Annotated in this window: 50 protein-coding genes and 1 pseudogene; 14 read left to right on the top strand and 37 right to left on the bottom strand. The window is 71.7% G+C overall.

Going from position 1 to position 54755, the window contains the following annotated elements:
- Positions 1-49: 49 nt before the first annotated feature.
- From ACFV6E_RS36335 to ACFV6E_RS36320, 4 genes are read right to left on the bottom strand one after another with little or no spacing between them, the layout of a single operon-like run.
- Complete coding sequence (locus tag ACFV6E_RS36335) at positions 50-565, bottom strand: DUF3618 domain-containing protein (protein ID WP_385177519.1); 516 nt, start codon at positions 563-565, stop codon at positions 50-52.
- Positions 562-987 carry a phage holin family protein gene (locus tag ACFV6E_RS36330; RefSeq protein WP_385177517.1) on the bottom strand — a complete coding sequence of 142 codons (426 nt, stop codon included), beginning with the start codon at positions 985-987 and terminating at the stop codon, positions 562-564. Before ACFV6E_RS36330 ends, ACFV6E_RS36335 begins: the two co-directional genes overlap by 4 nt.
- A 54-nt stretch (positions 988-1041) precedes the next feature.
- Entirely contained in the window at positions 1042-1704 is a 663-nt protein-coding gene (locus tag ACFV6E_RS36325; protein WP_385467513.1) for a hypothetical protein, read from the bottom strand.
- Positions 1701-1862 (bottom strand): hypothetical protein, encoded by a 162-nt coding sequence (locus tag ACFV6E_RS36320; protein ID WP_385177514.1) that lies wholly within the window; start codon positions 1860-1862, stop codon positions 1701-1703. Before ACFV6E_RS36320 ends, ACFV6E_RS36325 begins: the two co-directional genes overlap by 4 nt.
- A 187-nt stretch (positions 1863-2049) precedes the next feature.
- Between ACFV6E_RS36320 and dapA the strand changes: the two genes are divergently transcribed.
- Positions 2050-2982: a 4-hydroxy-tetrahydrodipicolinate synthase gene (gene dapA, locus ACFV6E_RS36315; RefSeq protein WP_385467510.1), complete on the top strand. Its 933-nt coding sequence runs from the start codon at positions 2050-2052 to the stop codon at positions 2980-2982.
- A 90-nt stretch (positions 2983-3072) separates the two neighbouring features.
- Here the strand turns inward: dapA and ACFV6E_RS36310 are convergent, their stop codons facing one another.
- The 14 genes and pseudogenes from ACFV6E_RS36310 to ACFV6E_RS36245 form a co-directional block, all read right to left on the bottom strand.
- Positions 3073-4293 carry a WD40 repeat domain-containing protein gene (locus ACFV6E_RS36310; protein WP_385467507.1) on the bottom strand — a complete coding sequence of 407 codons (1221 nt, stop codon included), beginning with the start codon at positions 4291-4293 and terminating at the stop codon, positions 3073-3075.
- Positions 4290-4847, bottom strand: coding sequence for a SigE family RNA polymerase sigma factor (locus tag ACFV6E_RS36305; protein WP_385177509.1), 558 nt, complete (start codon positions 4845-4847; stop codon positions 4290-4292). The genes ACFV6E_RS36310 and ACFV6E_RS36305 overlap by 4 nt, the downstream gene beginning before the upstream one ends.
- 191 nt (positions 4848-5038) lie before the next feature.
- Complete coding sequence (gene dapD / locus ACFV6E_RS36300; protein WP_385177507.1) at positions 5039-6028, bottom strand: 2,3,4,5-tetrahydropyridine-2,6-dicarboxylate N-succinyltransferase; 990 nt, start codon at positions 6026-6028, stop codon at positions 5039-5041.
- Between the two features lie 872 nt (positions 6029-6900).
- A pseudogene (locus tag ACFV6E_RS36295) lies at positions 6901-7431 on the bottom strand (TetR/AcrR family transcriptional regulator); the annotation flags it as partial.
- Positions 7431-7751, bottom strand: a complete 321-nt coding sequence (locus tag ACFV6E_RS36290) for a DMT family transporter (protein ID WP_385172516.1) — start codon at positions 7749-7751, stop codon at positions 7431-7433. The pseudogene ACFV6E_RS36295 and the gene ACFV6E_RS36290, both read right to left, overlap by 1 nt.
- Positions 7752-7807: 56 nt before the next feature.
- Positions 7808-8821, bottom strand: coding sequence for a sulfotransferase family protein (locus ACFV6E_RS36285; protein WP_385172513.1), 1014 nt, complete (start codon positions 8819-8821; stop codon positions 7808-7810).
- 144 nt (positions 8822-8965) lie between these two features.
- The gene (locus tag ACFV6E_RS36280) at positions 8966-9304 is read right to left on the bottom strand and encodes a metal-sulfur cluster assembly factor (RefSeq protein ID WP_355790821.1); all 339 of its coding nucleotides are present in this window, start codon (positions 9302-9304) and stop codon (positions 8966-8968) included.
- Positions 9301-9774, bottom strand: coding sequence for a Fe-S cluster assembly sulfur transfer protein SufU (gene sufU / locus ACFV6E_RS36275; RefSeq protein ID WP_385172510.1), 474 nt, complete (start codon positions 9772-9774; stop codon positions 9301-9303). The genes ACFV6E_RS36280 and sufU overlap by 4 nt, the downstream gene beginning before the upstream one ends.
- A gap of 10 nt (positions 9775-9784) precedes the next feature.
- The gene (locus tag ACFV6E_RS36270) at positions 9785-11041 is read right to left on the bottom strand and encodes a cysteine desulfurase (protein ID WP_385172507.1); all 1257 of its coding nucleotides are present in this window, start codon (positions 11039-11041) and stop codon (positions 9785-9787) included.
- On the bottom strand, positions 11038-11802 hold the full coding sequence (sufC, locus tag ACFV6E_RS36265; RefSeq protein WP_385467504.1) for a Fe-S cluster assembly ATPase SufC: 765 nt from the start codon (positions 11800-11802) through the stop codon (positions 11038-11040). Before sufC ends, ACFV6E_RS36270 begins: the two co-directional genes overlap by 4 nt.
- A 7-nt stretch (positions 11803-11809) precedes the next feature.
- Entirely contained in the window at positions 11810-12139 is a 330-nt protein-coding gene (locus ACFV6E_RS36260; RefSeq protein ID WP_385172501.1) for a bifunctional 3-phenylpropionate/cinnamic acid dioxygenase ferredoxin subunit, read from the bottom strand.
- Positions 12139-13320: a Fe-S cluster assembly protein SufD gene (sufD, locus tag ACFV6E_RS36255; protein WP_385172498.1), complete on the bottom strand. Its 1182-nt coding sequence runs from the start codon at positions 13318-13320 to the stop codon at positions 12139-12141. Before sufD ends, ACFV6E_RS36260 begins: the two co-directional genes overlap by 1 nt.
- 91 nt (positions 13321-13411) lie before the next feature.
- The gene (gene sufB, locus ACFV6E_RS36250) at positions 13412-14833 is read right to left on the bottom strand and encodes a Fe-S cluster assembly protein SufB (protein WP_030933396.1); all 1422 of its coding nucleotides are present in this window, start codon (positions 14831-14833) and stop codon (positions 13412-13414) included.
- Complete coding sequence (locus ACFV6E_RS36245) at positions 14830-15588, bottom strand: helix-turn-helix transcriptional regulator (protein ID WP_385172495.1); 759 nt, start codon at positions 15586-15588, stop codon at positions 14830-14832. The genes sufB and ACFV6E_RS36245 overlap by 4 nt, the downstream gene beginning before the upstream one ends.
- Positions 15589-15757: 169 nt before the next feature.
- On the opposite strand from ACFV6E_RS36245, the gene ACFV6E_RS36240 reads away from it, so the two are divergent.
- The 4 genes from ACFV6E_RS36240 (at position 15758) to ACFV6E_RS36225 (ending at position 19458) form a co-directional block, all read left to right on the top strand.
- Positions 15758-16618, top strand: coding sequence for an aminoglycoside N(3)-acetyltransferase (locus tag ACFV6E_RS36240; RefSeq protein WP_385467515.1), 861 nt, complete (start codon positions 15758-15760; stop codon positions 16616-16618).
- Between the two features lie 11 nt (positions 16619-16629).
- Entirely contained in the window at positions 16630-17553 is a 924-nt protein-coding gene (locus ACFV6E_RS36235; protein WP_385172492.1) for an ABC transporter ATP-binding protein, read from the top strand.
- On the top strand, positions 17550-18329 hold the full coding sequence (locus tag ACFV6E_RS36230) for an ABC transporter permease (RefSeq protein ID WP_385467501.1): 780 nt from the start codon (positions 17550-17552) through the stop codon (positions 18327-18329). The genes ACFV6E_RS36235 and ACFV6E_RS36230 overlap by 4 nt, the downstream gene beginning before the upstream one ends.
- A 112-nt stretch (positions 18330-18441) precedes the next feature.
- Complete coding sequence (locus ACFV6E_RS36225) at positions 18442-19458, top strand: heme A synthase (RefSeq protein WP_385172486.1); 1017 nt, start codon at positions 18442-18444, stop codon at positions 19456-19458.
- Positions 19459-19487: 29 nt separating this feature from the next.
- Here ACFV6E_RS36225 and ACFV6E_RS36220 read toward each other — a convergent pair whose 3' ends face one another.
- The 3 genes from ACFV6E_RS36220 to ACFV6E_RS36210 form a co-directional block, all read right to left on the bottom strand.
- On the bottom strand, positions 19488-20594 hold the full coding sequence (locus ACFV6E_RS36220; RefSeq protein WP_385467499.1) for an amidohydrolase family protein: 1107 nt from the start codon (positions 20592-20594) through the stop codon (positions 19488-19490).
- Positions 20595-20900: 306 nt separating this feature from the next.
- Positions 20901-21260 (bottom strand): hypothetical protein, encoded by a 360-nt coding sequence (locus ACFV6E_RS36215; protein WP_385172480.1) that lies wholly within the window; start codon positions 21258-21260, stop codon positions 20901-20903.
- A gap of 103 nt (positions 21261-21363) precedes the next feature.
- A complete protein-coding gene (locus ACFV6E_RS36210; protein WP_385467496.1) occupies positions 21364-22356 on the bottom strand; it encodes a heme o synthase in 993 nt (330 codons plus the stop codon).
- Between the two features lie 346 nt (positions 22357-22702).
- On the opposite strand from ACFV6E_RS36210, the gene tkt reads away from it, so the two are divergent.
- From tkt to pgl, 5 genes are read left to right on the top strand one after another with little or no spacing between them, the layout of a single operon-like run.
- Positions 22703-24790, top strand: coding sequence for a transketolase (gene tkt / locus ACFV6E_RS36205; RefSeq protein WP_385172478.1), 2088 nt, complete (start codon positions 22703-22705; stop codon positions 24788-24790).
- A gap of 34 nt (positions 24791-24824) precedes the next feature.
- Positions 24825-25943: a transaldolase gene (gene tal, locus ACFV6E_RS36200; RefSeq protein WP_385172475.1), complete on the top strand. Its 1119-nt coding sequence runs from the start codon at positions 24825-24827 to the stop codon at positions 25941-25943.
- A gap of 1 nt (position 25944) precedes the next feature.
- On the top strand, positions 25945-27471 hold the full coding sequence (gene zwf / locus ACFV6E_RS36195) for a glucose-6-phosphate dehydrogenase (RefSeq protein ID WP_385172519.1): 1527 nt from the start codon (positions 25945-25947) through the stop codon (positions 27469-27471).
- Positions 27468-28517, top strand: coding sequence for a glucose-6-phosphate dehydrogenase assembly protein OpcA (gene opcA, locus ACFV6E_RS36190; protein WP_385172473.1), 1050 nt, complete (start codon positions 27468-27470; stop codon positions 28515-28517). Before zwf ends, opcA begins: the two co-directional genes overlap by 4 nt.
- Positions 28514-29293 (top strand): 6-phosphogluconolactonase, encoded by a 780-nt coding sequence (gene pgl / locus ACFV6E_RS36185; RefSeq protein WP_385172470.1) that lies wholly within the window; start codon positions 28514-28516, stop codon positions 29291-29293. Before opcA ends, pgl begins: the two co-directional genes overlap by 4 nt.
- A 95-nt stretch (positions 29294-29388) precedes the next feature.
- On the opposite strand, the gene ACFV6E_RS36180 is transcribed toward pgl, so the two are convergent.
- The 15 genes from ACFV6E_RS36180 to ACFV6E_RS36110 all read right to left on the bottom strand — a co-directional run bounded on the left by ACFV6E_RS36180 (position 29389) and on the right by ACFV6E_RS36110 (position 50005).
- Entirely contained in the window at positions 29389-30252 is an 864-nt protein-coding gene (locus tag ACFV6E_RS36180; RefSeq protein ID WP_385177945.1) for a hypothetical protein, read from the bottom strand.
- 101 nt (positions 30253-30353) lie between these two features.
- Positions 30354-32006, bottom strand: coding sequence for a glucose-6-phosphate isomerase (gene pgi / locus ACFV6E_RS36175; RefSeq protein WP_385467493.1), 1653 nt, complete (start codon positions 32004-32006; stop codon positions 30354-30356).
- Between the two features lie 72 nt (positions 32007-32078).
- Positions 32079-33350, bottom strand: a complete 1272-nt coding sequence (locus ACFV6E_RS36170; protein WP_385467490.1) for an MFS transporter — start codon at positions 33348-33350, stop codon at positions 32079-32081.
- 166 nt (positions 33351-33516) lie between these two features.
- Positions 33517-33852, bottom strand: coding sequence for an RNA polymerase-binding protein RbpA (locus ACFV6E_RS36165; protein WP_360744526.1), 336 nt, complete (start codon positions 33850-33852; stop codon positions 33517-33519).
- A 232-nt stretch (positions 33853-34084) separates the two neighbouring features.
- Entirely contained in the window at positions 34085-34321 is a 237-nt protein-coding gene (secG, locus tag ACFV6E_RS36160) for a preprotein translocase subunit SecG (protein WP_385177720.1), read from the bottom strand.
- A gap of 143 nt (positions 34322-34464) precedes the next feature.
- Complete coding sequence (gene tpiA / locus ACFV6E_RS36155) at positions 34465-35241, bottom strand: triose-phosphate isomerase (RefSeq protein ID WP_385177722.1); 777 nt, start codon at positions 35239-35241, stop codon at positions 34465-34467.
- 5 nt (positions 35242-35246) lie between these two features.
- The gene (locus tag ACFV6E_RS36150) at positions 35247-36458 is read right to left on the bottom strand and encodes a phosphoglycerate kinase (protein WP_385467487.1); all 1212 of its coding nucleotides are present in this window, start codon (positions 36456-36458) and stop codon (positions 35247-35249) included.
- 127 nt (positions 36459-36585) lie between these two features.
- Positions 36586-37596, bottom strand: coding sequence for a type I glyceraldehyde-3-phosphate dehydrogenase (gene gap, locus ACFV6E_RS36145; protein ID WP_385171599.1), 1011 nt, complete (start codon positions 37594-37596; stop codon positions 36586-36588).
- Positions 37597-37824: 228 nt separating this feature from the next.
- The gene (locus ACFV6E_RS36140) at positions 37825-40776 is read right to left on the bottom strand and encodes a M14 family zinc carboxypeptidase (RefSeq protein WP_385171596.1); all 2952 of its coding nucleotides are present in this window, start codon (positions 40774-40776) and stop codon (positions 37825-37827) included.
- 203 nt (positions 40777-40979) lie between these two features.
- A complete protein-coding gene (whiA, locus tag ACFV6E_RS36135) occupies positions 40980-41969 on the bottom strand; it encodes a DNA-binding protein WhiA (protein WP_345655399.1) in 990 nt (329 codons plus the stop codon).
- The gene (gene yvcK / locus ACFV6E_RS36130) at positions 41960-43003 is read right to left on the bottom strand and encodes a uridine diphosphate-N-acetylglucosamine-binding protein YvcK (protein WP_385171592.1); all 1044 of its coding nucleotides are present in this window, start codon (positions 43001-43003) and stop codon (positions 41960-41962) included. The genes whiA and yvcK overlap by 10 nt, the downstream gene beginning before the upstream one ends.
- Positions 43000-44076: an RNase adapter RapZ gene (gene rapZ / locus ACFV6E_RS36125; protein WP_385171589.1), complete on the bottom strand. Its 1077-nt coding sequence runs from the start codon at positions 44074-44076 to the stop codon at positions 43000-43002. The genes yvcK and rapZ overlap by 4 nt, the downstream gene beginning before the upstream one ends.
- On the bottom strand, positions 44073-46190 hold the full coding sequence (gene uvrC / locus ACFV6E_RS36120) for an excinuclease ABC subunit UvrC (RefSeq protein WP_385467484.1): 2118 nt from the start codon (positions 46188-46190) through the stop codon (positions 44073-44075). The genes rapZ and uvrC overlap by 4 nt, the downstream gene beginning before the upstream one ends.
- A 236-nt stretch (positions 46191-46426) precedes the next feature.
- A complete protein-coding gene (locus ACFV6E_RS36115) occupies positions 46427-47098 on the bottom strand; it encodes a response regulator (RefSeq protein WP_385171583.1) in 672 nt (223 codons plus the stop codon).
- A 546-nt stretch (positions 47099-47644) separates the two neighbouring features.
- On the bottom strand, positions 47645-50005 hold the full coding sequence (locus ACFV6E_RS36110) for a PAS domain S-box protein (protein WP_385467481.1): 2361 nt from the start codon (positions 50003-50005) through the stop codon (positions 47645-47647).
- Between the two features lie 136 nt (positions 50006-50141).
- Here ACFV6E_RS36110 and ACFV6E_RS36105 point away from each other — a divergent pair, with 136 nt between their 5' ends.
- Together ACFV6E_RS36105 and ACFV6E_RS36100 are read left to right on the top strand one after the other, a co-directional pair.
- Complete coding sequence (locus ACFV6E_RS36105) at positions 50142-50510, top strand: response regulator (RefSeq protein WP_385171578.1); 369 nt, start codon at positions 50142-50144, stop codon at positions 50508-50510.
- Positions 50511-50795: 285 nt separating this feature from the next.
- Positions 50796-51833, top strand: coding sequence for a hypothetical protein (locus ACFV6E_RS36100; RefSeq protein WP_385467478.1), 1038 nt, complete (start codon positions 50796-50798; stop codon positions 51831-51833).
- Between the two features lie 42 nt (positions 51834-51875).
- Here ACFV6E_RS36100 and ACFV6E_RS36095 read toward each other — a convergent pair whose 3' ends face one another.
- Positions 51876-52307, bottom strand: a complete 432-nt coding sequence (locus ACFV6E_RS36095; protein ID WP_385171572.1) for a Rieske (2Fe-2S) protein — start codon at positions 52305-52307, stop codon at positions 51876-51878.
- A 283-nt stretch (positions 52308-52590) separates the two neighbouring features.
- On the opposite strand from ACFV6E_RS36095, the gene ACFV6E_RS36090 reads away from it, so the two are divergent.
- Both ACFV6E_RS36090 and ACFV6E_RS36085 read left to right on the top strand, forming a co-directional pair.
- Positions 52591-53655, top strand: coding sequence for a LacI family DNA-binding transcriptional regulator (locus ACFV6E_RS36090; protein ID WP_385171569.1), 1065 nt, complete (start codon positions 52591-52593; stop codon positions 53653-53655).
- A 99-nt stretch (positions 53656-53754) separates the two neighbouring features.
- Entirely contained in the window at positions 53755-54675 is a 921-nt protein-coding gene (locus ACFV6E_RS36085) for a carbohydrate kinase (protein WP_385467475.1), read from the top strand.
- Positions 54676-54755 lie beyond the last annotated feature (80 nt).

Here is a 54755-nt window from a genome sequence, read left to right as displayed (position 1 = left end):
GTTCCCGCGTCACGGTCGCGGCGCCGGCTCCTGTGCCGGCGCGGCCGGTTCAGTGGTGGTTGCGCCGCCGCCGCAGCAGGCCCACCGCGACCACGGCACCCGCCCCGGCGAGCAGCACAGGACCGGGGTGGCGGCGGCCGGCCTGGAGGGCACCGGAGGCGGCGTTCTTCACGGGCCCCGGCGCACCCTGCTCGACCGTGTGCCCGGCGTGCGCCGCCTTGTCCTGGACCGTCTGGCCCGCCTGGGCCGCCTTGCCCTGGACCGTGTGCCCCGCCTGGGCCGCCTTGCCCTGGACGGTCTGCCCGGCGTGCGCGGCCGACGCCTTCATCTGTACGGCCACGGCGCCCGCCTTGTCCTTCAGCTCGGCGGCGCGCGCCTTCGCGCGGGACTTCACATCCACCTTGGCCGCCAACTCCTCGACGGTGTCGCCCAGTTGGCTGCGTGTCTCTTCTATCTGCCGGCGCAGCTCGTCCGGGCCCTTGGCGCCGACGGCCTTCGGCGCGTCCGCCCCCGGCCGGGCACCGGTCGTCCCCGCGGCCTCGGCACCGGTGTTGTCCTTGGTCATCGATGCGCCCTTTCCTTGATCTCGTCGACATCGGCCCTGACACTGCCCAGCGCGGTCTCGGGCGTCGGCGGCGTGGCCTGGCGCAGCTGTGCGCGCCCGGTGACCGCCAGGACGCCCGCGACGGCGAACAGCACTCCGGTGACGATGAGCGCCGCCGCCCACACGGGCAGTACCAGGGAAAGTGCGGCGACGCCCGTACCGGAGAGCGCGATCAGCCCGACGTACCCGACGGCGCCCGCCGCGCCGAGCAGTCCGCCGCCCCGCCCCGCACGCCGCCCCTTCTCGGTCAGCTCCTCCTTGGCGAGGCTCATCTCCTGCCGTACGAGCTGGGAGAGCTGTTCGGTGGCCTGTCCGACGAGCTCACCCACCGACTGCTGCCCGTGCTCCTCACGCACGGGCCTGGGGTTCATGGTCCCGGTCACGGTGTCCCGCCTCCTTACGCTGTGAGGACGTCCGGGTACCCGGACCGGCGCGCACTACCCCTGCGTCCCGCGCTCCTCGAGCCGCGCCAACTGGGTCTGGAACCAGTCGAGACGCGCCTGGAGCAGCGCCGCCTCGGCGACGAGTTCGGCGACGGCCGGTCCGGCCGGGGCGGAGCCGGCCGCCGGGGCGGAGCGGACCCGCAGCCCGTCACCGGCCAGCCGGGCGAACTCGGCGAGCGACAGCGACGTACGGCCGCGTACGCAGCCCGGGCACGCCGCGGCCAGGGCGCGCCAGCCGGGGCGGCCCCAGCCCGCGTCGGCCAGCGCGGCGGCCGCCGTGCCGCACGGGCAGGGGCCGATGGTCGCGGTCAGCACCCGCTGGCGGGCGTACCGGAAGCCGCGCTCGAAGCGGATGTAGGTGCCGAGGACCCGGACATCGAGCAGGACCGCCGCCCGGTGCTCGGCGGTGCACAGCAGTCCCTCGGCCTCGGCGCGGTCGTGCACGCAGTGGAAGCCGCAGTCGCAGCGGCGGTGCGGCGCGCGGTGGCGCAGCCCGTAGACGCAGCGCGCCTCGGCCAGCACGCCGTACGGCAGCGAGCCGCCCAGCGATACGCCGGTGAACCCGGCCCGGGTGCCGTCCTGGGACAGCACCGGGTGGGCGATCTTGTATCCGGTCGGCGGCTCCGTCGGGCGTTCCTCGGGGAGCCGGTACCTCATCGGCCGGCCGCAGCCTCTTCCGGGGCCTTTGCCGGGATCTCTTCCGGCGCGGGCGCAGCCAGTTCCCCGACCGCCTCGGCGACCTCGTGACCGGCCTGCTCCTCCGAGGCGCTCACGTCCTCCGCGAATCCGGTGGCGAGTGCTTTGCCCAGCCTCATGGTGCCTCCCGTGGTCCGCCGTCCTGTGGTCCGTCCCCGCCATGGTGACGCACCAAGGGCCGGGTTGGCACCAGGTCCGGTCCGCCGGGTGTTCCCCTGTCCCGTTCCGACTGTGCAGCGCAGCTCCCTCATATCCCGAAGCAGATTTAAGTGGAGCTTCACGACGGGGGAACGTGACACTGACGGCATGACGCTCTCAGACACCGCTCCGGCGGCCGTTCCGGCGCGCGTTCCGGCGCCTTTCGGCCGGGCGCTCTGCGCGATGATCACGCCGTTCACGCAGTCCGGCGCGCTCGATCCCGACGGGGCCGGGCGGCTCGCCGCGCGGCTGGTCGACGAGGGCTGCGACGGCCTGGTCCTCTCCGGCACCACGGGCGAGTCCCCGACGACGACGGACGAGGAGAAGTCCGCGCTGGTCAGGGCGGTCCGCGCGGCGGTCGGCGACCGGGTCCCGGTCGTCGCGGGCGTCGGCACGGCCGACACCCGGCACACCGTGGAACTGGCGCTGGCCGCGGAGAAGGCGGGCGCCGACGGCCTGCTGGTGATCCCGCCGTACTACAGCAGGCCGCCGCAGGACGCGGTCGAGGCGCACTTCCGCGAGATCGCGGACGCCACGGCGCTGCCGCTCATGGTGTACGACATCCCCGGCCGCACCGGCACCCGGGTCGAGCCGGACACCCTGATCCGGCTGGCGGAGCATCCGCGGATCGTGGCGGTCAAGGACTGCGCCTACGATCTCCTCGGTACCCAACGGGTGCTGGCCGAGACGGAGTTGGCGTACTACACCGGCTGCGACGAGTACGTCCTCGCCCTGTACGCGATCGGTGGGACGGGATACGTCAGCACGGTCGCCAACGCGGCACCGCGCCGGTTCCGCGCGATCCTCGACGCGTTCGACGCGGGCGACACGGCCCTGGCGGCGCGCCTCCAGCGGCAGGCCCTGCCGCTGGTGGAGGCGATGATGGCCGCCGGACTGCCCGGCGCGGTCACGGCGAAGGCGCTGCTCGGACGGCTCGGGCTGCCCGCCGGACCGGTCAGGGCGCCGCTGCGGCCCGCCGGCCGGGACGCGGCCGACGGGCTGCTCGCCGCGTACGAGCGGCTGGTGTCCGGACCTCTCTGACCGGCGCCCCGGCGGATGTGGCCCCCGCGGCGGGCCTGCCCCCCGACGGGCCCGACGCGAGGGCGGCTCTGTGGCGGCCGCGGCCCCGGCTCAGCGCTCGGCGAAGACCGGTGTCCAGCGTCCGCCCGCGCCGTCGTTGCCCTTGCGGAAGCCGCTGAGGGGTACGACCTTGTCGCTGCCGATGGTGATGAGCATCAGCCGGTTGTGGAACTCGTTCGTCCCCGGCTCGATGTCCCAGGCGATCAGCCGCTTGTCGTCGACCCAGGCGAGGAGCTGCTGCCCGTGCACCTTGTGCAGCCGCCGGCCGGTGCGCGCGTCGAGGATCTCGGAGGCGGTGGTCTTGTCGGTGCCCGCGAAGTCGCCCGCGACCAGCTTGCCGTCCGGGGACAGTCCCGCCACCACGGACCCCCTCCGGTACATCTCCCCGGCGGGCGGGCCGGCCTTGTTCCCCCGCAGGTCGAAGTACCGGATGCCGGGTTCCGTCGAGAGCCCCGCCCACACCCGGGTGGCGTCGTCGCTGAACTCGAAGTCCTGACGGACGTTCATGTCGTCGGTGACGCCGGAGACCCTGCTCCAGGACGTCTCGCCGGAGTCCACGTCGACGACGTAGAAGCCGGTCCGGCTGGTCTCGCCGTACCGGGGCATCCAGTCGTTGTTCTTGCCGTCGCCGTCGCTGTCGTAGTCCGCCCGGTACAGCAGGTCGGGGTTCTCGTCGTACGTCGTCGCGAGGAGCTTGGAGCCGTCCTCGGAGAACTCGACCGACGCGACGCCGCGGTCGACCGGGATCCACCGCTCGACCTTGCCGGTGTACAGGTCGAGCAGGCCGATCCGCTTGGCGGGGAGGTCGTCCTCCAGGACGGCGGCGGTCCGCATGCCGGGCGCCACGTCGAGGACGGACCACTTGGCGGCCTTCACGTACTTGCCGGTCTCCTGGTCGAGGAGCCAGTAGGTACGCCGGAGGACGCCGCGGTCCTTCGTCTGCTTGTCGGTGCTGTAGGTGAAGTACGCGGCCAGCGCGACGTCTCCGGCCGCGATCAGGTCGCGCGGGGGTGTCTGGTCCGGATGGGCGATGATGTCGCTGCGGTTCATCTCGCTGGCGAGGCGTGTGCCGTCGTCCTTGCCGGAGTCCAGCAGCGGCACCCCGACCGCGACGGCGACCACGGCGGCGGTGGCCGCGGCGACGGCGGCGAACCCACGGGCGCGGCGGCGGCGCCGGCCCGCCAGCACCTGGTCGGCGAAGTCGGGCCCGAGCGGCCGCTGTTCGCCGGCCTGCTCCCGGAGCGACTCGCGCACCAGCTCATCGACGTTCACGAGCGCACCTCCACGGGCGAGAAGTCACGGGACGCCTGCTTCTCGGCGTCGGCCGGGCCGAGCGCGGCCAGTTCGGGGGCGAGGACGCGCAGCCGGGCGAGCGAACGGTGCGTCGTGGACCGGACCGTCCCCACCGAGCAGTTCAGCAGCCGGGCCACGTCGGCCTCGGGCAGGTCCTCGAAGTAGCGCAGCACCAGGACGGTGCGCTGCCGCGCGGTGAGCCGGGCGAGCGCGCCGCGCATCAGCAGGCGCAGTTCGGCGGCGGCCGGGGCGTCGGTGTCCGCCGCCGCCTCCGGGGGTTCGGCGACGCTGAGTTCGCGGCGCGGCCACTTCAGCCGCCAGCGGCTGACCTGCTGCCGGTAGAGGACCTGCCGTACGTACGCCTCGGGCTCGTCGATGCGGTGCCAGCGGCCCGCGGCCTTGATGAGGGCGTTCTGGAGCAGGTCCTCGGCGGCGTGCCGGTCGCCGCCGCTGAGCAGTACGGCCGTCTTCAGCAGCGCCGTCGACCGGTTCGCCACGAATTCCCGGAAACTCTCCTGGCCTGCGGCATCCATCGTCACCTTCTCTTTCCCCGGCGGGCCCTGTGCCCGACCCCTGCGCTTCTTGTGACGCGTGCGCGGACGCACCGCTATGCCTGCGGGCAGGAAGTAATCCGAAAACTTCGATCAAACCTCGAGCGCCCTCCCGCAGGGGGTGCGGAAGGGCGCTCGAGGACGCGCCGGTGTGACCGGTCCGGTCGTCCGTGTCAGTTGTGGCTGTGCAGGATCTCGTTCAGGCCGCCCCAGACCGCGTTGTTGGGGCGGGCCTCGACCGTGCCGGTGACCGAGTTGCGGCGGAAGAGGATGTTGGAGGCGCCGGAGAGCTCGCGGGCCTTGACGACCTGGCCGTCGGGCATCGTGACGCGGGTGCCCGCGGTGACGTACAGACCGGCCTCGACCACGCACTCGTCGCCGAGGGCGATGCCGACGCCCGCCTCGGCGCCGATCAGGCAGCGCTCGCCGATGGAGATGATGACGTTGCCGCCGCCGGAGAGGGTGCCCATGGTGGAGGCGCCGCCGCCGATGTCCGAGCCGTCGCCGATCACGACACCGGCGGAGATGCGGCCCTCGACCATCGAGGTGCCGAGGGTGCCCGCGTTGAAGTTGACGAAGCCCTCGTGCATGACGGTGGTGCCCTCGGCGAGGTGCGCGCCGAGCCGGACCCGGTCGGCGTCGGCGATCCGGACGCCCTTGGGCGCCACGTAGTCCGTCATGCGCGGGAACTTGTCGACGGAGGTCACCTGGAGGTGCAGGCCCTCGGCGCGGGCGTTGAGGCGGACCTTCTCGAGCTCGTCCACGGCGACCGGGCCGAGGGAGGTCCAGGCGACGTTGGCGAGGAAGCCGAACTGGCCCTCCAGGCTCAGGCCGTGCGGCTGCACCAGCCGGTGCGAGAGCAGGTGCAGCCGCAGGTAGACGTCGTGGGCGTCGGTCGGCTTCTCGTCGAGCGAGGCGATGACCGTGCGGACCGCGACGACCTCGACGCCGCGGCGGGTGTCAGGACCGGTCGCCGCGGTCGCGCCACCGCCGAGCAGTTCCGCGGCGCGCTGCGCGCTCAGCCGCTCCGTACCGGCGGGTCCGGGCTCCGCGACCAGTTCGGGCGCGGGGAACCAGGTGTCGAGAACAGTGCCGTCGGCGGCGATCGTGGCGAGCCCGGCGGCCACGGCGCCGGTGGTACGAGGAGCAGTCGTGTCGGTCATGAGGGCAACCTAACCGGCCGGGGGCCGCGGTGGCGAACCGGTGCGCGGGGCATCTCATCGACCGGGCCACCCTACGGCCTACCTGCGGGAAGCGCCGGGGGCGGCGGGGCCGCCGGAGACGGCGGGGGCACCGGACCACCGGGAACGGCGGGGCGCCGGACCGCAGGAGACGGCGGGGGCGCCGGACCGCCGGGAACGGCAGGGACGCCGAGCCGCCGTAGACGGCGGGGCGGCAGGGCTGCCGGGACCACCGGAAGCAGCAGGCGCGCCGGACCGCCGGAGACGGCAGGGTGGCGGGGGGGCGGCAGGACTGCCGAGGCCGCCGGAAGCAGCAGGCGCGCCGGGCCGCCGGAGACGGCAGGGTGGCGGGGGGGGCGGCAGGGCTGCCGGGGTCGCCGGAAGCGATGAGTGCGGCAGGGACGCCGGACCGCCCGAGACGGCAGGGGCGCCGAGCCACCGGAGAAGGCGGGGGCGGCAGGACTGCCGGGACCACCGGAAGCAGCAGGCGCGCCGGACCGCCCGAGACGGCAGGGGCGCCGAGCCACCGGAGACGCTCAGGGTGGCGGGGGCGGCAGGACTGCCGAGGCCACCGGAAGCAGCAGGCGCGCCGGGAGCGACGGACGTGCCGGAGCCGCCCGAAACGGCAGGCCCGCCGGAGTTACCGAGAGCGGCAGGCGCTGCGGGGCCGCCGGAAGGCAGACGCGGCGAAGCTGCCGGAAGCGACAGGCGCCGCGGCGCTATCCGGAAGCGGCGGGTGCCGCGGGCCCGCCGGGCGCGGCAGGTGCCGTGGAACCGCCGGGAGCGGCAGGCCCCGCAGAACCACCCGGTACAACAGGCGACGCGGAACCACCCGGCGCCGTAGGCGTCGCCGTTATCAGGCGTGTGAGCATTTCGCGGGTGTATCGCTCGTCGTACGGCTCCCCCGTCAGCAGGACCTGGAGGCAGATGCCGTCCACCAGGGCGACGAGGGCGCGGGCGGTGGCCGGGTCGGTGCGGTCGGCGAGGCGGTCGGCGAGGCCGTGCACCCACTCGGCGGCGACGGGGCGCAGCACGGGGCGGCGGAGCGCGGCGAGGTAGAGCTCGTACTCCAGCTCCACGCCCGTGCGCTCGCCCGCGAGCCATTCGCCGGTCAGCCCGGCCAGTTCTCCGGCGAGGTCGACCCGGATGTCCTCAAGGGCGCCGCGCGCGGCGACCACCTTGGCGAAGCCCTCGTTCGCCTGCCGCAACGCGGCGACCAGCAGCTCGTCCAGGGTCGCGAAGTGGTACGTGGTGGAGCCGAGCGGCACGTCGGCCTCGGCGGCGACGGAGCGGTGGCTCAGCCCGGCGATGCCCTTGGCGCCGACGACGCGGATCGCCGCGTCGATGATCCGCTGCCGCCGCTCGGGGTCGTGGCGGCGCGGCATCAGTGCGCTCCGCCCAGGTTCAGCACCACGACCCCCGCGATGATCAGCACGATGCCGGCGAACTTGGCGGCGGTCAGCCCCTCGCCCAGGAACAGCATGCCGATGGCCGCGATGACGGCGGTCCCGGCCCCGGCCCAGATCGCGTACGCCGTGCCGACCGCGACCGTCTTGAGGGTCTGGGCCAGCAGCGCGAACGCGACGCCGTAGCCGAGGACGGTGATCAGCGAGGGCCAGAGCCTGCTGAACCCCTCGCTGTACTTCATCGCGGTCGTGCCGGCCACCTCGGCGGCGATGGCCCCGGCGAGCAGGACATATCCCATGCGTACGAGAGTACACATCGGTGCGTACGGTCGTACACAGAACACGTCCGCCGCCTCTAGGCCCGGAACTCCGACGTGGACTGGGGCTGCCAGGCGACGGGGCCGTTCTCCCGTACCCGGGTCAGCCGGTCGAGGACGCGCCGCTTGGCGTGGGCGGCCCGGCGCAGCGCGGCCACGCGGCGGTAGCGCAGCAGCTCGGCGGGGTCGGGCCGGACCGCGCCGGCGAGTGCGTAACCGTAGGAGGTGAGCCGGCGGCCGAGGACGTCGTCGCACAGGGCGATCTGCGCGGGCGTCAGGCGGGTCGCCCAGCTTCCCGCGCGGGAGGCGTCGAGCGCGCCGTGCGTGCGCCAGTGCCAGGTCTTGCGGGCGGGCACGGCCGACGCGGCGACCCGGTGCGGCTCGCTCATCTGAGGGGCGTACTCCTCGCCGAGGAAGCCGCACACGCCGCGCAGCTCCTTCTCGGGGTCCGCGAGCAGGTCCTCGAAGCGCAGCTCGTGCCAGGTGCCGGGGCCGAGCCTGCGGGCGTGGGCGCGGGTGGTGTCGGCGACCTGCGCCCAGGTGGCCACGGCCTCGTGGAAGCCGCGGTGCCACCAGTCCATGCCGAGCAGCGAGGCGACGCAGTCCCGGCCGTCACGGACCAGGTGGATGAACTGCGCGTCGGGAAAGAGCCGCAGCATCTCCCGGACGTGCAGCGCGTAGGCGGGCCGCTTGTCTCCCCAGCGGACCTTGCCGTGCGCCTCGGCGTAAGAGCGCAGCACGGTGCCGAGCGCCGAGCCGAGGGTCGGCGGCCCGTCGGTGATCCGCCGGACCACCTGCCCGGCGTCCACCCCCAGCTCGTGGAACCTGCTCGCCTCCCGGCCGGTGATCCACTCGGCGAGCCCGGCCCGGTTCGCCCGCTCGCGCAGGTCCCCGAAATCCAGCCGCCCCGCGTAGGCGGGCAGCACGAACCGGGTTTCCGGCGGCATCGCGATCCGCGGGTGCGCGTGCAGCATGAGCTGGAGGAGGGTCGTCCCGGAGCGGGGACAGCCGAGCACGAAGACGGGTCGTACGGAGGGAGGCGCGGTGGTCACGCGGCCACGCTGCCGTCGGCCGATGAGTCCGGGCTTGGAGGGGCCTGAGAACGGGATGTGAACCGGCCGGGCGACGCGCGAGGGCCCTCCCGGCAGCGCCGGGAGGGCCCTCGTGGAAGTCGGCGAAAGCGACAGGCCGAACGCTCAGACGTTGAAGCCCAGCGCCCGCAGCTGCTCGCGGCCGTCGTCCGTGATCTTGTCCGGGCCCCACGGCGGCATCCAGACCCAGTTGATGCGCAGCTCGTTGACGATGCCGTCGGTGGCGGACTTCGCCTGGTCCTCGATGACGTCGGTGAGCGGGCAGGCCGCGGACGTCAGCGTCATGTCGATCGTCGCGATGTTCGCGTCGTCGATGTGGATGCCGTAGATCAGCCCGAGGTTGACGACGTCGATACCCAGCTCCGGGTCGACGACGTCGTACAGCGCCTCGCGGACCTCCTCCTCGGAGGCGGGCTTCGTCGTCAGGGTCTCGTTCTCGCTCATGCCGTCTTCCTCGCAGCGTTGTCGGGCTCTTCCCCCAGGGCCTGGGCCGTGGCGTCCTTCCACGCCATCCAGCTCAGCAGGGCGCACTTGACCCGCGCCGGGTACTTGGAGACGCCGGCGAACGCGACCGCGTCCTCCAGCACCTCCTCCATCGCGTCGTCGGGCTCGATGCGGCCCTTGGACTGCATCAGCTCCAGGAAGGTCTCCTGGACCCGCTGCGCCTGCGACAGCTCCTTGCCGACGAGCAGCTCGTTCAGCACGGACGCCGACGCCTGGCTGATCGAGCAGCCCTGCCCCTCGTACGAGATGTCCGCGATCCGGTCGCCGTCGTACTTCACCCGCAGCGTGATCTCGTCACCGCACGTCGGATTGACGTGGTGCACCTCGGCGTCACCGTCCCGCAAGCCCCGCCCGTGCGGGTGCTTGTAGTGGTCCAGGATGACTTCCTGGTACATCGAATCCAGCTTCACGACCAGCCTCTCAGCCGAAGAAGTTCCGTACGTGCTCCAGACCGTCGACCAGTGCGTCGATCTCGGCCGGCGTGGAGTACAGATAGAACGACGCTCGCGTGGTCGCAGGAATTCCGTACCGCAGGCAGACCGGGCGCGCGCAGTGGTGTCCGACCCGGACCGCGATGCCCTGTTCGTCCAGGACCTGGCCCACGTCGTGCGGGTGGATGTCGCCCAGCGTGAACGAGATCGCCGCGCCCCGGTCCTCGGCCGTCGTCGGGCCGATGATCCGCAGGTCGGGGACCTCGGTCAGCCTGCGCACCGCGTACTCGGTGAGCGCGTGCTCATGGGCGAGGATCTTGTCCATGCCGATCGAGTTCAGGTAGTCGATCGCCGCGCCGAGGCCGACGGCGCCCGCGATCGGGGGCGTGCCCGCCTCGAACTTGTGCGGCGCCGGAGCGTACGTCGACGAGTGCATCGACACGGTCTCGATCATCTCGCCGCCGCCCAGGAACGGCGGCAGGTCCTCAAGGAGTTCCTGGCGGCCCCACAGGACGCCGATGCCGGTCGGGCCGCACATCTTGTGGCCGGTGAAGGCCACGAAGTCGGCCTGGAGCGCCTGCACGTCCAGCGGCATGTGCGGCGCGGCCTGGGAGGCGTCGATCAGGACCAGGGCCCCGACCTCCTGGGCGCGGCGCACTATCGCCTCGACCGGGTTGAGGGTGCCGAGGATGTTGGAGACCAGGACGAAGGACACGATCTTCGTCTTCTCGGTGATGACCTCGGTCAGGTTCGACAGGTCCAGGCGCCCGTCGTCGGTGAGGCCGAACCACTTCAGCTTCGCGCCCGTGCGCTGCGACAGCAGCTGCCACGGGACGATGTTGGAGTGGTGCTCCATCTCCGTGATGACGATCTCGGTCTCGTGGTCCACCCGGTAGGGCTCGTCGGCCCAGCCGAGCATGTTGGCCACGAGGTTCAGCGATTCCGAGGCGTTCTTGGTGAAGATCACCTCGTCGCGGCTGGGCGCGTTGATGAACTCCGCGACCTTGTCACGCGCGCCCTCGTACAGCGCCGTGGCCTCCTCGGCGAGGACGTGCACGCCACGGTGGACGTTGGCGTTGTGCTGCTCGTAGTACTCCGCGAGCACGTCGAGCACCTGGCGCGGGGTCTGCGAGGTCGCCGCGTTGTCCAGGTAGACGAGCTTGCGGCCGTCGTGGACCTGGCGGTCCAGGATGGGGAAGTCCTTGCGGATCGCCTCGGTGTCGAGGAGGCCCGGCAGCTGTGTCACTCGGATGCGCCGCCCTTCGTGTAGGCCTCGTAGCCCTCGGCCTCCAGCTTGTCGGCCAGCTCGGGGCCGCCGGACTCGACGATCTTGCCGTTGGCGAAGACGTGGACGTGGTCCGGCTTGATGTAGCGCAGGATGCGCGTGTAGTGGGTGATGAGCAGGGTGCCCGTCTCACCGCTCTCGCGGACCCGGTTCACGCCCTCGGAGACGATGCGCAGGGCGTCGACGTCGAGGCCGGAGTCGGTCTCGTCGAGGATCGCGACCTTCGGCTTCAGCAGCTCGAGCTGAAGGATCTCGTGGCGCTTCTTCTCACCGCCGGAGAAGCCCTCGTTGACGTTGCGCTCGGCGAAGGAGGGGTCCATGTTGAGGCGCTCCATGGCCTCCTTGACCTCCTTGACCCAGGTGCGCAGCTTGGGGGCCTCACCGCGGATGGCGGTGGCGGAGGTGCGCAGGAAGTTGGAGACGGAGACGCCGGGGACCTCGACCGGGTACTGCATGGCGAGGAACAGGCCGGCGCGGGCGCGTTCGTCGACCTCCATCTCCAGGACGTCCTCGCCGTCGAGGGTGACGGTGCCGCCGGTGATGGTGTACTTCGGGTGACCCGCGAGGGAGTAGGCGAGGGTCGACTTGCCGGAGCCGTTCGGGCCCATGATGGCGTGCGTCTCGCCCTGCTTCACGGTGAGGTCGACGCCCTTGAGGATCTCCTTCGTGGCGTTGTCGGCCTCGACGGTGACGTGCAGGTCTCGGATTTCAAGCGTTGCCATGGGTGCCTCAGGACTCCTGGGAGAGGGAGACGAGCACGTCGTCCCCTTCGATCTTTACGGGGTATACGGGGACGGGGCGCGTCGCGGGAAGGCCGGACGGCTTGCCGGTACGGAGGTCGAAGGCGGAGCCGTGCAGCCAGCACTCGATCTGGCAGTCCTCCACCTCGCCCTCGGAGAGCGAGACGTTCGCGTGCGAGCAGATGTCGTTGATCGCGAACACCTCGCCCTCGGTCTTCACGACCGCGACCGGCGTGCCGTCGAGCTCCACCCGGTGCGGGGTGTCCTCGTCCAGCTCGCTCAGGCCGCAGGCGCGAAGGAACGTCGCGGGGGCAGTCATCAGACCGATGCCTCCAGCTCCTCGTCGATCTTCGCGAGAAGGCGCTGCTCGATGTCGTCCACGCCGATCTGCTGGACCAGCTCGGCGAAGAAGCCGCGGACCACCAGACGGCGGGCGTCCTCGGCGGGGATGCCGCGGGCCATCAGGTAGAAGAGCTGCTCGTCGTCGAAGCGGCCGGTGGCGCTCGCGTGTCCGGCGCCGACGATCTCGCCGGTCTCGATCTCCAGGTTCGGCACGGAGTCGACGCGGGCGCCGTCGGTCAGGACCAGGTTCCGGTTCATCTCGTAGGTGTCGGTGCCCTCGGCCTTGGCCTCGATGAGGACGTCACCGATCCACACGGCGTGCGCCTCGTCGCCCTGGAGCGCGCCCTTGTAGACGACGTTGGACTTGCAGTGCTGGGTGTTGTGGTCGACCAGGAGGCGGTGCTCCTGGTGCTGGCCCGCGTCCGTGAAATACACGCCGAACAGCTCGGCCTCGCCGCCGGTGCCCGCGTACTGGACGCGCGGGTGCAGGCGGACGAGGTCGCCGCCGAAGGTGACGACCACGGACTTGAAGGAGGCGTCGCGGCCGACCAGCGCGTTGTGCTGGGCCACGTGCACGGCCGTGTCGGCCCAGTCCTGGACGGAGACGACGGTGAGCTTGGCGCCGTCGCCGAGCACGTACTCGACGTTGGCGGCGAGCACCGCGTCACCGGTGTGGTCGATGACGACGACGGCCTCGGCGAAGGCTCCCAGCTCGACGACCTGGTGGCCGTAGGCGACCCCGCCCTCGCCGTGCACGGCGATGCGGATCGGCTCGGTGAGCACCGTCTCCTTGGGGACGGTGATGACGGCGGCCTTGTCGAACGACGAGTACGCCTGGGCGGCGACGCGGTCGACGGGGGCTCCGGTCCGGCCGAGCCGGGCGTCGTCGCGGCCGACGGCCTCGACGGTGACGCCCTCGGGGGCCTGGATGTCGGTCTTCAGGCCGTCGCCGGAGGCCACGGCGGTGCCGTCGTGCAGTCCGCGCAGGCGCTCCAGCGGGGTGAACCGCCACTCCTCCTCGCGCCCGTGCGGCACGGGGAAGTCCGCCACGTCGAAGGACGGGGGCGCGCTCATGCGCGTGGCGACGGTCGACTCGGCGGCCACCGCGATCTGGCCGGCGGTCGTCGAACCGACGGGGATGTTCTGAGCCTCAGCCATGGCTGTCGTTGTGCTCTCTTCCTACGTCAAATGAGTCTTCGCGCTGCTCGCCGGGGGCGGTGTCGTGGCCCGCCCCCGGGAAGGCCGGGGGTCAGCCGACCGCGCCTTCCATCTGCAGCTCGATCAGCCGGTTGAGCTCGAGGGCGTACTCCATGGGCAGTTCCTTGGCGATCGGCTCGACGAAGCCTCGCACGATCATGGCCATCGCCTCGAACTCGCTCAGACCCCGGCTCATCAGGTAGAAGAGCTGGTCCTCGGAGACCTTGGAGACGGTCGCCTCGTGGCCCATGGACACGTCGTCCTCGCGGACGTCCACGTAGGGGTACGTGTCGGAGCGGGAGATCGTGTCGACGAGCAGCGCGTCGCAGAGCACGTTCGACTTGGAGCCCGCGGCGCCCTCGCCGATCTCGACCAGACCGCGGTAGGAGGTACGGCCGCCGCCGCGCGCCACCGACTTGGAGACGATGTTGGACGAGGTGTTCGGCGCCATGTGGACCATCTTGGAACCGGCGTCCTGGTGCTGGCCCTCGCCCGCGAAGGCGATGGACAGGGTCTCGCCCTTGGCGTGCTCGCCCATCAGGTAGACGGCCGGGTACTTCATGGTGACCTTGGAGCCGATGTTGCCGTCGATCCACTCCATGGTCGCGCCCTCGTACGCCACGGCGCGCTTGGTGACCAGGTTGTACACGTTGTTCGACCAGTTCTGGATGGTCGTGTAGCGGCAGCGGGCGCCCTTCTTCACGATGATCTCGACCACCGCGGAGTGCAGGGAGTCCGACTTGTAGATCGGCGCCGTGCAGCCCTCGACGTAGTGGACGTAGGCGTCCTCGTCGACGATGATCAGCGTCCGCTCGAACTGGCCCATGTTCTCCGTGTTGATGCGGAAGTAGGCCTGGAGCGGGATCTCCACGTGCACGCCCTTCGGCACGTAGATGAAGGAGCCGCCGGACCACACGGCGGTGTTCAGCGAGGCGAACTTGTTGTCGCCGACCGGGATGACCGTGCCGAAGTACTCCTTGAAGAGCTCCGGGTGCTCCTTCAGGGCGGTGTCGGTGTCCAGGAAGATGACGCCCTGCTCCTCCAGGTCCTCGCGGATCTGGTGGTAGACGACCTCGGACTCGTACTGGGCCGCGACACCGGCGACGAGGCGCTGCTTCTCCGCCTCGGGGATGCCGAGCTTGTCGTACGTGTTCTTGATGTCCTCGGGCAGGTCCTCCCAGGACTCCGCCTGCTTCTCCGTGGACCGGACGAAGTACTTGATGTTGTCGAAGTCGATGCCCGACAGGTCCGAGCCCCAGTTGGGCATGGGCTTCTTCTCGAAGAGGCGCAGGCCCTTGAGGCGGAGCTTGGTCATCCACTCCGGCTCGTTCTTCTTGGCGGAGATGTCCCGGACGACGTCCTCGCTGAGACCGCGCTTGGCAGAGGCGCCGGCCTCGTCGGAGTCGGCCCAGCCGTACTCGTAATTGCCCAGACCCTCGAGTTCGGGGTGAGCAGTCTCCGTGGGGAGAGTCATGCGGGGTTCCTCCCGGCCGTGCTTGCGGATGCGTTGTGGTCGTGGTGTGTCTTGGAAATCTTGGGGATGAACGTGGTGCAGACGCCGTCGCCGTGGGCGATGGTGGCCAGCCGCTGGACGTGCGTGCCGAGCAACTGGGAGAAGAACTCCGTCTCCGCCTCGCACAGCTGCGGAAACTGCTCGGCGACGTGAGCGACCGGGCAGTGGTGTTGGCAGAGCTGCTCGCCGGCCTGCGGGAGCGGCGCACTGCGCGCCGTAGCAGCGTACCCGTCGGCGCTCAGGGCCCTGGCCAGCGCCTTGGTGCGTTCCTCGGGGCCGGCGGCCTCGACGGCCGCGCGATACGCCTCGGCGTGCGCGGCGATCCGGGCCCGGGCGAAGGCGGCGACCGCCTCGCCGCCGCCCTCGCGCTCCGCGATCCAGCGCAGCGCGTCCGCCGCGAGCTTGTCGTAGGACTGGTCGAAGGCGTCCCGGCCGCAGTCCGTCAGGGCGAACACCTTGGCGGGCCGCCCGCGCGTGCGCGCGCCGTAGACCCGCTGCTCGCGCGGCTGGACCACGTCGTCGGCGACGAGTGCGTCGAGGTGCCGGCGCACGGCCGCCTGGGTGAGACCGAGCCGTCCGGCCAGGTCCGCCACCGTCGACGGGCCGTGGTCCAGGATCGACCGCGCGACGCGGTTGCGCGTCGAACGCTCACCGGTCCCGATCTCTTCCTGCGGGGCCCCCGCGGGGGTCTCCCGAGCCTCGCCCACGTTTTTCACAACACCATTGTTGCGTAATTCCTCAGAGCCTGACAACCCGCGTCCCCCGGGGCGGACGGTGCGCTGCATCACTTAGGTAAACCTAAGCTGACCTGCGGGAATGATCTCCGATCGATCAAACGGGTGGCGTTCCCGGCCGCTCTCCAGCAGACTGCCGAACGTGTCCGACCTGCCCGAATCCCCTCCGCCCGGCCCCCTCGTCACCCGCGGCTCGCTCGCCGCGAAGCTGCGCGATCTGGGGGTCGAGGCAGGCGAGACGCTCCTCGTGCACTCCTCGCTCTCCTCCCTCGGCTGGGTCTGCGGCGGCGCGGTCGCCGTCGTTCAGGGACTGCTCGACGCGCTCGGCCCCGACGGCACGCTGGTGGTCCCCACCCAGTCCGGCGACCTCTCCGATCCGGCGCAGTGGGGCCACCCGCCGGTCCCCGAACAGTGGTGGCCGGCCATCCGGGCCACGATGCCCGCCTACGACCCGCGCATCACGCCCAGCCGGGGCGTCGGGGTGATCCCGGAGACCGTCCGCACCTGGCCGGGCGCCCGGCGCAGCGCCCACCCCCAGACCTCGTTCGCCGCCCTGGGCCCGCGCGCGGCGGCGGTGCTCGACGGGCACGCCCCCGACTGCCGTCTCGGCGAGCGCAGCCCGCTGGCCCGGCTGGAGGAGAGCGGCGCCCGGGTGCTGCTGCTCGGCGCGGGCTACGACGCGTGCACCGCCTTCCACCTGGCCGAGTACCGGATCCCGTCCCCGGTGGTGGAGGCCGGGCGGCCGGTCTTCGGCGCCGGCGGGACGGCCGGGTGGGAGGTGGTGAGCGAGGTCCGCATCACCTCCGAGCGCTTCGACGAACTGGGTGCCGACTTCGAACGGGACAGGCCTGTCGTCCGCGGCCGGGTCGGCGCGGCCACTACCCGGCTGTTCCCGGTGGCCGACGCGGTGGCGTACGCCCAGCGGTGGCTGCCGCTGCACCGCTCGCGCGAGGAGTGGATCCCGGAGCAGGTCAGGGGCCCCGCCCGCCGGACCTCCCCGCCACGTCCCTAGACTTGCGCCTCATGCGAAGTGACCCTGTCGTCGAAGTCCGGGCCCTGGTGAAGCGGTACGGCGCGAAGACCGCCGTGGACGGTCTGGACCTGACGGCCGGGGCCGGCATCACCGCCGTGCTCGGACCGAACGGCGCCGGCAAGACCACCACGGTCGAGACCTGCGAGGGGTACCGGAAGCCGGACTCCGGCACGGTGCGCGTCCTGGGCCTCGACCCGGTGCGGCAGTCGGCGCAACTGCGTCCCCGGATCGGCGTCATGCTCCAGTCGGGCGGCGTCTACTCGGGCGCCCGCGCCGACGAAATGCTCCGGCACGTGGCCCGGCTGCACGCCCACCCGCTCGACGTGGACGCGCTGATCGAACGCCTCGGCCTCGGCAGCTGCGGCCGTACCACGTACCGGCGGCTGTCCGGCGGCCAGCAGCAGCGGCTCGCCCTGGCGATGGCCGTGGTCGGCCGCCCCGAGCTGGTCTTCCTCGACGAGCCGACCGCGGGCCTCGACCCGCAGGCCCGCCGGGCGACCTGGGACCTCGTCCGCGACCTGCGCGCCGACGGCGTCTCCGTCATCCTCACCACGCACCACATGGACGAGGCGGAACAGCTCGCGGACGACGTCGCCGTCATCGACGCGGGCCGGGTCATCGCGCACGGCTCCCCGGAGGAGCTGTGCCGCGGCGGCGCCGAGAACACCCTGCGCTTCACCGGCCGCCCGGGTCTCGACGTCTCCTCGCTGCTCAAGGCGCTCCCGGCGGACTGCACCGCGGTCGAGCTGACGCCGGGCGCGTACCGGGTAGGCGGCCAGGTCGACCCCCAGCTGCTGGCGACGGTCACCTCCTGGTGCGCCCAGCACGGGGTGATGCCGGAGAAGATCTCCGTCGAGCGCCACACCCTCGAAGACGTCTTCCTGGAGCTCACCGGCAAGGAGCTGCGTTCATGACCGAGGCCGCCACCACCGGTACGTACTCCCCGCGCCCCGGCGCCGCACCGCTCGCGCGGATGATCGGCGCCCAGGCCGCGCTGGAGACGAAGATGCTGCTGCGCAACGGCGAGCAGCTGCTCCTCACGGTCGTCATCCCGACACTGCTCCTGGTCCTCTTCAGCTCCGTCGACATCGTCGACACGGGCGCGGGCGAGGCCGTCGACTTCCTCGCGCCCGGCATCCTCGCGCTCGCCGTGCTGTCGACGGCGTTCACCGGCCAGGCCATCGCGACGGGCTTCGAGCGGCGCTACGGGGTGCTCAAGCGGCTCGCCTCCTCGCCGCTGCCGCGCTGGGGCCTGATGACCGCGAAGACGCTCGCCGTGCTGGTCACGGAGGTCCTCCAGGTCGTCCTGCTGACGGTGATCGCCTTCGCCCTCGGCTGGTCGCCGCACGGGAACCCGGCGGCCGTGCTGCTCCTGCTGGTCCTCGGGACGGCCGCGTTCTCGGGGCTCGGGCTGCTGATGGCGGGCACGCTCAAGGCGGAGGCGACGCTCGCCGCCGCGAACCTGGTCTTCCTGCTGCTCCTGGTCGGCGGCGGCGTGATCGTCCCGCTCGACAAGTTCCCGTCCGCCGCGCAGGACGTGCTCGGGCTGCTGCCCATCTCCGCCCTGTCCGACGGGCTGCGGGACGTGCTCCAGCACGGCGCCGGGATGCCCTGGGGCGACCTGGGGATCCTCGCCGTGTGGGCCGTGCTCGGGCTCGGCGCCGCCGCCCGGTTCTTCCACTGGGAGTAGATCCCGGGCGGGTGTCCCGCCCGGAGTGGAGCCCGGGAGTGGATCTTCCGGTGAACACCGGAACCGGCCGGAACCTCCCCCTCGTGAAGGCGTGCACAAGCTTCGGCCTACCATGGTGCGCGTGCCAAACGTGACCCGCGCCGACGTGGCGCAAGCCGCGCGCAACCCGCTCGCCTACATCGCCGCTCGCTGGACCCCCACGAACCGGACGGTGCGCCGGGCGGCCCTGTCCGCGCTCGTCATGTCGGTGATCATCGTGGTCACCGGGGGCGCCGTGCGGCTCACGGGCTCCGGCCTGGGCTGCCCGACCTGGCCCAAGTGCACGGACGAGTCGCTCACCACGACCAGCGCGATGGGCTTCCACGGCGTCATCGAGTTCGGCAACCGCATGCTGACGTACGTGCTGTGCGCCGCGATCGGCTGGGCGATCATCGCCGCGCGGTCGCAGAAGCCGCGCAGGCGCACCCTTACCCGGCTCGGCTGGGCCCAGTTCTGGATCGCCATGGGCAACGCGGTGCTCGGCGGGATCGTCGTCCTGGTGGGCCTCAACCCGTACACGGTGGCCGCGCACTTCCTGCTCACGACGGCGCTGATCGCGGTCGCGCTGCTGCTGTGGCAGCGGGCGGGCGAGGGGGACACGGAGCCGCGTCCGCTGGTCGGCAAGTCCGTGCAGCAACTGGTGTGGTTCCTGGTCGCCGCGACCGTGCTGCTGATCGCCGTCGGCACCGTGGTCACCGGCGCGGGCCCGCACGCGGGCGACTCCAGCGACGTGCCCCGGATGGGCGTCGACTGGGAGAGCGTCGCCAAGCTGCATGCCGTGCTCGCCTGGATCGTGGTCACGCTGACGTTCGCCCTGTGGTTCGTCCTCAAGGCCGTCGACGCGCCCGCGGGCCCGCTGCACCGCACCCGCGACCTGTTCCTGATCCTGCTCGGCCAGGGCGTCATCGGCTACGTGCAGTACTTCACGGAGCTGCCCGAGATCCTGGTCGGCTTGCACATGTTCGGCTCCTGCCTGGTGTGGATCGGCGTGCTCCGCGTCCTGCTGTCGCTGCGCGAACGGCCCGCCGCGGGCCTGGGCGTCCCGGGCCAGGCTTCGTCCGGCGCGACGGTCGGCGCGGGCACCGTCTGAAGCCGCGGGCCGTTCCGGGCCCGCGGCGGTCACTCCAGCCCGTACACCCGCCGCGCGTTGCCCGCCGCGATCAGCCCCGCCACCCGCCGGGCGTCCGTGAGTGACCAGGCGCCCTCGGTGACCCACGCGCCCAGCACCCGGGCGAGCGCCTCGCTGAAGAGCCGGGCGCCCACCACGTGCAGCTCGGGCAGCCCGTGCGCGCCGGTGGAGAAGAGCAGCTTGCCGAACGGGGCCGGCTCCAGGACCTCCGAGAGCACGGCCGCCGCCCGCGCGCCCGTGCGCACCACCGCGGCGCCCAGATCGGCGTAGACGTGCGGGAAGACGCCCGCGAGATGGGCCGCGTGCCGGTGGTACGGGTAGCCGTGCAGCAGGACGAGATCGGTGCCGAGGCCCGCGGTGGCCCGGGCGAAGTCGGTGAGCAGGGCGGGGTCCGTGCGCTCGGTCCGCAGACCGGGGTCGCCCGCGCCCGCATGCAGCTGGAGCGGCAGCCCGGAGGCGACCGCGATCCACAGCAGGTGCCGCAGCAGTACGGGGTCCCTGAGCTGCCCGCCCACCCGGCGCCCGGCGAGCCAGCGGCCCGCCGCGCCCCGTACCTCGCCGGGTCCCGGCGGCTCGGGCGCCAGCGCCAGCCCGTGCCGTATGCCCGCCACCGAGGTGAAGGCGACGCAGGTGCCCGCCGCGCCGTGCACGGACTCGGCGAGGTTGGCGAGGAACGACTCGACGGTGCCGGAGGTGTCGGCGACCTGTTCGGCGAGGAGTTCCAGGCGGACGATCTCGTGCGCCTCGGCCGCCCCCGCGGAGGCCAGCTCGCCGGGGCCGGTCAGGTCGCCGGGCACCCCGGCGTCGACCAGATAGGTCGTGATGCCGCTGCCCCGCAGCAGCCGGCGGCCCGATTCCAGTACGCCGAGTTCGCGGCGCCGGGCGAGGTAGCGGGCGGGGGCGCAGTGCGGTTCGAGGCCGAGCAGCGGCGGGCACCAGCGGCGTACCGCGAAGCCCGTCTGGGTGTCGAAGAAGGTGGTGCCGGAGGCGGGCGGGCCCTCGGTCCTGGCGAGGTGGGCCTCGAAGACCCCGAGGCCCAGCTCCGTGCGGAGCACGCCGTGGCAGTACTGGTCCACCAGGGACGGCGTTTCGATCATCCGGACTCCCCATGAGTGGACCGCGCCTTCTCAGGTCCTAACGGGTGAACCGGGCGTCAGGTGTTGCTCCCTCGCACCCCGTGCGAACGTCCGCCGTGTCCCGGGGGCACGGTCCGCCGTATCCCGGGGCACGGTCCGCCGTGTCCCGGGGCACGGCCCGCCGTATCCCGGGGCACGGCCCGCCGTATCCCGGGGCACGGCCCGCCGTGTCCCGGGGCACGGCCCGCCGTGTCCCGGGGCACGGCCCGCCGGGTCTCGCGGCGCGGCCCGCCGGGTCTCGCGGCGCGGTCCGCCGTCCCCGGGCCGTCAGCGGTTGCGCGCTCCGCCGACCTGGATCCCGGCCATCCGCCGCCACTCGTACGGCCCGGTCTCGACCCTGGCCGCGAGCTCTCCGTCGAGGGCGTCGTGCACGGTGATCCCGGCCCGCCGTACGGCCTGCTCGGCGAGGGCGTGCGTCGGGGCCACCAGGTCGCCCCAGGCGCCGTCCGCGCCGACGAGCACGATCCGGGCGCCCCGCTCGCCGAGGTACTCCACGTGTCCCTCGCTCCCGCCGTGCTCCTTGGCGAACGCGGAGATGTGCTTGGCGAGCCGGGCGGCCCTGCGCTCGGCCCTGGTGTCCGTCGCCGCGCCGTTCCTGTCGTCGACCTGCTGGGTGTCGTCTGCCATGGCCAGGATGCTACCGACGGGTAAAGGAAACGGCGACGGGCGGGGTACGTGGTCTCGACCACGTACCCCGCCCGTCCACTCGCTCGTCGGGGGCGGCTGGGGGCTACCGCAGGAAGGGGTCCACCGCGACCGCCACGAAGAGGATCGACACGTAGGTGATGGACCAGTGGAACAGGCGCATCTCCTTGAGCTTGGCGCCCGTCACCTCCGCCTTCGCGCGGTTCTGGAGGCCGTGCGCCTCCCACAGCCAGAAGCCGCCGGCCACCAGGGCCACCGCCGTGTAGAACCAGCCGGTGTAGCCGAGCGGGGTCAGCAGCAGGGAGACGGCGACCATCACCCAGCTGTAGATGACGATCTGCTTGGCGACCACCTTGTTGCTGGCGACGACGGGCAGCATCGGCACGCCCACGCGCGCGTAGTCCTCGCGCACCTTCATGGACAGCGGCCAGTAGTGCGGCGGCGTCCAGAAGAACATCACCATGAAGAGGATGACCGGCGCCCAGGACATGGAGTTCGTGACGGACGACCAGCCGATGAGGACGGGCAGGCAGCCCGCGATGCCGCCCCAGACGATGTTCTGCGACGTGCGGCGCTTGAGGATCATCGTGTAGCCGACGACGTAGAAGAGCAGTGCGCCGAGGGAGAGCCAGGCCGAGAGCCAGTTGACGGTCAGGCCGAAGAGCAGGGTCGAGACGACGGCGAGGGTGATGCCGAAGGCCAGGCACTCGCGGGGGCTGACCATGCCGGTGACCAGCGGCCGCTGCGCGGTGCGGTCCATCAGCGCGTCGATGTCGCGGTCGATGTACATGTTCAGGGCGTTGGCGCCGCCCGCGGAGAGGTAGCCGCCGACGCAGGTGAGCAGCACCAGCTTCAGATCCGGCACGCCCCGCTCGGCGAGGAACATCACCGGAACGGTGGTGATCAGCAGCAGCTCGATGATCCGCGGCTTGGTCAGTGCGACGAACGCCTTGACGCGGGCCCCGAACGGCCGGTGGTGGTTCGTGCTCTGGTTCGCCCCACCGAGCTCCCCCGCGGCCTTAAGGGCGCGGGCGGTACCCCCACCCGCAGGACGGGATTCAACGACCGTCACGTACACCCCTGACAGAGACTCTCAGCAAGCCCCCGGTGTGAACACTCCGTAAAGGCTCGCGCGTACCACGCCACTGTAGACGTTGCCCAGACTTCGGCCTCAGCGGGGGTCCGGTCGTGTTGGAAGGCGCTTCGGCAAGAGCCCGCGACTGCTCGATTGAGCAGTCGGATGAACGGGTCCGTATTCATCTGCCGAACGGGGAACGCACCGGTCGGGAGGCGGAACGCGTCCCTTCCCGGCAGTCTGGAATGACTCGAAAAAACGCACGTTGTCGCGAGGGTAGGCTCGACAGCGGCCGGTGGGCGCGACGCGCACCGGCATTCGAACATGTGGAGAGGAGCCCTGACCCAGGGTGAGCACCAAGCCGACCACCACAGACCTCGAGTGGACCGAGCTGGACCAGCGGGCGGTCGACACCGCCCGTGTCCTGGCCGCCGATGCCGTACAGAAGGTCGGTAACGGCCATCCCGGTACGGCGATGAGCCTGGCCCCCGCCGCGTACACCCTCTTCCAGAAGGTGATGCGGCACGACCCGTCGGACCCCGACTGGACCGGCCGCGACCGTTTCGTGCTGTCCGCGGGCCACTCGTCCCTGACCCTCTACATCCAGCTGTACCTGGCCGGCTTCGGCCTGGAGCTGGACGACCTCAAGTCGTTCCGGACGTGGGGCAGCAAGACCCCCGGCCACCCGGAGTACGGGCACACCGCCGGTGTCGAGACGACGACCGGTCCGCTCGGCCAGGGTGTCGCCAACGCGGTGGGCATGGCGATGGCCGCCCGCTACGAGCGCGGCCTGTTCGACCCGTCCGCCGCGCAGGGCGCCTCGCCCTTCGACCACTACATCTACGCGATCGCCGGCGACGGCTGCCTCCAGGAGGGCATCTCCGCCGAGGCGTCGTCGATGGCGGGCCACCAGAAGCTCGGCAACCTGATCCTGCTGTGGGACGACAACCACATCTCGATCGAGGGCGACACCGAGACGGCCGTCTCGGAGGACACGGTCAAGCGGTACGAGGCGTACGGCTGGCACGTGCAGCGTGTCGCGCCGAAGCCCGACGGCGACCTGGACCCGAACGCGCTCTTCGACGCGATCCAGGCGGCGAAGAAGGTCACCGACCGGCCGTCCTTCATCGCGATGCGCTCGATCATCGCCTGGCCCGCGCCGAACGCGCAGAACACCGAGGCCGCGCACGGCTCGGCGCTCGGCGACGACGAGGTCGCGGCCACCAAGCGCGTGCTCGGCTTCGACCCGGAGAAGACCTTCGAGGTCGCCGACGAGGTGCTGGCGCACACCCGGGCCGCCGGGGAGCGCGGCCGTGCGGCCCGCGACGGCTGGGAGAAGGACCTCGCCGCCTGGCGCTCCGCCAACCCCGAGCGCGCCGCCGACTTCGACCGTGTCGCCAAGGGCGAGCTGCCGACCGGCTGGGAGGAGAAACTCCCGGTGTTCGAGGCCGGCAAGGGTGTCGCCACCCGGGCCGCCTCCGGCAAGGTGCTCCAGGCGCTGGGCGCGGTCATCCCCGAGCTGTGGGGCGGCTCCGCCGACCTGGCCGGCTCGAACAACACCACCATCGACAAGAACTCCTCGTTCCTGCCGGAGGGCAACCCGCTGCCGGAGGCCGACCCCTACGGCCGCACGATCCACTTCGGCATCCGCGAGCACTCGATGGCCGCCGAGATGAACGGCATCGCGCTGCACGGCAACACCCGCATCTACGGCGGCACCTTCCTGGTGTTCTCCGACTACATGCGCAACGCCGTCCGCCTCTCCGCACTGATGCACCTGCCGGTGACGTACGTCTGGACGCACGACTCGATCGGCCTCGGCGAGGACGGCCCCACCCACCAGCCGGTGGAGCACCTGGCCTCCCTGCGCGCCATCCCCGGCCTGAACGTCGTCCGCCCCGCGGACGCCAACGAGACGGCCATCGCCTGGCGCGAGGTCCTGGGGCGCTGGACCAAGGAGTTCGGCAAGGGCGCCCCGCACGGTCTGGCGCTGACCCGGCAGGGCGTGCCGACGTACGAGGCGAACGAGGACACGGTCAAGGGCGGCTACGTGCTGTTCGAGGCCGAAGGCGGGGAGCCGGAGGTCATTCTGATCGCCACCGGTTCCGAGGTGCATGTGGCCGTCGAGGCGCGTGAGCAGCTCCAGGCCGACGGTGTCCCCACCCGTGTGGTGTCGATGCCGTGCGTGGAGTGGTTCGACGAGCAGGACCAGGGGTACCGGGACAGCGTCCTGCCGCCGTCCGTGAAGGCGCGCGTGGCGGTGGAGGCCGGCATCGGGCTGACCTGGCACCGGTTCGTCGGAGACGCCGGGCGCATTGTTTCGCTGGAGCACTTCGGTGCTTCCGCGGACGGCAAGGTGCTCTTCCGGGAGTTCGGTTTCACTGCCGAGAACGTTGCCGCGAAGGCGAAGGAATCGATCGCCGCAGCCCAGCGCTGACGCTTACATACGACACGTAGGAGATGCATTTTCCATGACAGACGCACTCAAGCGCCTCTCCGAAGAAGGCGTCGCGATCTGGCTGGACGACCTGTCGCGCAAGCGGATCACGTCCGGCAACCTGGCCGAGCTCATCGACCAGCAGCACGTCGTGGGTGTCACCACCAACCCGTCGATCTTCCAGAAGGCCATCTCCCAGGGCGACGGCTACGACCAGCAGGTCTCGGACCTCGCCGCCCGCCGGGTGACGGTCGAAGAGGCGATCCGCATGATCACGACGGCGGACGTCCGTGACGCCGCCGACATCCTGCACCCGCTGTTCGAGACGACCGGCGGCCAGGACGGCCGGGTGTCGATCGAGGTCGACCCGCGGCTCGCGCACGACGAGCACGCGACCGTCGCCGAGGCCAAGCAGCTCGCGTGGCTGGTGGACCGGCCGAACACGCTCATCAAGATCCCGGCCACCGAGGCCGGCATCCCGGCGATCACCGAGGTCATCGGCCTCGGCATCAGCGTGAACGTGACGCTGATCTTCTCGCTGGAGCGCTACCGCCTGGTGATGGACGCCTACCTGGCAGGTCTGGAGAAGGCCAAGGAGCGCGGCCTGGACCTGTCGAAGATCCACTCCGTGGCGTCGTTCTTCGTGTCCCGCGTGGACACCGAGATCGACAAGCGCCTCGACGCGCTGGGCACGGACGAGGCCAAGGCCGCCCGCGGCAAGGCGGGCATCGCCAACGCGCGCCTGGCCTACCAGGCGTACGAGGAGGTCTTCAGCGGCGACCGCTGGGCCGCCCTCGACCGGGCACAGGCCAACAAGCAGCGCCCGCTGTGGGCGTCCACCGGCGTGAAGGACCCGGCGTACAAGAGCACGATGTACGTCGAGCAGCTCGTCGCGCCGAACACGGTGAACACCATGCCGGAGGCCACGCTCGAGGCGACCGCCGCCGAAGGCGAGATCACCGGCAACACCATCGCCGGTACGTACGAGCAGTCCCGCGCCGAGCTGGACGCGCTGGAGAAGCTCGGCATCTCGTACGACGAGGTGGTGCGGCTGCTGGAGAAGGAGGGCGTCGACAAGTTCGAGGCGTCCTGGAACGACCTGCTCAAGTCGACCGAGGCAGAGCTCAAGCGCCTCGCCCCCTCGGAGGGCTGACATCTTGTCAAGCAGCAATCCGCTGCGTGACCCCGCAGACCGACGGCTCCCGCGTATCGCGGGGCCGTCGGGTCTGGTCATTTTCGGCGTCACCGGCGACTTGTCCCGTAAAAAGCTGATGCCTGCCGTGTACGACCTCGCCAACCGCGGACTGCTGCCCCCGGGCTTCTCGCTCGTCGGCTTCGCCCGCCGCGAATGGCAGGACGAGGACTTCGCCCAGGAAGTCCACGACGCCGTCAAGGAGCACGCCCGCACCGAGTTCCGCGAGGAGGTCTGGCAGCAGCTCATCCAGGGGATGCGCTTCGTGCCGGGCAACTTCGACGACGACGACGCCTTCGAAAACCTGAAGGCGACGATCCAGGACCTCGACCAGAAGCAGGGCACCGGCGGCAACTTCGCCTTCTACCTCTCCGTGCCGCCGAAGTTCTTCCCCAAGGTCGTCCAGCAGCTCAAGAAGCACGGGCTCGCCGACGCGCCCGAGGGCTCCTGGCGGCGCGCCGTCATCGAGAAGCCCTTCGGCCACGACCTGGCCAGCGCCCGCGAACTGAACGCGATCGTGCACGAGGTCTTCACCCCCGACCAGGTCTTCAGGATCGACCACTACCTGGGCAAGGAGACCGTCCAGAACATCCTGGCGCTGCGCTTCGCCAACCAGATGTTCGAACCGATCTGGAACCGGTCCTTCGTCGACCACGTGCAGATCACCATGGCCGAGGACATCGGCATCGGCGGCCGGGCCGGCTACTACGACGGCATCGGCGCCGCCCGCGACGTCATCCAGAACCACCTGCTCCAGCTGATGGCGCTGACCGCGATGGAGGAGCCTGCCTCCTTCGGCGCGGACGCGCTCGCCGCCGAGAAGACCAAGGTCCTCGGCGCGGCCCGGCTGCCGAAGAACCTGGGCAAGGACACCGTCCGCGGCCAGTACGCGGCGGGCTGGCAGGGCGGCGCGAAGGTCGTCGGCTACCTCGAAGAGGACGGCATCGACGCCAAGTCCAAGACCGACACCTACGCGGCGGTGAAGCTGGAGATCGACAACCGCCGCTGGGCGGGCGTCCCCTTCTACCTGCGCACCGGCAAGCGTCTCGGCCGCCGCGTCACCGAGATCGCGGTCGTCTTCCAGCGCGCCCCGCACTCCCCCTTCGACTCCACCGCCACCGAGGAACTGGGCTCCAACGCGATCGTCATCCGCGTCCAGCCGGACGAGGGCATCACGGTCCGCTTCGGCTCCAAGGTCCCCGGCACCTCCATGGAGATCCGCGACGTCTCGATGGACTTCGCCTACGGCGAGTCGTTCACGGAGTCCAGCCCGGAGGCGTACGAACGGCTCATATTGGACGTCCTGCTCGGCGACTCCAACCTCTTCCCCCGCACCGAGGAGGTCGAGCTGTCCTGGAAGATCCTCGACCCGGTCGAGGAGTACTGGGACAAGCACGGCAAGCCCGCGCAGTACCCGGCGGGCACCTGGGGTCCCAAGGAGGCCGACGACATGCTCGCACGAGACGGACGGAGCTGGCGCAGGCCATGAAGACCGACCTCACGGACACCACGGCCGGCAAGGTCAACAAGGCGCTCGTCCTGGGCCGCCGCGCCATCGGCACCCCCGCCGTCGGCATGGTGCTCACCCTCGTCATCGTCACCGACGAGGAGAACGCCTACGACGCCCTGCGCGCCGCCAACGACGCCTCCCGCGAGCACCCCTCGCGCACCCTCGTGGTGATCAGGCGCGTCAACCGCTCGCCCCGCGACCGCACCAAGTCGCGGCTGGACGCCGAGGTGCGCCTCGGCGCGGAGGCGGGCCCCGGCGAGACGGTCGTCCTGCGGCTGCACGGCGAGGTCGCCGACCACGCGGACTCCGTGGTGCTGCCGCTGCTGCTGCCCGACGCGCCCGTCGTCGTGTGGTGGCCGGTGGACGCGCCCGGCAATCCGGCGAAGGACCCGCTGGGCGCGCTCGCCCAGCGCCGGGTCACCGACACCTACGCCGCCGAGGAGCCGATCAGCGAGCTGACGGCCCGCGCCGACGCCTACGCGCCCGGCGACACCGACCTCTCCTGGACCCGCATCACGCCCTGGCGCTCGATGCTGGCCGCGGCCCTGGACCAGGTGCTGTGCGAGGTCGACACCGTCGAGGTGGAGGGCGAGGAGTTCAACCCGAGCTGCGAGCTGCTCGCCATGTGGCTCGCCAACCGGCTGGACGTCCCGGTCCGGCGGTCGGTCTCGGCGGGGCCCGGCCTGACCGCCGTGCGCATGCAGACCGACTGCGGCGAGATCGTCCTGGACCGTGCCGACGGTTCGCTGGCCACCCTGTCCATCGAGGGCCAGCCCGACCGCGCGGTGGCGCTCCAGCGGCGCGGCACCGCCGAGCTGATCGCGGAGGAGCTGCGCCGGCTCGACCCGGACGACACCTACGCGTCGGCGCTGCGTTACGGGGTCGACCGGCTGGCCACGGGCGACGGCTCCGGGGACCGTGCGGAGGGCGGCGTCGCGGTCAAGGCGCCCGCCAGGACGGCCGCCAAGGGTCCCGCGAAGAAGGCCACGAGCAAGGCTCCGGCGAAGAGGGCGGCGGCCAAGTGAGTACTCCGCAGCTTGTCGTCCACCACGACAAGGAGCTGATGGCGCAGGCCGCCGCCGCCCGGCTGATCACGAAGATCGTGGACGCCCAGGCCTCGCGCGGCTCCGCCTCGGTGGTGCTGACCGGCGGGCGCAACGGCAACGGCGTGCTCGCCGCGCTCGCCGCCCAGCCCGCCCGGGACGCCGTCGACTGGGGCCGGCTCGACCTCTGGTGGGGCGACGAGCGCTACCTGCCCGAGGGCGACGCCGACCGGAACTACACCCAGGCCCGCGAAGCGCTGCTCGACTCGGTGCCGCTGGACCCGGCGCGGGTGCACCCGATGCCCGCGTCCGACGGCCCGTACCCGGACGTGGACGCCGCGGCCGAGTCGTACGCGGCGGAGCTGCTGAAGGCCGCGGGCCCGGAGAACCACGGTCCCGTGCCGTCCTTCGACGTGCTGATGCTCGGCGTCGGTCCCGACACCCACGTGGCCTCGCTCTTCCCGGAGCTGCCCGCGGTACGGGAGCAGGAGCGCGCGGTGGTCGGCGTGCACGGCGCGCCCAAGCCGCCGCCCACCCGGGTGTCGCTGACGCTGCCCGCGATCCGTGCCGCGCGCGAGGTGTGGCTGCTCGCGGCCGGTGAGGACAAGGCGAACGCGGTGGCCATCGCCCTGTCCGGCGCGGGCGAGGTGCAGGCCCCGGCGGCGGGCGCGCAGGGCCGTTCCCGGACGCTGTGGCTGCTGGACACGGCGGCCGCGTCGCAGCTCCCGCGCTCGCTGTATCCCCCGGCTTCTCCCTGAGCGGCCTGTTCACGAGGGGGCAACCCTGTACGACACGACGCCGGACGGACTGTGACAGTCCGTCCGGCGTCGTCGTTCACTGGTGCGGGTCCGGCTCAGGTCCGGTAGGGATTCCCGTACGGATGCCCCGGCCGGTACGGCGGGGGCGGACCGTACGGCTGCGGCTGCGGCGGGACCGGCCCGTACGGGTTGCCCTGCGGCGGTACGGGGCCGGTCCGCGGGATGCTGTTCGCCGGGTGGCCGGAGAGCCGGATGCCGTAGCGGCGGCGGAGCCGGTTCATCTCCAGGACGGCGATGGCCGTGACCGTCAGCGGCGCCCCGAGGACGAAGAGCAGGCCCATCTTCAGGCTGAGCCCGTGCAGATCGCCGGTGATCAGGTCCGGGATGGCCATGAGCCAGGTCGTCACCGTGGCGAGCAGCGCCGGCAGGCACCGGTGCACGGCCGCGGTGCCGAAGAAGTTGCCGGAGACCTTGACCGCCCCGGCGGCGACGAAGACGACCAGCCAGAACCCGGCGAAGCCGAGGAACAGCCCGAACACCCCCAGCGACGAGGTCAGTCGCCAGACCACCACGGTCAGCACGATCGAGCCGACGAAGGCCAGCAGCAGCTTGAGCGAGTTGAGCAGCGGCCCGCGCAGCGCCCGTACGGTGCCCGTGCGCCGCCAGACGAAGAGCATCACGCCCACCGTCAGCGGGGTGATGACCAGCAGGACGACGGACGCCACCAGCATGTTCTCGAGCATCTCGTCGAACGCGAAGCCGCCCTGGACGAAGGTGTAGACGCCGACCGCCGCGAATGCCCCGGCGATCACCCGTATCCGCTTCAGCCGGTCCACGGCCGGGTCGACCGACGGCGGGATCCACGCCGGGTGGAAGACCGCCCGCGCCACGTGGTGGGGCTTGAGGAACGTCCGCGCCCTGAGCGAGCCGTCCGTCCAACTCCCTTGCGAACCAGTCACCTTCCGCTCCCCCGGGCCGTCGTGTCCATGATCGCCCGGCGGAGTCTACGGGAAGCGGACGGCGCCCTGCCGCCCACTTCCCGAGCCGTTACCGATACGGGCTAACGGCCGCGCAGCTCCCGGTACTTGGCGACGAGCGCCTTGGTCGACGGGTCGAGGCCCGGCACGTCCGCGCCCTCGGTCAGCGCGGGCTCGACGCGCTTGGCGAGCACCTTGCCCAGCTCGACGCCCCACTGGTCGAAGGAGTCGATGTGCCAGATCGCGCCCTGCACGAAGACCTTGTGCTCGTAGAGGGCGACGAGCTGGCCGAGGACCGACGGGGTCAGCGCGCGGGCGAGGATCGTCGTCGTGGGCCGGTTGCCCTGGAACGTCTTGTGCGGCACCAGCTCCTCGGCCACCCCTTCGGCGCGCACCTCGTCCGGCGTCTTGCCGAACGCCAGGGCCTGGGTCTGCGCGAAGAAGTTCGCCATCAGCAGGTCGTGCTGGGCCTTCAGCTCCTCGCCCAGCTCCTCGACCGGCTCGGCGAAGCCGATGAAGTCGGCCGGGACCAGCTTCGTCCCCTGGTGCAGGAGCTGGAAGTAGGCGTGCTGCCCGTTGGTGCCGGGCGTGCCCCAGACCACGGGCCCTGTCTGCCACTCGACCGGATTGCCGTCCCGGTCCACCGACTTGCCGTTGGACTCCATGTCGAGCTGCTGGAGGTAGGCGGTGAACTTGGACAGGTAGTGCGAGTACGGCAGCACCGCGTGCGCCTGCGCGTCGTGGAAGTCGTCGTACCAGACGCCGAGCAGACCGAGCAGGAGCGGGACGTTCTCCTCGGCCGGGGCGGTGCGGAAGTGCTCGTCGACCAGATGGAACCCGTTGAGCATCTCGCGGAACCGGTCGGGCCCGATGGCGATCATCAGGGACAGTCCGATCGCCGAGTCGAAGGAGTACCGGCCGCCGACCCAGTCCCAGAACTCGAACATGTTGTCCGTGTCGATGCCGAAGTCCGCCACCTTGCCGGCGTTCGTCGACAGCGCCACGAAGTGCCTGGCCACAGCCTCCTGACCGGCCTTCAGCTCACCGAGCAGCCAGTTCCGCGCTGAAGTGGCGTTGGTGATCGTCTCGATGGTGGTGAAGGTCTTCGAGGCGACGATGAACAGCGTCTCCGCCGCGTCCAGGTCGCGCACGGCCTCGTGCAGGTCGGCGCCGTCCACGTTGGACACGAAGCGGACCGTCAGACCGCGGTCGGTGAAGGCCCGCAGCGCCTCGTACGCCATCGCCGGGCCCAGGTCCGAACCGCCGATGCCGATGTTGACCACGTTCTTGATGCGCTCGCCGGTGTGCCCGGTCCACTCGCCGGCCCGCACCTTCTCGGCGAAGGCGCTCATCCTGTCCAGCACCGCGTGCACGCCCGGGACCACGTTCTCCCCGTCGACCTCGATCACCGCGTCGCGCGGGGCGCGCAGCGCCGTGTGCAGCACGGCCCGGTCCTCGGTGACGTTGATCCGCTCGCCGCGGAACATCGCGTCCCGCAGCCCGAACACGTCCCTGGCCTCGGCGAGCCGGCGCAGCAGGCACAGAGTGTCGTCGGTGACCAGGTGCTTGGAGTAGTCGACGTGCAGATCGCCGACCTGGAGGGTGTAACCGGTGCCGCGGCCGGGGTCGGCCGCGAACAGGTCCCGCAGATGGGTCCCGCCGAGCTCTTCGCGGTGCCCGGCCAGCGCGGTCCACTCGGGTGTCTGGTCGAGCCTGGTACGGCTGTCTGCGTTCATCTCGGACTTCCGCCTTCTTTCCTGCGTGTGCTGCTGCGTACCTTGCCCCGCTGCCGGTCCCAACCTAGTTGATCAGGGCTGGACGTGAGCCGTCGTCGCGCCGTCCTCCGGCGCAACAACAGATACGTCCGGCTTGAGCGCCGGTATCAAGGAGATGACGGCCAGGACGAAGAACACGGCCGCGAGCAGCGCCGGGGTGTTCAGGCCCCAGGCGGTCGCCACGGCCCCGCCGAGCACCGCTCCCAGGGGCGCCCCGGCGACGGCCAGGGTCCGGAAGGCGGCGCTGATCCGGCCCAGCATCTCCGCGGGCGCCCGCTGCTGCATCAGGGTCGTGGTGCTGACGTTCCACACCATGCCCATGAAACCGAAGGCCGCCATGCCCGCGATCAGCGCGGTGAGGCTGCGGACCGAGCCGATCACTGCCAGGACGCCGGTCTGCACGGCCCCGGCGAGCAGCACGCCCCGCACCCGCCCGGTCCGGTCCGTGATCCGGCGGCCCACCACGCCCGCGACCAGGCTGCCGACCGTGTACGCGGTCGTCGCCGCCGCGTACCCGCCGTTGCCCGCGTCGAGCCAGCCCGTCACCAGCAGCACCAGTGTGGCGATGAGCGCGCCCATGCCGACGTTGCACAGGGCCGTGGCCGCGCACAGGCCGCGCAGCGCCCGGTCGCGCCACAGGACGCGCAGTCCGTCCGCGATCTCCGCGCGCAGGGTGCTGCCCGCCGGTCTGGGATCGCGCCCGGCCCCGGCGGTCCGCAGCGAGGCCACGAGCGCGGCGGCGGCGAGGAAGGTCAGCGCGTCCACCGTGAAGGGCACGGCCGCTCCCGCCACGAGCAGCAGCGGCACGAGGGGCCCGGCCAGCAGACCGCCGGCGACGCGCTGGCCGGACATCAGCCGCGCGTTCGCGCTGCCGAGCGCCTCGGAATCCACCAGGGCGGGCAGCAGGGCCGTGGACGCGTTGTCGAAGAGCGTCTGGAGGGTGGTCAGGGCGAAGGCGAGCGCGATCAGCAGGGCGATCGAGGCGTGCCCCAGGGCGACGGCCACCGCGAAGGCGGCCACCAGCAGGCCGCGGACCGCGTCCACCGTCCACATGGCACGGCGCTGGTCGACCCGGTCGGCGACGGCTCCGCCGAGCAGTCCGAAGACGATCCAGGGCAGATATCCGCAGGCGGTGACGGAGGCGACGAGCAGCGGCCGGTCCGTGAGCGTCGCGGCCAGCAGGGGCAGCGCGGCCGTGCGCAGGGAGTCCCCGAAGCTGGAGAGCACGGCCGCGCTCCACAGCCGTCCGAATCCCCCGCGCCACGCGGGCGTCCGCGCCGTCTCCACCGCACTGGTCGCCGCCACCACGCCCCGCCCCCGCACTCCGCCGATTCCGCTGACACAAGAACCGTAGAGGGCACCACTGACAACGGGCCGGAGAGCGGGCCGGGGCAGGAGCGCGACGGGTTTGGCACCAGTGGCGAAACGCATCCGGCCAGACACCTCTCGGTGCCCGGCCGGCCGTCAACTCTTAGATCTCGCCCCGCAGTTTGGCGAGCGCCTCGGCGAGGATCGCCTCGCCGTCCGCGTCGCTGCGCCGCTCCCGTACGTACGCGAGGTGCGTCTTGTACGGCTCGGTACGCGGCGGGTCCGGTGGATTGTCCTGGTCCTGTCCGGCCGGAAAGCCGCAGCGCGGGCAGTCCCAGGTCTCGGGCACCTGCGCGTCGCTGGCGAAGCTCGGCTGCGTCTCATGCCCGTTGGAGCACCAGAAGGAGACGCGCAGCCGTGGCGCGGACTCGCCACGCTCGGCCTCGCCCATCGGCCCCGCCCCGACCCGGCTTCCTCGGATCGCGTTGCCACTTGCCACGGTCGTAACTCCCTGCGTGATGGTGCCGCAAAGCGAGTCGGCGTTTCGCTTCGCTGCGAGCGCCTCAGTCTACGTAAGGCCCAACGCGCGTCCAGTGATTGGAGTTACCCGCCCCTAGACGCAAGCCCCATGATAGGCCGCGCCGGGAGGCGCGTACCGTACATGGGGCCTTATGTGCGCGATGAGCTTGCGCGGTGTGCTGTTGTGATGCCGTACCGATGTCAGCCGGGTGTCAGTTGTTGGCCTTCATCAGGATGCCGAGCACGACGATGCACGCGAACCAGAGCAGACCGATCACCAGGGTGATGCGGTCGAGGTTGCGCTCGGCGACCGAGGAGCCGCCGACGGAGGACTGCATGCCGCCACCGAACATGTCGGAGAGGCCGCCGCCCTTCCCCTTGTGCATCAGCACCAGCAGCATCAGCAGCAGGCTGAAGACGATCAGGGCGATCGAGAACCCCAAAACCACGGCTGGACCAACTTCCTCGGAACTGAATGGACGACGGGGGCCCGGTGACAGGTCACCCGGCCCCCGCAAGGGTACGACGGATCGCCGCTACCGCATACTCACGGTCGCCGGGTCGCCGCCGGGGCACCGCGGACCGGTGCGGCTCACTGGTCGCGGAACCGGACGATCTTGACGAACTCGTCGGCGTCCAGGGACGCGCCGCCGATCAGGGCGCCGTCGATGTCGGGCTTCGCCATGATCTCCGCGACGTTGCCGGACTTGACCGAGCCGCCGTACTGGATGCGGACCCGGTCGGCCAGCTCCTGGGTGTACAGCTCGGCGAGCTTGGCGCGGATCGCCCCGCAGACCTCCTGGGCGTCGTCGGCGCCGCAGACCTTGCCGGTGCCGATGGCCCAGACGGGCTCGTACGCGATCACGATCGTGTCGGCCTGCTCGGCCGGGAGGTCCTTGAGGCCGCCCTCGACCTGCGCGAGCGTGTGCGCGACGTGGTTGCCCTCCTCGCGGACGGACAGCTCCTCGCCGACGCACAGGATCGGGGTGAGGCCGTGCTTGTAGGCGGCCTTGACCTTGGCGTTCACGACGTCGTCGGTCTCGGCGTGGTACTGGCGGCGCTCGGAGTGGCCGACCGCGACGAACGTGCACTTGAGCTTCGCCAGCATGGCGCCGGAGATCTCACCGGTGTACGCGCCGGAGTCGTGCGCCGAGAGGTCCTGGGCGCCGTACTTGATGCTGAGCTTGTCGCCCTCGACCAGGGTCTGCACCGAGCGCAGGTCGGTGAAGGGCGGCAGGACGGCGACCTCGACGGCCTCGTAGTCCTTGTCGGCCAGGGCGAAGGCGAGCTTCTGGACGTGCGCGATGGCCTCGAGGTGGTTGAGGTTCATCTTCCAGTTGCCCGCCATCAGCGGCGTGCGGGTGCTCATTGAGGTCAGTCCTCCAGTGCGGCGAGGCCGGGGAGCGTCTTGCCCTCGAGGTATTCGAGGGAGGCGCCGCCACCGGTCGAGATGTGGCCGAATGCCTGCTCGTCGAAGCCCAGCGTGCGGACGGCCGCGGCGGAGTCGCCACCGCCGACGACCGTGTAGGCCGGGGAGTCGAGGAGGGCCTGGGCGACCGCCTTGGTGCCCTCGGCGTAGTCGGGGTGCTCGAAGACGCCCATGGGGCCGTTCCAGAAGACGGTGGCCGCGTCGGCGAGCTTCGAGGCGTACAGCTTGCGGGACTCCGGACCGATGTCCAGGCCCATCCGGTCGGCGGGGACGGCGTCCGCGGCGACGGTGTCGGGGTTCGTGGGGGCCTTCGCCTTGAGGTCGGGGAACTCGGGAGCGGCCACGACGTCGACGGGGAGCACCAGCTCCACGCCGCTCTTCTCCGCACGCTCCAGGTACTCCTTGACGGCCGGGATCTGGTCCTCCTGGAGGAGGGAGATGCCGACCTCGTAGCCCTTGGCCTTGAGGAAGGTGTAGGCCATGCCGCCGCCGATGAGCAGGCGGTCGGCCTTGCCGAGGAGCTGGTCGATGACGGCGAGCTTGTCGGAGACCTTGGCGCCGCCGAGCGCGACCACGTAGGGGCGCCGGACGTCCTCGGTGAGCTTCTTCAGGACGCCGACCTCGGTGGTGATGAGGTAGCCCGCGTAGTGCGGCAGGCGGGCCGGGAGGTCGTACACGGAGGCGTGCTTGCGGTGCACGGCGCCGAAGCCGTCGCCCACGTAGACGTCGGCGAGCGCGGCGAGCCGGTCGGCGAACGCGCCGCGCTCGGCGTCGTCCTTGGACGTCTCGCCGGCGTTGAAGCGGAGGTTCTCGATGACCGCGACCCGGCCGGAGTCCAGGCCGTCGACCGTGCTCCGCGCCGAGGAGCCGACGGTGTCCTCGGCGAACGCGACGGGCGCGCCCAGGAGTTCACCGAGGCGCTCGGCGGGACGGCGCAGCGAGAAGGCGGGGTCCGGGGCGCCCTTGGGGCGGCCCAGGTGCGAGGCGACGATCACCTTGGCGCCCGCGTCCGCGAGCGCCTTGACGGTGGGCAGCACCGCGCGGATGCGGCCGTCGTCGGTGATCTTTCCGTCGGCCAGGGGCACGTTCAGGTCGGCGCGGACGAAGACCCGCTTGCCGTCCACTCCTTCGGCGAGGAGTTCGTCGATCGTCTTCATGAGGGGACTCCTTGCAAGGCTCTGGTGGTCCGGAGGGCTGGTCGATCAGTACGTGAGTCAGGGCTCGGGCAGCGCAAAGGTGCGCTGCCCGAGCCCTGCTGTCACATCGAGGTGCCTGCTCCGGTGATCAGAGCCGGCCGCCGACGAAGACCGTGAGGTCGACGAGGCGGTTGGAGTAGCCCCACTCGTTGTCGTACCAGCCGAGGATCTTCACCGAGTTGCCCTCCTGGACCATGGTCAGGGAGGAGTCGAAGGTGCAGGAGGCCGGGTCGCTGACGATGTCCGAGGAGACGATCGGGTCCTCGGTGTAGGCCAGGTAGCCCTTGAGGTCGCCGTCCTCGGAGGCCTTCTTGAACGCGGCGTTGACCTCGTCCTTGGTGACCTCGCGCTGGAGCGTCACGACCAGGTCGGTGGCCGAGCCGGTCGGGACCGGGACGCGCATCGCGATGCCGTCGAGCTTGCCCTTGAGCTGCGGGAGGACCAGGGCGGTGGCCTTCGCGGCGCCCGTCGTGGTCGGGATGATGTTCTCCGCGGCGGCACGCGCGCGGCGCAGGTCCGAGTGCGGGAAGTCCAGGATGCGCTGGTCGTTCGTGTACGCGTGGACCGTCGTCATCAGACCCTTGACGATGCCGAAGTTCTCGTCGAGGACCTTGGCCATCGGCGCCACACAGTTGGTGGTGCAGGAGGCGTTGGAGATGACGTGGTGGTTCGCCGGGTCGTACTTGTCCTGGTTGACACCCATCACGATGGTGATGTCCTCGTCCTTGGCCGGAGCCGAGATCAGGACCTTCTTGGCGCCGCCGGCGATGTGCTTCTCGGCGTCGGCCTTCTTGGTGAAGATGCCCGTGGACTCGACCACGACGTCGACGCCCAGCTCGCCCCACGGGATGTCGGCGGGGTTGCGCTCGGACAGGACCTTGATGGTCTTGCCGTCGACGGTGATGGTGTCCTCGGTGTGCGACACCTCGGCCTTGAGGCGGCCCAGGATGGTGTCGTACTTGAGCAGGTGAGCGGTGGTCGCGGTGTCACCCAGGTCGTTGACAGCCACGATCTCGATGTCAGCACCCTGCTCCAGCAGCGCGCGGAAGTAGTTACGACCGATGCGGCCAAAGCCGTTGATGCCTACGCGGATCGTCACGAACCGATCTCCTCGTTGGTACGCCGGTTTTCGATGCCGGCGAGACGTATGGGATGTCCCCGACCGCCTACGACCCTACCTCCCTGACGCGTCCGGGGTGACATCGAGAGGGGCCATACACGGCAGGGTGGTCCGTACCCACCAGTAGGAGTACGAACCACCCTGGTCAAGCGCCCGGCTCAGGCGATGTGACCACCGGGGGCGGAGGGTCCCCGGAGGCCCGCTCCGTCAGCCGTCCAGGGCCGCGAGCGCCTTGCCGACCAGCGCCGTGCGGCCGGCGGCCGTGGTGACGTGTTCCAGGCCGAAGCCGAGGAGCACGGTGTCCTCGGTGCCGACCGCCGCGTAGGTCCTGAACAGCTCTCCGGTGCGCGTCCAGTCGCTGAGGACGGCCGGGCTGCCCGCGGGCGGTCCGGGGACGCTCCAGGCGCCGAGCGAGGTCTCGAAGCCCTCGGTCCCGGTGGCGCCGGCGGTGACGACGGACGTCTCGTCGGCGAGCACGCCGCGCCCGCCGCTGCTCGGGTCCGTGACGTAGCTCAGCGACACCTCGACGGACTTCCCGGCGTAGGCGCTGAGGTCGAAGGAGACCTGCTGCCAGCCGCTGGAGGCCCCGGTGAAGCTGTGCCACGCGCCGGTGGTGCCGCTGCCGGTGCAGCCGTCGGAGCCGAGCGTCAGGTAGTGCTCCAGGAAGGGGTGCTCCTGGATGAGGAAGCCGGCTCCGCACTCCGCCGGGACGGCGCTGCTGCTCGCCCCCGAGGTGTCCGGCAGCGTGGTCCAGTCGTCGGCTCCCGTGGTGTGCGCCTCGAGCAGCGCGTGGTCGTAGCCCTCCTCCGTGTTCCACAGCAGCCGGGTGGTCAGCTTCGGCGCGTCGGCCGCGGTCACGCCGGTCAGATCGATGGTCCGGGTGAGCCGCTTGTAGGCGTCGTCGGTGTGCACGGCCGCCGCCATGTAGGAGCCCGCGTACGGTCCGTACGGGTTGACGGTGCCGGCGAACTGGCCCGCGCCCGCGCTCGCGAACTGCGGGTACTGCTCCACGGGCAGCGAGTCCGAGGTGACGCTGTAGGCGCCCGCGGCGTCCAGCGGGTTGCCGGGGGCGTCGCCGAGCGGGGCGGAGACGCCCGCGAGCGCGCCGGAGCCGTCGAAGCCGGTCGCCCCTGCGGTCGAGGTGCGCGTGTAGGCGCCCAGGTAGTACTGGCTGAAGTCGTCGGAGAGGGTGCCGCCGCCGAGGTCGACGCTGCCGCCCGCCTGCTCGCCCGCCTCGATCAGCTTGCCGCCCTCGTTGAGGTACGCGCGCAGCTGGAGCTGGGTGGCCTTGCCGGGCCGGGCCGCGCCGGTGTAGTGGACGACCGTGCCGAAGTGGGCGAGCACGCCGAGCGCGTCGGGGGCGCCCAGGGCGGCGACGTCCCAGACGAGGGGCTTGCGCCCATTGGCCTTCAGCGCGTCGGCGTACGTCCTGGCCTGCGTCGCGGTCGCGCCCTCCTCGGCGACCACCAGCGTGTCGGCCTTCGGCCGCTCGGCCACGGTGTACGTGAAGTGCGTGCTGGAGGTGGGCTTCCCGCTCCTGGTCTCACCGGTGAACCAGACCTCGACCTCGTCGCCCGGCTCGCCGTCCTTGACCTTCGCGCGGTACTCGTCGAAGTAGAGGTTGTCCTCGCCGCCGTACGTCTTGCCGCCCTTCCACGCCCTGAGCGCCATGTCGTACGTCCGGCCGCCGTTGACGCGGTACTTCAGCTCCTTGTCGCGTACGGACCTGCGTGCGACGACGGAGACCTCCTGGTCGGCGCCGCGCGAGAGGGAGGCGGTGAAGGGGGCCGGGGTGAAGTCGGCCGCGTCCAGGCCGACCGAGGAGGACGGCCGGTCGGGGTGGACGGCGGTCTCGGCCACCGAGAGGGCGAACGGGACGTTCTTGCGGAACTCCTGCTCGATCAGGGTCTCGTCGTCCGGGAAGGTGAAGATCGAGGCGCAGTCGGCCGCGTTCCAGGCGTCGTCCGGGTCGACGTCCGACGCGGTCTGGCAGGTCGACATCTCCGGGGTGAACATCGCCATGCCGTTGACGTTGCTCGCGTGCCCGTCGGCCTCGCCGTTGGTGGTGTACAGCTCGGAGGAGACCTGCGGGTGGTAGCCCGGGATCGCCGAGTTGTCCGGGGTGCCGGCGAGCGACTTGTAGAGGACGTCGTCCGGCGTCGGCGTCGCCACCTGCCAACCCACTCCGTAGAGCAGCAGTTCGGCCGCGGAGTGGTAGTTGATGCCGTACGTGAAGCCGACGCGCTTCTCGAAGGCGTCGATCGCCTTCGTCTCGGGCTCGGAGCCGGGGCTCGTGCCGCGGTAGGTCTGGCTGGTGGGGCTGGGGGACGAACCCTCGTCGTCGTAGCCCCACTTGTAGGCGAAGTTGCGGTTGAGGTCGACGCCGTCCCCGGTGGTGATCTCGCCGTCGCCGTTGACGTCCCTGAGGTTCTTGCGCCACTGGCGCGTGTCCGCGTCCTGGAACGTGTAGTCGTAGCCGTCGGGGTTGGCGGACAGCACGAACCACAGCTCGGTGGAGTCGACGATCTTCTTGATCCGCTGGTCCGTCTTGTAGTGGTCCAGGTAGTAGTGCATCAGCCGCCGCGTCATCTCGGGCGTGATCCACTCGCGCGCGTGCTGGTTGGACATGTACAGCACGGACGGCTTGGAGCCGTCCTCCGTCCGGTCGGCGCCCTTGGTCAGTTTGAGCGCGAGGATGTCCTGACCGCGCACGGTCTTGCCGATGGACACCACCTTGGTGAGGCCGGGATGCTCCTGGCCGGTGCGGACGATCTCCTCCTGGAGGTTGCCCGCGCCGCTGTACGGGCGGAACACCTCCTCGCCCGCGGCGGCCACCCGCTTCTCGGCCTTCGCCGACAGCGTGTGCTCGGTGAGCTTCACGCCCTGTTTCCGCAGCTTCCCGGCCTGCTGGTCGGTCAGGTAGACCTCGACGGAGGCCGTGCCCTTGTCCGGCGCCTGTTCGCCGAGTTCGTGGCCGTCCTGGCCGGCCGCGAGCAGCAGGGGCACCTGCTGCTTCGTGACCTCGGCGCGGAACACCTTCACGGCGTTCGCGTCCGGTCCTGACGAGTCGTCGTTCTGCGCCTGGGCGACGGGCGCCATGCCCGCACCGCCCAGCAGGAGCGCCCCCACAGCGAGGATCGTGCTCGCTCTGCGTCTCATGAGTCCCCCTTGCAGTGGTCCGCCACGGCGGCGAACGAAGCAAGGCTCATGACCGTTCATCATCAAGTCAAGGGTGCGCCCCGGACACGCGGACGCCGGTGCCGGGATCCCCGAGTGGGGCCCGGAACCGGCGAGTTGGCGTCCGCTTCGACCTGCGGGGGACGGGGCCCCGCGACCCGGTCCGTACGAGGAGGGGCGAGCGGTCAGCCCACGAGGTTGTCCGCCATCTCCTCGGTGAGGTTGGACTCCGTACCCGGGATGCCGAGGTCCTGGGCCCGCTTGTCGGCCATCGCGAGCAGTCGGCGGATCCGGCCCGCGACGGCGTCCTTGGTCAGCGGCGGGTCGGCGAGCGCGCCCAGCTCCTCCAGGGACGCCTGCTTGTGCTCCATGCGCAGCCGGCCCGCCGCGGCGAGGTGCTCCGGGACCTCGTCGGCGAGGATCTCCAGGGCGCGCTGCACCCGGGCCCCGGCGGCGACCGCGGCACGGGCCGAGCGGCGCAGGTTGGCGTCGTCGAAGTTGGCCAGCCGGTTCGCCGTGGCGCGGACCTCGCGGCGCATCCGCCGCTCCTCCCAGGCGAGCACCGACTCGTGCGCCCCGAGGCGGGTGAGCAGCGCGCCGATCGCGTCGCCGTCGCGGACCACCACGCGGTCGACACCGCGGACCTCGCGGGCCTTCGCGGCGATCGAAAGGCGGCGGGCGGCGCCGACCAGCGCGAGCGCGGCCTCGGGACCCGGGCAGGTGACCTCCAGGGAGGAGGAGCGGCCCGGCTCGGTGAGCGAGCCGTGCGCCAGGAACGCGCCGCGCCAGGCCGCCTCCGCGTCGCAGGTGGCCCCCGAGACCACCTGCGGGGGCAGCCCGCGGATCGGTCGGCCGCGGCCGTCGACCAGCCCCGTCTGGCGGGCGAGCTGGTCACCGCCCGCGACGACGCGCACGACGTAGCGCGAGCCGCGGCGCAGACCGCCGGGCGCCATCACGATCAGTTCCGAGCTGTGGCCGAAGATCTCCAGGATGTCCCGCTTCAGGCGGCGCGCCGCCATCGCGGTGTCCAGCTCCGCCTCGATCACGATGCGGCCGCTCACCAGGTGGAGGCCGCCCGCGAACCGCAGGATCGCCGAGACCTCCGCCTTTCTGCAGCAGGTCCGGGTGACGGGGAGCCGGGAGATCTCGTCCTTCACCGCTGCCGTCATCGCCATGGGCCGATCCTTCCATGCATCCGAAAAATACGGTCGTACGCGGCGGCCAACAGCTCCGGGTCGTGCCGCGGAGTTCCGTCGGTCCTGGCCACCGGCGCCAGCTCGACCGCGGCGCCGAACCGCTTCGCGGCGTCGGTGAGTGAGTCGCGGTCGGGCACGGCGGCCTCGTCGGCCAGCACCACGTCCAGGGCGAGTTTAGGGGCGTGTCGTCCCAAAACCTCCAAATGACGCTGCGGGGAGAAGCCCTCGGTTTCTCCGGGCTGCGGCGCGAGGTTCAGGGACAGTACCCGGCGAGCCTTCGTCTCCGTCAGGGCGTCCAGCAGATCGGGCACGAGCAGGTGCGGAATCACCGAGGAGAACCAGGAGCCGGGGCCGAGCACCACCCAGTCCGCGTCGAGGACCGCGGCGACGGCCTCGGGGACGGCGGGCGGGTCGTGCGGGACGACGTGCACGGACTGCACCTCGCCGGGGGTGAGCGCGACGGTGGCCTGGCCGCGCACGGTGTCCACGTCCTCCGGGCGGTCCGGGTCGTGGCCCTTGACCAGCGCCTGGAGTTCCAGAGGCACGGCGGACATGGGCAGCACGCGCCCGTGCGCGCCGAGGAGCTTGCCGACCAGGTCCAGCGCCAGGACGTGGTCGCCCAGCTGCTCCCACAGGGCGACGATCAGCAAATTGCCGACCGCGTGCTCGTGCAGGTCGCCCTGGGAGACGAAGCGGTGCTGGATGACGCGGGCCCAGGTCTGGCCCCAGTCGTCGTCCCCGCACAGCGCGGCCAGCGCCTTGCGCAGATCGCCGGGCGGCAGCACGCCCAGCTCGTCGCGGAGCCGCCCGCTGGAGCCGCCGTCGTCGGCCACGGTGACGACGGCGGTAAGGTCGCCGGTGATCCGGCGCAGCGCGGCGAGCGAGGCGGACAGACCCATGCCGCCGCCGAGGGCGACGACCTTGGGCTGGGCGCCGCGCCGGCGTCCCTTGCCGCCGCGCCCCTCGGGGGTCACCCGGCGCAGCCTGCTCAGCCGCAGCGCACGTCCGGTCATTCGCGGCCCATGTCCCGGTGGACGACGACCGTCTCCACTCCCTCGGACGCCAGCCTGGCCGCCAGCCTCTCCGACACCGCGACCGAGCGGTGCTTGCCGCCGGTGCAGCCGACCGCGATGGTCACGTAGCGCTTGCCCTCGCGCCGGTAGCCGGCCGCGATCAGCCGGAGCAGCTCCGCGTACCGGTCGAGGAACTCCTTGGCGCCGGGCTGGTTGAACACATAGCCCGACACCTCCTCGTTCAGGCCGGTGTACGGGCGCAACTCGGGGACCCAGTGCGGGTTCGGCAGGAAGCGCATGTCGGCGACCAGGTCCGCGTCGACCGGGAGGCCGTACTTGAAACCGAAGGACATGACGGTGGCCCGCAGCTCCGGCTCCTCCTCGCCCGCGAACTGGGCGTCCATCTTGGCGCGCAGCTCGTGCACGTTCAGGCTGGAGGTGTCGATGACCAGGTCGGCGTCGCCGCGCAGCTCCCGCAGCAGCTCGCGCTCGGCGTCGATGCCGTCGACGATGCGGCCGTCGCCCTGGAGCGGGTGCGGGCGCCGCACGGACTCGAAACGGCGCACCAGGGCGTCGTCGGAGGACTCCAGGAAGACGATGCGCCGGGTGACGCCCTTGGCCTCCAGGTCGGCGAGGGACTCGCGGAGGTTGTCGAAGAAGCGGCGGCCGCGTACGTCGACGACGACCGCGATCCGTGCCACGTTTCCCTGGGAACGGGCGCCGAGCTCCACCATGGTGGGGATCAGCGCCGGCGGCAGATTGTCCACGACGAACCAGCCGAGGTCCTCGAGACACTTGGCGGCCGTGGACCGGCCGGCTCCTGACATGCCGGAGATGATCACCAGCTCGGGGATGACCGCGTCGGGCGTCCCGGCCGGTTCGCTGCCCGTACTCACCTTTGCTCCGTCTTCGTGGTCTGCGTCGTGCTCGGAGTGATCTTCACTCGTCTTCTTGTGCGCTTCCTGGCCGTCGGCTGGGCGTGCGCGGTGTTCCTGGCGCTCCCGGGGATCCTGGCGGTCCTGCCGCCCCTGGTGTTCCCCGTGTTCTTCGTGATGCGCGTCCTGCTCGGTCATCTCTCCTGCCCCCGTCGCTCGTCCGGGGATCCCGCGGTCACGGGCTCCCCCGCGGAGCCCGCCGTCGTCCCGGACTCCTCGTCTTCGATGATCTCTCCGGTCGCCGTGTTCACGGCGGGTGCGGCCGGGGCCGCCCGGGCGAAGGCCACGGCGATCGCCTCGGCCGTCTTGCGGCCTATGCCGGGGACCTCGCAGATCTGGTCGATGGTCGCGGAGCGTAGCTTCTTCACCGAGCCGAAGTGCTTGAGCAGCGCTTGTTTGCGCGTTTCGCCCAAACCCGGCACGTCGTCCAGAGGACTCGCCCGGAAGCGCTTGGCCCGCTTGGTGCGCTGGTAGGTGATCGCGAAGCGGTGGGCCTCGTCGCGGACCCTCTGGAGCAGGTAGAGGCCCTCGCTGGTGCGCGGCAGCACGACCGGGTCGTCCTCCCCGGGCAGCCAGACCTCCTCCAGTCGCTTGGCCAGGCCGCACACGGCGATGTCGTCGATGCCGAGCTCGTCCAGGGCCCGCTGGGCGGCCGCGACCTGCGGCTGGCCGCCGTCCACCACGACGAGCTGCGGCGGGTAGGCGAACCGCTTGGGCCGGCCGTCCTCCTCGGTGAGTCTGGGGCGGCCGTCCTCGTCGGCGGGCTCGGGGCGGCCGTCATCCCCGGTGAGCCTGGGACGGCCGTCATCCCCGGTGAGCGCCGCCTCGTCGCCGGCCCATTCCCCCGTCCGCTCCTTCTCGGCGAGGTAGCGCCTGAAGCGGCGGGTGATCACCTCGTGCATGGACCGGACGTCGTCCTGGCCCTCGAAGCCCTTGATCTGGAAGCGCCGGTACTCGCTCTTGCGAGCCAGGCCGTCCTCGAAGACGACCATGGAGGCGACGACGTCCTCGCCCTGGAGGTGCGAGATGTCGTAGCACTCGATCCTCAGGGGCGCGGCGTCCAGGCCGAGGGCCTCGGCGATCTCCTCCAGGGCGCGGGAGCGGGTGGTGAGGTCGGAGGCGCGCTTGGTCTTGTGCAGGCCGAGCGCCTGGAGCGCGTTACGCTGCACGGTCTCCATGAGGGCCTTCTTGTCGCCGCGCTGCGGGATACGCAGCGACACGTTCGACCCTCGGCGGGCGGTCAGCCACTCCTGCACCGGCTCCACCGGGTCGGGCAGCGCCGGGACGAGGACCTCCTTGGGCACCGAGTCACCGGTCTCCTCGCCGTAGAGCTGCTGGAGCGCGTGCTCCACCAGGCCGCCGGTGGTGACCGCCTCCACCTTGTCGGTGACCCAGCCGCGCTGGCCGCGCACGCGTCCGCCGCGGACGTGGAAGATCTGCACGGCGGCCTCGAGCTCGTCCTCACAGACGGCGATCAGATCGGCGTCCGTGGCGTCGGCGAGCACCACGGCGTTCTTCTCCATGGCCTTCTTCAGGGCCTCGATGTCGTCGCGCAGCCGGGCCGCCCGCTCGTACTCCATCTCCTCGGCCGCCTCGCCCATCCGCCTCTCCAGGCGGCGGATGTACGTGCCCGTGCGGCCGGCCATGAAGTCGCAGAACTCGTCGGCCAGGTCCCAGTGGTCGTCCGGGTCGATCCGGCCGACGCACGGAGCCGAGCACTTGCCGATGTAGCCGAGGAGGCAGGGGCGGCCGGTGCGGGCCGCGTTCTTGAAGACGCCGGCCGAGCACGTGCGCACGGGGAAGACGCGCAGCAGGAGGTCCACGGTGTCGCGGATGGCCCACGCGTGCGCGTAGGGGCCGAAGTAGCGCACGCCCTTGCGCTTGTGGCCGCGCATCACCTGCACGCGCGGGAACTCCTCGTTCATGGTCACCGCGAGGTACGGGTAGCTCTTGTCGTCGCGGTACTTGACGTTGAACCGGGGGTCGAACTCCTTGATCCACGAGTACTCGAGCTGGAGCGCCTCGACCTCCGTGGACACCACCGTCCACTCCACGGACGCGGCCGTGGTGACCATCGTGCGGGTGCGCGGGTGCAGGCCGGCCAGGTCCTGGAAGTAGTTGGCAAGACGCTGGCGCAGGCTCTTCGCCTTGCCTACGTAGATCACCCGGCGGTGCTCGTCGCGAAACTTGTAGACCCCGGGCGAGTCCGGGATCTCTCCCGGCTTGGGGCGGTAGCTGGAGGGGTCGGCCATGTCTCACACCCTACTGGCGTGGTGTGACACCGCGACGGGCTCCCGGCCGCACCTGTGGACGAAGAGGCGGACACGGCCCGGGCTCCGGGCGACTGGTGTGATCGGTGGCGCTCCAGGGGGCCGGAGGGCTCGGCGAAACTCCGGGTACCGGCAGGCCCGGCGGGACTCCGGGGGCCGGAGCGGCCGGCGGGGCTCCGGGAGACGGAGGGGCCGGCAGAACCCGGGGAGCCGGGGGGCTAGCGGGACTCCAGGAAGGTGAGGACGGCGAGGACCCGGCGGTGGTCGTCGGGCTGCTCCTGGAGGCGCAGCTTCCCCAGGATGCTGCGGACATGTTTCTCGACCGTGCCCTCGGTCACCCACAGCCGCCGGGCGATGCCCGCGTTGGAGCGGCCCTCCGCCATCAGCGCGAGGACCTCCCGCTCCCGGGAGCTGAGCAGGGACAGCGGGTCGTCGCGGCGCTGGGCGGAGACCAGCTCCTGCACCAGCGACGGGTCGACCACCGAACCGCCCCTGCGGATCCGGTCGAGCGTCTCGGTGAACTCGTCGACGACGGTGATGCGGCTCTTCAGGAGGTAGCCGATCCGGCGCCCGCTCGCCAGCAGCTCCAGGGCGTCCTCGACCTCCACGTACGCGGAGAGCACGAGGATCCCGAGCGAGGGGTACCGCCCGCGGATGGCCCGGGCCGCCCTGAGCCCCTCCGTGGAGTGCGTCGGCGGCATCCTGATGTCGACGATCGCCAGGTCGGGGTGGTTCTCGGTGACCAGTTCGAGGAGCCGGGCGGCGTCGCCCGCCTGCCCCACCACCTGGTACCCCGCCCGCTCGCAGAGGCTGGCCAGTCCCTCCCTGAGCAACACGTCGTCGTCTGCCAGGACCACCCGGCCGGGCGCAGGCTGCTTGCTCGAATCCATGATCGGTTTCCCGTCCGCCGAGGCCCCCGCGGTGCTCCGCGCCGTCCAATGTGCCGGAACCCGTGCGCTTACGGCTAGCGGGGGGCGCCGATGGCAGCGGGCCGGAACGGCGGGTTGGCCGCTGGCCGTGACGACGGCGGAGCGTTTCGCCGCCATCATCGAAGTAGTGCGGATGCCAGGCCCGCCCCGGGCGAGGGGCGGCAGACCGGGTCGAAGGGCTGCGGGTGGCGCGGTGGGCACGGAGCGGGACCGACGGTGGTCGGTCCGTGCCCATCGCCGCGGCAGCGGCCGGCGGACGACCCGCCCCGGGAGGGACCGCGGGAACGCTCGCGGGAACACCGTGGAACGACTGCGGGAACGCGGGAACGCTCGCGGGAACACCGTGGGAACACCTCCGGGAACGCGGGAGCGTTTACGGGATCACCGTGGGAACGCGCGAACACCGCGGGGAGGGCAACCGCACCGCCCGAGTACGACCGTCCGGAGTGTGCCTACGTCACCGAGTCCAAGCCCCCCTTTGGACCCCCTCTGTGCACACCCGGGCGGTCATTTGTCCGCCGACGGCGTCTCCAGCGGCAGCCTGACCGTCACGGTCGTACCGTCACCGGGCAGGCTGACGAGGCTCAGCCGGCCGCCGATCGCTTCGACCCGGTCGGTGAGCCCGACGAGCCCCGAACCGCGGCGCGGCTCCGCGCCCCCGACCCCGTCGTCACTGATCGACACCTCCAGGGCGGCGCCCTCGCACTCCGTCCCGGTCCCGTCCTCGGTCCCGTCCTCGGGCACCTCCTCGATCCCGCCCTCGATCCGCACGACGCCCGCGCGCGCGTGCTTGGCCGCGTTGGTCAGGCACTCGGAGGCCACGTAGTAGACGGCGACCTCGATCCGTTCGGGAAGCCGGGCGGGCGGCAGCCGGAGCGCCAGCTCCACCGGTATCGCCGAGCGACGCGCCAGCGCGCGCAGAGCGGGTGCGAGACCGCCCCTGGACAGGATCGCCGGGTGGATGCCCCGGGAGACCTGCAGCAGTTCCTCGAAGGTGTCGTCGAGCCCCTTGCCGATGTGCGCGAGCTGCCGGTTCAGTTCACCGGCCCCGACCGGCGCCATCGACTCGGCCGTCCGCAGGTCGAGCTGGAGCGAGACCAGACGCTGCTGGACCCCGTCGTGCAGATCGCGCTCGATGCGGCGCCGGGAGGCGTCCGCGCTGGCCACGACGCGCGCGCGTGAGGCCGTGAGCTGGGCCCGCGCGTCCGCGTTGGCTATGGCGACGGCGACGAGCTCGGTGAAGTCGGTGAGCTGGGCCGCCGTACCCACGGGCATCGGCTCGGCGCCCGCCGAGGCCGCGACGACCACACCCCAGAGCCGGTCGTCGACGACGATCGGGGCGCCGACCGAGCGCGCCTCCGGTAACGCGGACTCTTCCCGCGCGGCGCACCCGGCCCGCACCGCGTGCTCGGACGCGGCCCACTCCACCGCGGCGGCCCGGTCCCCGCTCGCCTCGCTCGCCGCCACGTAGGCCGAGCCCAGGACGGTGACGCCGCCGTCGGCCTCGTAGCGCAGGACGGCCGCCGAGGCGCTGCTCAGTACGAGCCCCACCTCGTGCGCGACCGACGTGAACATCTCGTCCGGCGAGACGCCGCGGGCAACCAGGGTGGCCACCCGGCGCAGCGCGGCCTCCTCGCGGCCGGCCCTGCGGCTGTCGGTGACGTCGTGCGCCGTGGCGTGCACGAGGCCCTCGCCGGGCACCCTGCGGGCGCTCCACTGGAGCCAGCGCGCCGTGCCGTCCGCGCGCAGACACCGGTTCTCGAACTCGACGTGTTCGACGCCGCCGTTGAGCGCGGACAGGACGGTACGCGTGCGTGCCCGGTCCTCCGCGTGCACGAACTCGATCCACGGCCGGGAGCGCAACTCCGCCGCGCTGTACCCGAGCGTGCTCTCGAACGCCGGGCTCACCCGCTTGAAACGGCCGTCCGGGCCGAAGATGCACAGCGGGTCGAGCGAGAGGGTGAAGACGCTGTCCAGTTCCCGTTCGGCCTTGCGGAGCCGGTCGTGCGCCGCGGCGACGGACGCCATGGTGGCGTTCATACCGTCGAGGAGCTGCGCCCAGGCGCCTTCGAAGGCGGCGGCGTCCGCCCGGTGGCCGAAGCGGCGGGCCTCCATGGCCGTGTTCATGGTGCGGATCTCGGCGGCGAGCCGTTCGCTGGTCGTCCGCAGCTCCCGCAGCGTCTCGGCGACCGCACCGATCCCGTCCTTCCCCCGGTACTCGACGTCGTACGAGAGATCGCCCTCGGCGAGCGCCCTGGCCCCCTGGGACACGTCCTGGAGCGGACGGGAGACGAACCGGCGCAGCACCAGGGCGAGGGCCGTGACGGCCAACAGGATCCCCAGGTAGAGGGCGGTGTCGCGCGCGCCGCCCGGTCCGGCGGCCGCCAGTCCGTCCACGGCGGGCACCCGCACCTGCGCGGTGGCCTGCGGGGCGGGCATCCGGTGCCGCTGCCGGACGGCCGGCAAGGCGACCGACGCGAGCAGTCCCGTCGCCGCGATCGCCGCGAGAACGGCCCGCAGGCGGCTGCGGACACCGGCCCGGCTCTGCGTGGTCCGGCTCGGCGTGGGCGGGCTCTGCGTGGTCCGGCTCGGCATGAGCGGGCTCTGCGTCATCCGGCTCTGCGTGGCCCGGCTGTTCACGGCCCGGCCCTTCATCGGCCTGCCGTCGGGGCACCGTCCGGTGTGCTTCTCGGCGAGCCGCCCGGGGTGCCGCGCCGGACCGTGCCGCGCGGTGCTGCGCAGTGTGGCGCCCTGCCGCGCGATGCCGTGCTGTGTGGTGCTGCGCTGTGCGGTGCTTCCTGTGGTGCGCTGCGTCCGTGCCAGAGCAACTTCATGCGCACTCCCACCCGCCGACGGGGACTTGGTCATGCAGGGTGCCTCCATGCTACCGCCGGTGACGCCCGGCTGCGCTGGGTGAGCACCAACGTCGTTGTGCGGCGCGGGACATCAGCACTTTCCCGCTAGCCGGAAGGCGCGCCCGGCGGCGGATTGGCAAGCTGTCCCCATGTTCATCCGCTGTCTGCTCGTGGACGACAGCGCCCGTTTCCTGGAAGCGGCGTGTGCCCTGCTGGAGCGCGGTGGGGTGGAGGTCGTCGGCGTCGCCTCGACGGGCGCCGAGGCCGTCGCGCGCGCCCGGGAACTGGCCCCCGACGTCGCCCTGGTCGACCTCGACCTCGACGGCGAGAGCGGCCTGGACGTCGTCCGGCTCCTCGCCGGCGGCGTCCCCGCCGTGATCCTCATCTCGGCGCACTGCCTGGAGGACTTCCAGGAGCTCGTCACGGCCAGCCCCGCCCGGGGCTTCCTCCACAAGTCGGCGCTGTCGGCGCCGGCGATCAGGGAGCTGGTGCGCCCCGGCCACGCACGCCATGACTGAGCACCGCCCCAGGGAGCCCGCCCGGCCGCGTCCCGCCTCCCGGGAAGCCCGGTCGGCCACGTGCCCCGTCCCGGGCGCAAGTGTCTTGTGGAGAAGCCCGTACGGACGTGGCGGTTGAGCATCAACTGTTGTCGGGGCTGAGTCAACACGCTTCAATGCGGGGGAACTTGACGGCCGTGGACGACGCGGTGCGGACGCACCCCATTTACCCGCACCCCGCAAACGGCCCGGCACGCGCGCGTACGGCCTGACCAACCGTCGTGGACTTCACAGAAAGGCCCCTGCATGCGGCACGGCACAGAGCACGCGGACCTCGCCCCGGCCGAGCTGAAGACGGCTCTGCAGGGCGGCCCCTTCCACGTGGCACTGCGCGCCGCGATAGCGGCCCGCGGCCTGCCGCTCCAGCGCGTCCAGCACCATCTGACGCGCTACGGGGTGAGAGTCGGGGTGACGAGCCTGAGTTACTGGCAGCAGGGCGCCCGGCGCCCGCAGCGCCCCGAGTCGCTACGGGCCGTTCGCGCCCTGGAGGAGATTCTTCAGCTGCCCGACGAATCGTTGATCCGGCTGCTCGCCAAGAACGACGATCCCTCGGCCCGCGCAACGCTCCCGACGCACTCGACGAGGATCACGGGTCCGGCCGGTCCGGCAGGTGTGACGGGACCGGCAGGTGTGACGGGACCGGCGCGGGGCCGCCCCGCGAGCCGTTCGTACCGTTCCGTGATCGAGGCGTCCGGCGTCCTGAACCGGCTGCTGACCGAACTGGAGTCACCGCTCGACGGCGGACTGCACACCATCGGCCACCACGAACGGGTGCGGATCGGCGCCCGCCGCGAACTGCGCGGCCGCGAGTCGCAGCACATCGTGCGGGCCCACAAGGACGGCGTGGACCGCTACGTGGCCGTCCACCACGGCGACCCGGGATGCGCGCCGGACCGGATGACCGTACGCGCCCTCGAGAACTGCCGCACGGGACGCGTGCGGTGGCACCACGACACCGGAATGCTGGTGGCCGAGCTGCTCTTCGACACCCGGCTCCGCGCGGGCGACACTTTCCTGTTCCGCTACCGCTTCGACGACGGGACGGCCGGCGCGTCCGGCGAGTACGTCCGCGGGTTCAGCTTCGCGGGCGGGCAGTACGCCCTCCAGGTGCGCTTCGACGAACGGGCGCTGCCGGTGGGCTGCCACCGGTTCACCCAGCACTCCGAGGCGGCCCCGCGCGGCGGCCGGCAGGAACTGCCGCTGAGCGACCGGCACCACTCCGTGCACCTGGTCGAACCGCGCGTGCGGTCGGGCATCCTGGGGATCGCCTGGGACTGGGAATGACCACCGCTCAGGGAACCCGGACGGCAGGCCCCCGCAGCCGCCTCAGGTCGTCGGAGGACCCGCGACGATCTTGCCGTCCTTCTCCTCCACGGACAGCTCGTTGAGCGGCGCGGTGGCGGGCGCGTGCAGCACCCTGCCCGTCGCCGCGTCGAACTCGCTGCCGTGACAGGAGCACGTGAGCTTCGTGCCCTCCAGCTTGTTGATGGGGCAGCCGGCGTGTGTGCAGATGGTGCTGTACGCCTTCAGTGAGCCGTCGTTCGCGCGGCTGACCACCACGTTGTGGTCCTTGTAGAGCTTGGCGCCGCCCTTGGTGACCTCGCTCTGCGCGCCCAGCTCGACGGGCGCGGTCGGCGTCGCGGGCGCCGCCTTGCCGTCTCCCCCGGACGAACAGGCGGTGAGGCCGAGGCCGACGACCGGGGTGACGACCGCCCCTCGCAGAACGGTACGGCGGCTCGTGGACGGACGGCCGGGCATGGGCTCTCCACTGGTCAGAGGTACATGCGTGCGTGCCGACGATACCGGTGGAGATCACGCCTTGCCGGGCGGGGTTGGCGTGGGGGGCGCGGCGCAAACGCTTACGCAAGCCTTTGCGCGAGCGTCGGGCGGGCGGCCGCGCAAACGCTCGCGCAAGCGATTGCGTAAACGTTTGCGCAAGCGTTTACCTCACGCCCCGCATGCGGTAGGTTCCCCGCACGCAGACGGTCGGCGGCAGTCGCCGGGACCAGCCAGGGGCAGTCGCCGGAGCGAGGGAGACACGATGGCCACGATGGTGGACGTGGCGCGGCACGCAGGGGTGTCCGTCGCCACCGTCTCGCACGTCCTGAACGACACCCGTCCGGTACGTCCCCCCACCCGCCAAGCGGTCCTGGACGCCATCGAGGAACTCGGCTACACGCCCAACACGCTGGCCCGTTCCCTGGTCATGGCGCGCACACGGTCGATCGGGCTCGCGGTGTCGGCAATCAGCAACCCGTACTTCACGGAGATCCTCCAGGGCGTGGAGGCCGGCGCCCTGGAACACGGTTACAGCCTGCTCATCGCCGACCCGCACGACGACCGCGAGCACGAACGGAAGGTCGTGCAGCTGCTGCACGAGCGGCGGGTCGACGGCATGATCGTCGCCCCCTCGGCGGACCCGCGCGAGCTGCTGGCCTACCTCGGGCGGCACGACGTACCGACGGTGTTCCTGGACCGGCTGGTGAAGCGGACACGGACAGGTGAACCGCACGCACAGCCGGGCACCGGCCACCGCTTCGACCAGATCAGCTCGGAGAACACCGAGCCCATGGCACAACTGGTCACGCACCTCGCCGAACTCGGTCACCGGCGCATCGGCCTGGTCGCCGGTCTGTCCGGGCTCAGCACCACCAGCGAGCGGATCTGGGGCTACCGGCACGGTCTGGCGGGCGCCGGTCTGCCGTACGACGAACGGCTCGTCGTGCACGGCGAGTCGGAGTCGCGGCACGCCGAGACGGCCACCGGCGCGCTGCTGTCCCTCGCGGTGCCGCCCACCGCGCTGGTCACCGGCAACAACGCGATGACCATCGGCGCGCTGCGCGCCCTGCGCGAGCGCGGTCTGACCGTGCCCGGCGACCTGGCCCTGTGCTGCTTCGACGACTTCGCGTGGGCGGACCTGTTCTCGCCGCGGCTCACCGCGATCTCCCAGCCCAGCAAGGAGATCGGGGCGCAGGCCGTGCGGCTGCTCCTGGAACGGCTCGCCTCGCCGGACCGCCCCGCACGCACCCTCCGGCTGCCCTGCGCGTTCGTCCACCGCACGTCGTGCGGCTGCCCGGACACCCCAGGGACCGCGACCCCCACATGACGCGGGCCCCACGACACCCCAGGGACCACGAACCCCACATGACGCGGGCCCCACTTCCCAATCCGCAACTCCCCCGAAGCCCCGAGAAAGGATCCGCTCGTGATCGTCGTCGCCGGTGAGGCCCTGATCGACCTGGTACCGCAGGGCACTGGCCCGCTCGTGAGCCTGCGGCCCCGTCTCGGCGGCGGCCCGTACAACACGGCGGTGGCTCTGGGACGCCTCGGCTCCCCCACGGCCTTCTGCTCCCGCACCTCGTCCGACGCCTTCGGCGAGGCGCTGCTGGACGGGCTGCGCGAGGCGGGCGTCGACGTGGCGTCCGTACAGCGGGGGCCGGAGCCGACCACCCTGGCGGTCGCCACGATCGGCACGGACGGCTCGGCCGCGTACTCCTTCTACGTGGAGGGCACGGCGGACCGTCTGTTCGCGGCGCCCGACGATCTCCCGGCGGACACGCGGGCGGTGTCCTTCGGTACCTGCTCGCTCGTCCTGGAGCCGGGCGCGAGCGCGTACGAGAGGTTGATGCGCGCCGCTGCCGGACGTGGCGTGTTCACGGCGCTCGACCCGAACATCCGGGCCGGACTGATCGCCGATCCGGACGCCTACCGGGCCCGGTTCAGGAGCTGGCTGCCGTCGGTGTCGCTGCTCAAGCTCTCCGCGGAGGACGCCGAGTGGCTGGGCGGCACTCCGGACGAGTGGCTGGCGTCAGGTCCCGCGGCGGTCGTCATGACCCGCGGCGGCGACGGCCTGACGGTCCACACGCGCGACGGTTCGACGTACTCCGTGCCCGGTGAGAAGGTCGAGGTCGTGGACACCATCGGTGCCGGTGACACCGTGAACGCGGCGCTGCTGCACGGTCTCGCCGCCCGCGACGCGCTCGCCCCGCAGGCGCTCGCGGAGCTGGACGCCGACGGCTGGGCGGAGCTGCTGCGGTTCGCGGCCCGCGCCGCGGCGATCACCTGCTCACGGGCGGGCGCGGAACCACCGTACGCCGCCGAGCTGGGCGACGTCCTGAACGTGTAGGACAACGCACAGGACCGACGACGCTCCGAACGCGAGGAACCGGGGCGGCACGCACGGCGCCCCACGGGAAGTTCCCGTGG

Origin of the sequence: Streptomyces sp. NPDC059785 (assembly GCF_042732375.1) — a bacterium.
Lineage (GTDB): Bacteria > Actinomycetota > Actinomycetes > Streptomycetales > Streptomycetaceae > Streptomyces.
Note: the sequence above shows the minus strand (reverse complement) of the source record. Positions and strands in the feature narration are given on the sequence as shown.

Bases quoted from the DNA above. Each gene is read 5' to 3' on its own strand.
- ACFV6E_RS36335 (WP_385177519.1), bottom strand. From the start codon at position 565: ATGACCAAGGACAACACCGGTGCCGAGGCCGCGGGGACGACCGGTGCC.
- ACFV6E_RS36325 (WP_385467513.1), bottom strand. From the start codon at position 1,704: ATGAGGTACCGGCTCCCCGAGGAACGCCCGACGGAGCCGCCGACCGGA.
- ACFV6E_RS36320 (WP_385177514.1), bottom strand. From the start codon at position 1,862: ATGAGGCTGGGCAAAGCACTCGCCACCGGATTCGCGGAGGACGTGAGC.
- dapA (WP_385467510.1), top strand. From the start codon at position 2,050: ATGACGCTCTCAGACACCGCTCCGGCGGCCGTTCCGGCGCGCGTTCCG.
- ACFV6E_RS36305 (WP_385177509.1), bottom strand. From the start codon at position 4,847: ATGGATGCCGCAGGCCAGGAGAGTTTCCGGGAATTCGTGGCGAACCGG.
- dapD (WP_385177507.1), bottom strand. From the start codon at position 6,028: ATGACCGACACGACTGCTCCTCGTACCACCGGCGCCGTGGCCGCCGGG.
- ACFV6E_RS36290 (WP_385172516.1), bottom strand. From the start codon at position 7,751: ATGGGATATGTCCTGCTCGCCGGGGCCATCGCCGCCGAGGTGGCCGGC.
- ACFV6E_RS36280 (WP_355790821.1), bottom strand. From the start codon at position 9,304: ATGAGCGAGAACGAGACCCTGACGACGAAGCCCGCCTCCGAGGAGGAG.
- sufC (WP_385467504.1), bottom strand. From the start codon at position 11,802: ATGGCAACGCTTGAAATCCGAGACCTGCACGTCACCGTCGAGGCCGAC.
- ACFV6E_RS36260 (WP_385172501.1), bottom strand. From the start codon at position 12,139: ATGACTGCCCCCGCGACGTTCCTTCGCGCCTGCGGCCTGAGCGAGCTG.
- sufD (WP_385172498.1), bottom strand. From the start codon at position 13,320: ATGGCTGAGGCTCAGAACATCCCCGTCGGTTCGACGACCGCCGGCCAG.
- sufB (WP_030933396.1), bottom strand. From the start codon at position 14,833: ATGACTCTCCCCACGGAGACTGCTCACCCCGAACTCGAGGGTCTGGGC.
- ACFV6E_RS36235 (WP_385172492.1), top strand. From the start codon at position 16,630: ATGCGAAGTGACCCTGTCGTCGAAGTCCGGGCCCTGGTGAAGCGGTAC.
- ACFV6E_RS36230 (WP_385467501.1), top strand. From the start codon at position 17,550: ATGACCGAGGCCGCCACCACCGGTACGTACTCCCCGCGCCCCGGCGCC.
- ACFV6E_RS36225 (WP_385172486.1), top strand. From the start codon at position 18,442: ATGGTGCGCGTGCCAAACGTGACCCGCGCCGACGTGGCGCAAGCCGCG.
- ACFV6E_RS36220 (WP_385467499.1), bottom strand. From the start codon at position 20,594: ATGATCGAAACGCCGTCCCTGGTGGACCAGTACTGCCACGGCGTGCTC.
- ACFV6E_RS36215 (WP_385172480.1), bottom strand. From the start codon at position 21,260: ATGGCAGACGACACCCAGCAGGTCGACGACAGGAACGGCGCGGCGACG.
- tal (WP_385172475.1), top strand. From the start codon at position 24,825: ATGACAGACGCACTCAAGCGCCTCTCCGAAGAAGGCGTCGCGATCTGG.
- opcA (WP_385172473.1), top strand. From the start codon at position 27,468: ATGAAGACCGACCTCACGGACACCACGGCCGGCAAGGTCAACAAGGCG.
- pgi (WP_385467493.1), bottom strand. From the start codon at position 32,006: ATGAACGCAGACAGCCGTACCAGGCTCGACCAGACACCCGAGTGGACC.
- tpiA (WP_385177722.1), bottom strand. From the start codon at position 35,241: ATGAGCACCCGCACGCCGCTGATGGCGGGCAACTGGAAGATGAACCTC.
- ACFV6E_RS36150 (WP_385467487.1), bottom strand. From the start codon at position 36,458: ATGAAGACGATCGACGAACTCCTCGCCGAAGGAGTGGACGGCAAGCGG.
- ACFV6E_RS36140 (WP_385171596.1), bottom strand. From the start codon at position 40,776: ATGAGACGCAGAGCGAGCACGATCCTCGCTGTGGGGGCGCTCCTGCTG.
- whiA (WP_345655399.1), bottom strand. From the start codon at position 41,969: ATGGCGATGACGGCAGCGGTGAAGGACGAGATCTCCCGGCTCCCCGTC.
- yvcK (WP_385171592.1), bottom strand. From the start codon at position 43,003: ATGACCGGACGTGCGCTGCGGCTGAGCAGGCTGCGCCGGGTGACCCCC.
- rapZ (WP_385171589.1), bottom strand. From the start codon at position 44,076: ATGACCGAGCAGGACGCGCATCACGAAGAACACGGGGAACACCAGGGG.
- uvrC (WP_385467484.1), bottom strand. From the start codon at position 46,190: ATGGCCGACCCCTCCAGCTACCGCCCCAAGCCGGGAGAGATCCCGGAC.
- ACFV6E_RS36115 (WP_385171583.1), bottom strand. From the start codon at position 47,098: ATGGATTCGAGCAAGCAGCCTGCGCCCGGCCGGGTGGTCCTGGCAGAC.
- ACFV6E_RS36110 (WP_385467481.1), bottom strand. From the start codon at position 50,005: ATGACCAAGTCCCCGTCGGCGGGTGGGAGTGCGCATGAAGTTGCTCTG.
- ACFV6E_RS36105 (WP_385171578.1), top strand. From the start codon at position 50,142: ATGTTCATCCGCTGTCTGCTCGTGGACGACAGCGCCCGTTTCCTGGAA.
- ACFV6E_RS36100 (WP_385467478.1), top strand. From the start codon at position 50,796: ATGCGGCACGGCACAGAGCACGCGGACCTCGCCCCGGCCGAGCTGAAG.
- ACFV6E_RS36095 (WP_385171572.1), bottom strand. From the start codon at position 52,307: ATGCCCGGCCGTCCGTCCACGAGCCGCCGTACCGTTCTGCGAGGGGCG.
- ACFV6E_RS36090 (WP_385171569.1), top strand. From the start codon at position 52,591: ATGGCCACGATGGTGGACGTGGCGCGGCACGCAGGGGTGTCCGTCGCC.